Raw genomic sequence first — 56,754 nt, 5'->3', positions numbered from 1 at the left:
GAAGTAGGTCACCGCCAGCAGGGCCAGGCCCGCGACCAGGAACAGGGCGCCGTAGAAGAGGGTGAGCCGGGCCCGGATGGTCAGGCGGCCCGGCGACAGCATCCTGATCATGGAATCTGGTACCCCACTCCGGCGACGGTGTGCACGACCGCGGGCTCGCCGAGCTTACGGCGCAGTTTGAGGATGGTCAGCCGGACCGCCGAGGTGAACGGGTCGGCGTGCTCGTCCCACACCTTCTCCAGCAGCACCTCGGCCGAGACCACGGCCCCGTCGGCGCGCAGCAGCTCGGCCAGCACGCCGAACTCCTTGCGCGACAGCGGCACATACCGGCCGTCGCGGAAGACCTCGTGCCGGGCCGGGTCCAGCCGGATGCCCGCTCTGGCCAGCGTCGGCGCGGCGGCGGCCCGGCTGCGCCGGCCCAGCGCGTGCACCCGCGCGGCCAGCTCGGGGAAGGCGAACGGCTTGGACAGGTAGTCGTCGGCGCCCAGCGACAGCCCCGCCACCCGGTCGCCGATCTCGGCGGCGGCCGTCAGCATCAGCACCCGCGCGGTCGACCGGGAGCCGACCAGCACCCGGCACACGTCGTCGCCGTGCACCCGGGGCAGGTCCCGGTCCAGCAGCACCACGTCGTAGTCGTTGACCGCGATCCGTTCCAGCGCCGCGTCCCCGTCGTACGCCACGTCGACGGCGTGCGCGTCGTCGCGCAGCCACTCGGCGATGGCGTCGGCGAGCAGCGCCTCGTCCTCGACCACGAGCACCCGCATCTGCTGTGTCCCTCCCTCGGCTTCGCCGACCCATAGTCACCCGACGTGCTGTTTCTTCGCTGTTAGCCCTGGCGGAAACGGTCGGGAAACGGCCGGACGCGAAGAGTCCGGGCCGGACCGCGGGACTGTGCCCGTGGCGTGGATCACGCGAGGGAGACACCTGATGACCACGAGACGGCGGTGGGGCGCGCTGTTCGCCCTGCCACTGGCGGGCGCGCTGGCCCTGGCCGGATGCGGGCAGGCGCCCGAGGACGACGGCATCGCCTCGGCGGGCGGCGGCAGGGCCACCGCGACGCCCAGCGCCGGGCCGAGCCTGAGCCGCCAGGAGAAGGGGCTCAAATTCGCCCAGTGCATGCGCGAGCACGGCATCGACATGCCCGACCCCGACCCCGACGGCCGGATCACCATCCAGGGCGGTCCGGGGGACAAGGACAAGATGGACGCGGCGAGCAAGGCGTGCGAGCAGTACGCCCCGTTCGGCGACCGCGGCGGCGTCGGCCCGGATCCGCAGATGGCCGAGAACATGCGCAAGTTCGCCCAGTGCATGCGCGACAACGGGGTGCCGGACTTCCCGGACCCCGACGGCGGCCGCATGATGATCGACCAGTCGGTCGGCGAGGACCCCGACTTCCCGGCCGCGCAGAAGAAGTGCGAGGCGGAGTTCCTGCCCGGCATCAGCAAGGGCGGCCCGGACGGTCCCGGGGGCAAGCCGTGACCGACGAGATCCAGCCCGGCCGCCGTCGCCGGTCGGGCCGCACGGTGCTGCTGGCAGCGGGCGCGGTGGTCGCGGCGGGTGCCGCGGTCGCGGCCGCGACCGGATTCGGGGGTACGGCGCAGAGCCCGGCCGGCACCGCCGCGCTGCCCCCGGCCACCGCGGCGGTGACCCGGCAGACCCTGCTGGACACCCAGACCGCCGACGGGGAACTGGGCTATGGCACCACCAGCACGCTGGCCGCCCGCCTCCAGGGCACGGTGACCCGGCTGCCCGAGGCGGGCACGGTGCTCCGGCGCGGCCAGGCCGCCTACCGCCTCGACGACACCCCGGTCGTCCTCATGTACGGCGCCGTCCCGGCGTACCGGCCGCTGCGGCCGGGGACCGAGGGCGCCGACGTGCGCCAGCTGGAGCAGAACCTCAGGGCGCTCGGGTACACCGGGTTCACGGTCGACGACGAGTACAACGCCGCGACCGCGGCGGCGGTCAGGAAGTGGCAGGACAAGCTCGGGCTGCCGGAAACCGGCGTGGTCGAGCTGGGCCGGGTCGTGTTCACGCCCGGCGAGATCCGGGTGGACAGCCTGACCGCCGAGGTCGGCGAGCCCGCCGGGCAGGGGGTGCTGACGTACACGGGCACCACCCGGGTGGTCGTGGTGCAGCTCGACGTGGCCGACGAGCGGCTGGCGAAGAAGGGCTCGGCGGTGACGGTGCAGCTGCCGGGCGGCGGCACCGTCCCGGGGCGGATCGCGAAGTCGTACACCGTGATCGAGGCGGGTGACGGCACCCCCGGCTCCTCGGCCGAAACCAAGATCGAGATGGTGGTCACCCTGGACGACCAGAAGCCGCTGGGCACCATGACCCAGGCCGCCGTCGACGTCGTCTTCACCGCCTCCCAGCGCGAGAACGTGCTCACGGTGCCCGTCGCGGCGCTGGTGGCGCTGCGCGAGGGCGGCTACGGCGTCGAGGTCGTCGAGGGCTCGGCCAGCCGGTATGTCGCCGTCGAGGCGGGCCTGTTCTCCGACGGCCGGGTCGAGGTCAGCGGCGACGGGCTCGCCGAGGGCATGACCGTGGGGATCCCCCGGTGATCGCCCTGGCGGACGTCCGCAAGACGTACCCGGGCGGGGTCACCGCGCTGGACGGGGTCAGCCTCACCGTCGCCGCCGGCGAGCTGGCCGCGATCGTCGGCCCGTCCGGCTCCGGCAAGTCCACGATGCTGCACGTCGTCGGCACCCTCGACCGCCCCAGCGCGGGCCGCGTCGCCATCGACGGGTACGACGTGGCGGACCTTTCCGACCGCAGGCTGTCGGCGCTGCGGGCCGCCCGGATCGGGTTCGTGTTCCAGCAGTTCCACCTGGCTACGGGCGTGCCGGCGCTGGACAACGTCGCCGACGGGCTGCTCTACCGCGGCGTCCGCCGCGCCGAGCGGCGCCGCCGGGCCGCGGCCGCCCTGGCCCGGGTGGGCCTGTCCCACCGGCTCGACCACGAACCGCACGAGCTGTCCGGCGGCGAGCGCCAGCGCGTCGCCATCGCCCGCGCGGTCGTCGGCGATCCGCCGCTGCTGCTCGCCGACGAGCCCACCGGCAACCTCGACTCCGCCTCCGGCGCCGGGGTGATGGAGCTGCTGCACGACCTGAACCGGGGCGGCACCACGGTCGTGATCATCACGCACGACCGCGAGATCGCGGCGGGCCTGCCCCGGCAGGTGCACATGCGCGACGGTCGGATAGTGGCCGACGAGGTGACGCCATGACGACCTGGATCAGCCTCGACCCGGCACCCGGCGCGCCCGCCCGGCCCCGGCTCGTCCCGGCCCGGCTCGGGCCCGGCGACGTGCTGCGCGTCGGCGGCGTCGGCCTGCGCACCAGGCCGGTGCGGGCGCTGCTGTCCGCACTGGGCATCGCGATCGGCATCGCCGCGATGGTCGCCGTGGTCGGCATCTCCTCCTCGTCGCGGGCCGAACTCGACCGCACCCTGGCCGCGCTCGGCACCAACCTGCTCACCGTCGCCCCCGGCCGCACCATGTTCGGCGAGGACGCCCACCTGCCCGAGGAGTCGGTGCCGATGATCGGCCGGATCGCCCCGGTCGAGCGGGTGTCGGCAGTGGGCAAGATCACTGGAGCGAAACTGTACCGGTCCGACCTGATCCCCAAGGTGCAGACCAACGGCCTGTCCGCGTACGCCGCCCGCACCGACCTGCCCGCCACCGTCGGCGCCACCCTGCGCAGCGGCACCTGGCTCAACGAGGCCACCGCCGGATATCCGGCCGCCGTCCTCGGCGCCACCGCCGCGCAGCGGCTGGGCATCGGCCGTGCCTCGCCCGACACCCGGGTCTGGCTCGGCGGGCAGTGGTTCACCGTCGTCGGCATCCTCGACCCGGTCGCGCTCGCGCCGGAACTCGACACCGCCGCGCTGGTCGGCTGGACCGCGGCCGAGCAGCGCCTCGACTTCGACCGGTATCCGACGGTGGTCTACACCCGGGTGAAGGAGAACGCCGTCGACGCGGTGCGCGCGGTGCTCGCCGCCACCGCCAACCCGCAGGCGCCCAACGAGGTGGACGTCTCCCGGCCGTCCGACGCGCTGGCCGCCAAGCAGGCCGCCAACCAGGCGTTCACCGGCCTGCTGCTGGGCCTGGGCGCGGTCGCGCTGCTGGTCGGCGGGGTAGGCGTGGCCAACACCATGGTGATCTCGGTGCTGGAGCGGCGGGCCGAGATCGGACTGCGGCGCTCGCTGGGCGCCACGCGCGGACACGTACGGCTCCAGTTCCTGTCCGAGTCGCTGCTGCTGTCGGCGCTCGGCGGCGGGGCAGGGGTGCTGCTCGGGATCGCGGTGACGGGCGGGTACGCGGCGTACCAGCGCTGGCCGACGGTGGTGCCCGCCTGGGCGATGCTCGGCGGGCTGGGGGCGACGCTGGTGATCGGGGCGGTGGCCGGCCTGTACCCGGCCGTCCGCGCCGCCCGCCTCTCCCCGACGGAAGCCCTCGCCACCCCCTGACCGCCACCCCCGACCGCCACCCCCGACCGCGAACCCCCGACCGCGACCTCCGGCACCCGCGACCACCCGTCGCACCACGGCTCGCCCGAGCCCCCACCCGGTTTTCCATAAACGCTGGCCTATCTAGAGGACAGATTTCCGCGATTGTTCCTCTAGATAGGCCAGCGTCGACTTAAAACGGGGCTTGATCACGGGTTGCGGTCAGAAGGGGTGTGTTTGGAGGCGTGTTCGGACCTGAAACGCCGATCATCGCCACCCGCCGCCGAATCGGAACCACGGCAGGGACGGGTTGCGGACAAAAAAGTGAGGGGCTCCAGTCGGAGCCCCTCACTTGCTGGTGGGGAAGGGGGGAGTTGAACCCCCACGCCCTTTCGGGCACACGGACCTGAACCGTGCGCGTCTGCCATTCCGCCACTTCCCCGGCAGACTTGCTGTTTTGCTGCGGCCTTACTATTACAGCCGGAACATTATGGCATGTCCCAGACACTCACCGGGAGTGACCTCCCGAAGCGTGCTGGCACAGCTTACGCTATGCCTGCTCCGCTTCGCCAACCGGTTACCCGGCGGGCGGCGCGGTCAGAACATTAGCACGACCACCTGGCCAAGTGTGAAATCGCAAGCGAGGATGGGTGATCGTGCGGGCGTGGCGTCGGCAACGGCGAACGTATTGGGCGAAGACGCGGGAGTGGAGGGCAGATAACATCATGTCCTCGGAACCCGAGGAGGACCGGTGAGCGTGTTGCAACGCTTCGAAAAACGGCTGGAAGGCCTGGTAGAGGGCGCCTTCGCGAAGGTGTTCAAGGGGGTCGTCCACCCTGTGGAGATCCTGAACGCCATGCAGCGGGAGGCAGAGGCCCACAAGGCGATCCTGGTCGGTGGGCGCACGCTCGTGCCGAACCGCTATGTGATCGACCTCTCGCCTTACGACCACAGCCGGCTGGCGCCGTACGCGGCGGCGCTGGCGCAGGAGCTGGCGCAGTCGCAGGCCGAGTTCATCGGTGAGCAGGCCTGGACGGTGTACGGCGACGTCATCGTCGAGATCGAGCGCGGCGACGGCCTCGACACGGGCATGTTCCGCGTCTCGGCCGAGGTCTACACGGCCGATCAGGCTCCGCAGGCGACGTACGAGGCCCCGCCGGCCTACCCGTCGTACCAGCAGCAGGGGGGCATGCCGCACGGCGGCGGTGCTCCCGGCACGCGCAACGTGCGGCTGGTGTCGGGTGACGGGCGGACGTTCCCGCTGGCGATCGGTTCGACCACGATCGGCCGCGGCGACCAGGCCAACCTGCGCCTGCCGGACGTCGGCATCTCGCGCCGGCACGCCCGCCTCGACTTCGACGGCGCCCAGGTGGTGCTGACGGACCTCGGCTCCACCAACGGCACGATGGTCAACGGTCAGCGCGTCTCGGCGGTCGCCCTCAACCCGGGCGACATGATCCAGATCGGCACCACGACCCTGACGTTCCGCGTGGACGGCTGATCGGCTTGCCCGAGATCGTTCTCACTGCCGCCAGGTTCGGATTCCTCGTCCTGCTGTGGATCTTCGTGTTCACGGTGGTCGGGGTCATCCGCCGTGACCTGTTCGCCGGCTCCCGCACGGGCCGGCTGGTCGCCGCTCCGCGCGGGGTCACCGGCGCGGCGGCGGCGGGGGGTGCGCGCCCGGCCAAGGTCAAGAAGGGCCGGGCCGCGCACACGCTCGTGGTCACCGCGGGCTCGCTGGCCGGGACCAAGATCACACTGGGCGAGGCCCCCATCACGATCGGCCGCGCCGAAGACTCCACCCTGGTCATCACCGACGACTACGCATCGGCGCGGCATGCCCGCCTGGTGCCGCGTGACGGCCAGTGGATGGTGGAGGACCTCGGCTCGACCAATGGCACGTATCTGGACCGCTCCAAGGTGAGCGGTCCTACTCCCGTACCCCTCGGCGTGCCGATCCGCATCGGCCGCACTTCCCTCGAATTACGGCCATGACAATCATCCTGCGCTACGCGGCCCGCAGCGACCGCGGTCTTATCCGGGACGGAAACCAAGACTCCGTCTACGCTGGACCGCGGCTGCTTGCCGTCGCGGACGGCATGGGAGGCATGGCGGCCGGCGACGTCGCCAGCAACATCGTCATCGGGGCCATGGCCCCGCTGGACGAGGACGTGCCCGGCGACGCGATCGTCGACTCCCTGCGCTCAGCGGTCAACCTAGCCAACCAGCAGCTCCGTGACACCGTGGACGCCAACCCGCACCTTGAGGGCATGGGCACCACGCTGACCGCGATGCTGTTCACCGGCTCCAAGCTGGGCATGGCCCACATCGGCGACTCGCGGGCATACCTGCTGCGCGACGGCGAGTTCACCCAGATCACCAAGGACGACACGTACGTCCAGATGCTGGTGGACGAGGGCCGGATCAGCGCCGAGGAGGCGAGCAGCCACCCGCAGCGGTCGCTGCTCACCCGGGCGATGGACGGCCGCGACATCGAGCCTGAGTACTCGGTGCGTCCGGTGCACGCCGGCGACCGCTACCTGATCTGCTCCGACGGCCTGTCCGGCGTGGTGAGCGCCGAGACGATCGCACAGAGCATGCGGGAGTACGTCGACCCGCAGGCCTGCGTCGAACGGCTGATCGCCCTCGCCCTGCGCGGCGGCGGCCCCGACAACATCACCGTGATCATCGCGGACGCCACCGACGAGGACATCGTCGAGCAGGCGCCGGTGGTCGGCGGTGCGGCGGCCCGCGACCGCGGCAACAGCTCCGAGGGCCAGGTCGAGTCGACCCCGGCCGCGCGCGCGTCGGCCCTGACGGCCTCGCCGCGCCCGTCGGTGCCGGAACCCCCGGCCCCGGCGGCGGAGCCGAGCGCCCGCTCCGCCCGCCACCCGGTCCGCACCACGCTGCTCGTGGTGGTGCTGCTGGGCCTGCTCGGCGGCGGTCTGTGGACGGCCTGGCAGTACACCCAGACGCGCTACTACATCGGCGCGACCGAGGAGGGCCAGGTCGCGATCTTCCGGGGTGTTCCCGGGCAGATCGCCGGCTTCGACCTGTCCGAGGTGCGGGAGGTCAGCCAGACCAAGCTCGCCGACCTGACCGCGGTGGCCCAGGAGCAGGTGCGCAAGGGCATCCAGGCCGACGACGAGGCCGACGCCCGAGCCCGCCTCGACGACCTGGTCCGCGACGACCCGTCGAACATGAACATCCTGCCGACCTGTCCGCCGTCGGCGAGTCCGTCGCCGTCGCCGTCCGCGTCGGCGTCGGTCGTCCCCAGCGCGACCGCCAGCCCGGCCACGCCCAACGAGCCCGTCGTGCCCAGCCCGGTTCCCTGCCGGTCGAATTGAGGCCGAAACCATCGTGACCACCCCTCACACCGCTCCTCCCGTGTCCATGCCCGAGACGCCGGCCGAGACCGCGCCGCGCTTCCCGCGCCTGGACGCGGCCGCGTCCCGTGCCCGCCGCACGGAGCTGTGGCTGCTCCTGCTCGGCATGGCCCTGGTCGCCGCATACCTGGCGATGGTCGAGGCGAACATGCTCGACCGCGTCACCATGGACTTCTGGTATCCGGCCGGCGTCCTGGCGGCCGTGTTCCTGGGTCTGCACCTGGTGATCCGGCTGCGCGCGCCGTACGCCGACCCGGTGCTGGTGCCCGCGGTCGCCCTGCTCAACGGCCTCGGCGTGGCCTTCCTGCGCCGGCTGGACCTGGGCCGGGCCAAGGCGGCCACCCGCGCCGACCTCGCGATCTTCGCCGGGGACGGCGGCAAGCAGCTGCTCTGGACGCTGATCGCGGTGACGGGGGCGGCGGTGCTGCTGTGGTTCGTCCGCGACCACCGCTCGATCTCGAAGTACGCGTTCACGCTCGGCCTGGGCGGCATCGTCCTGGTCATGCTGCCCGCGGTGCTGCCCGCCAGCATCTCCGAGGTCAACAACGCCAAGCTGTGGATCCGGTTCGGCGGCTTCTTCGCGATCCAGCCCGGTGAATTCGCCAAGCTGGCGCTGCTCTCCTTCTTCGCGTACTACCTGGTGCGCAAGCGGGAGGTGCTGGCCCTGGCCAGCCGGCGCATCCTCGGCATCGACTTCCCGCGCGGGCGGGACCTGGGCCCGGTCATCGTGGTCTGGGCGATGAGCCTGCTGGTCCTCGTCTTCGAGAAGGACCTCGGCACCTCGCTGCTGTACTTCGGCATGTTCGTCGTGACGCTCTACGTCGCCACCGAGCGGGTCAGCTGGCTCATCATCGGTCTGCTGCTGTTCTTCGGCGGCGCGGTGCTGGCGTACGTGCTGGCCGGGATGGTCGGCGGCCCGTTCACCAACTTCGGGCAGCGCGTCGACATCTGGCTCGACCCGTTCGGCGACCCGTACGAGCGCGGTTATCAGCTCGTGCAGTCGCTGCTGGGCCTGGGCACGGGCGGCCTGTTCGGCACCGGCCCCGGCGCGGGCAACCCGCTCCAGGTGCCCGAGGTGCGCAACGACTTCATCTTCGCGGGCATGGGCGAGGAGATCGGCCTGTTCGGGCTCACCGCCCTGCTGGTGATGTACCTGCTCGTGGTCGAGCGCGGCATCCGCGCCGGCCTGGCGGTCCGTGACTCCTTCGGCAAGTTGCTCGCCGGTGGCCTGGCGTTCACGCTCGGTCTACAGGTCTTTGTGATCATCGGAGGCATCAGCAAGCTGATCCCGCTGACGGGTCAGACCACGCCGTTCCTGTCCGCAGGCGGCTCGTCGCTGGTGGCCAACTGGTTGCTGGTGGCGCTCATCCTGCGCATCTCTGATGCGGCCCGTACCCCCGCCGTGACTGGAGGTGGCCGCCGGTGAACGCCCCTCTGCGTCGTGTCGGTGTCGTCGTGATGGTGCTGTTCGGCCTGCTCTTCGCCAACCTGAACTGGGTCCAGGCGTACAAGGGCAACGACTACCGGACCAGCCAGTACAACGGCCGCGTGCAGATCGACGAGTACGACCGCCAGCGCGGCTTCATCATGGCCGGCGGCAAGGAGATCGCGCTCAGCAAGGAGACCGAGGACAACCTCAAGTACCTGCGCGTCTACCCCACCGGGCCCGCGTACGCGCACGTGCTGGGCTACAAGCCGGTCAACGGCTCCGCCACCGGCATCGAGCAGATGGAGAACGACTTCCTCGCCGGCACCTCGGACAAGCTGTTCGCCGACCGGCTGAGCGACATGTTCACCGGTGAGCACACCGCCGGCGGCAACGTGGTGCTGACGCTGTCGCGCACCGCGCAGGAGACGGCGTACAAGGAGCTGACCAGCAACCGCAACGGGGCGAAGGTGGGCGCGGTCGTCGCGCTCGACCCGAGCACCGGCGCGATCCTGTCGATGGTCTCCATGCCGAGCTTCGACCCGAACCCGCTGGCGCAGCACAGCACCACCAAGGCGGCGGACGCGTACGCCCAGCTGAACAGCCGGGCGGACAAGCCGCTGCTCAACCGGGCCACGCAGGAGCGCTGGCCCCCGGCGTCGACGTTCAAGGTGCTGGTCTCGGCGGCGGCGCTGGGCAACGGCGCCAACCCCGAGACGCCGCTGGACGCGGGTCCGACCTACCAGGCTCCGGGCACCACCCACGTGATCAAGAATTCGTCCCCGGGCGTCTGCCCGGATGACAAGATCACGCTGAAGCAGGCGCTGACGGTCTCCTGCAACACCGCGTTCGCGCGGCTGGGCGTGGACCTGGGCGCGCAGCAGATCTCCGACACGGTGAAGGCGTTCGGCTTCTACGACGACGAGCTGCGGGTCGGCAACCTGTCGGCGCTGGACAAGGCGCCGCGGGTGGCCGAGAGCGTGACCGGCCCGCTGACCACCTCGTCGGGCGGTGACGACAAGCCGACCATCGCCATCTCGTCCATCGGCCAGGCCGAGGTCAAGATGACCCCGATGCAGGGCGCGCTGATCGCCTCGTCGATCGCCAACGACTGCTCGCAGATGCGGCCGTACCTGGTGGACCAGCTGGTGGCGCCGGACCTGACCTCGAAGCTGTACGTGGCCTCGCCCAAGGAGCTCCGGCGGACCTGCACCGCGACGGTCGCGGGCCAGCTGCGGGAGATGATGGTCAGCGTCGTCGAGAACGGCACCGGCAAGAAGGCGCAGATCGACGGGTACCAGGTCGGTGGCAAGACCGGTACGGCGGAGAACGACGAGGATGCCAAGTCGCACGGCTGGTTCATCGGTTTCGCGATGAAGGACGGTCGTCCGGTCGTGGCGGTTGCGGTGTTCCTGGAGAATGCCGGCAAGGGCGGCAGCGGCGAGGCCGCTCGTATTGCGGGACAGGTCATGCGTGGTGTGATCGCGGACAAGGGTGGCAAGTGATGGTCTCCCCGGGCACGCTCCTTAGCGGCCGTTACCGCATCGACGATCGGATTGCGTCGGGCGGCATGGGCGATGTGTGGCGCGGCACCGACACGGTGCTCGACCGCGAGGTCGCCATCAAGGTGATGCTGACGGCTCTGCTGGAGGATCCGAACTTCGTCGAGCGGTTCAAGGTCGAGGCACGCACCATGGCCACGGTCAACCACCCCGGCGTGGTGCGGGTCTACGACTTCGGCATGGACCAGGTCGCATACCTGATCATGGAGTACGTCGAGGGCGACCCGCTGGCGCGTACCCTCAACAAGTTCGGCCGCCTGACCGCGGCCCGGACCATGCTGCTGGTCGCGCAGGCCGCCGACGCGCTGCAGGCCGCGCACGAGAAGGGCATCGTGCACCGGGACGTCAAGCCGGGCAACCTGCTGGTGCGTCCCAACGGCACGCTGGTCCTCACCGACTTCGGCATCGCCCGCTCGGCCGCGGCCAGCCAGCTCACGGCCACCGGCGCGGTGATGGGCACCGCCTCCTACCTGGCGCCCGAGCAGGCGTCGGGCGCGGGCGCCTCGTCCTCGTCCGACATCTACTCCCTCGGCGTCGTGGCCTACCAGTGCCTCACCGGCAACCGGCCGTACGACGGCGACACCCCGCTCGAGATCGCGATGAAGCACGTCAACGGCACCCCGCCGCCGCTGCCGAACGAGATCCCGCCGGTGGTGCGCCAGATCGTGCAGCGGGCGATGGCCAAGGACCCGGCCAAGCGCTGGCCGTCCGCCGCCTCGTTCGCCGACGCGGCCCGCCAGGCGGGCAACGCGCTCAACCAGAGCGGGCCGACGCTGCCGATGCAGCCCGTGGCGGCGACCCCGGTCTCGGCCCGCCCGGTCAGCCCCGGCGGCCGCCCGGTCAGCCCGGCCCAGCCGTCCGCGAACGGCGGGTTCCGGCCCGGGGCGGCGCAGGTGCCGCAGGTGGCGCCGAAATCGCCGCCGCAGCGGCCGATCTCGGCGCAGCCTCCCGTCGTTGAGCGCAGTGGTGGGAAGACGGCCCTGGTCGTCGTCCTGGTGGTGCTGGGCATGCTGGGTGTGCTGGCCTGCGCCGGGTTCCTCGGGTACAAGGCGAGGAAGGCGCAGAACCAGGGCAGGGGGTCGCATGTCGGCCTCGTGTATTCGGAACAGGTCACACTTTCAGCTGAGGATTGGCTGAACGGAGCTGGCCGAGTGAGCATGGACCAGATGACCGAAGGACGACGTACGCGATGAACGCGCAGGCGCGCCTGCTTGGCGGCAGGTATCAGGTCGGTGAACTGCTCGGCTACGGCGGCATGGCGGAGGTGCACCGGGGCCGCGACCTGCGGCTCGGGCGTGACATCGCGATCAAGATGCTGCGTACCGACCTGGCGCGCGACGCGACCTTCCAGATGCGTTTCCGGCGCGAGGCGCAGAACGCCGCCGCGCTGAACCACCCGGCCATCGTGGCCGTGTACGACACCGGCGAGGAGCGCGCGCCCACCGGCGAGGTGCTGCCCTACATCGTCATGGAGTTCGTGGCGGGGCACACCCTCAAGGAGGTGCTGGCCGCCGAGGGCCGGATGATGCCGCGCCGGGCGCTGGAGATCACCGCGGACATCTGCGCCGCGCTGGAGTTCAGCCACCGCCACGGCATCATCCACCGCGACATCAAGCCCGGCAACGTCATGTTCTCGCCGAACGCCCAGGTCAAGGTCATGGACTTCGGCATCGCGCGGGCGCTGGCGTCCGGCGCGACGACCATGACGCAGACCTCGGCGGTGATCGGCACCGCGCAGTACCTCTCCCCGGAGCAGGCGCGCGGCGAGCAGGTCGACGCCCGCTCGGACGTGTACGCGGCCGGCTGCGTGCTGTTCGAGCTGCTCTGCGGCCATCCGCCGTTCGTGGGCGACTCGCCGGTGGCGGTGGCCTACCAGCACGTACGGGAGGAGCCGCCCGCGCCGAGCCAGAGCAACCGCGACGTCACCCCCGACATCGACGCGGTCGTGCTCAAGGCGCTGTCGAAGAACCCGGCCAACCGCTACCAGTCGGCCGGTGAGATGCGCGCCGACCTGCTGCGCGCCGCCGCGGGCCGCCCGGTGCTGGCCACGCCGGTGCTGCGCGAGGAGCAGACGGTCCCGATGACGGCACCCGCCCGGGGCGGGTCCAAGGGCGGCACCGCCCCGGCCCGGGTCGGCGACGCCCGCCGCCGCCGCGCCTCCGGCTGGGTCATCGCGACCCTGACCGCGCTGGGCGTGCTGGCCGTGGTGGCGCTGACGGCCGGGCTGATCCTGGCCAACCGGCCGAAGGACGTCACGGTGCCGAACCTGTTCGGCAAGACCGAGGAGGAGGCGAGGGCGGTGCTCACCGCGGACGGCCTCAAGGGCCATCTCGGTGACCCGGTCCGCAACTCGACCTGCACGCCCGAACGGGTCGCCGAGCAGAACCCCGAGCAGGGCCAGACGGTCAAGGAGAACGCCGAGGTCGTCTACCGGATCTGCAACGGCAAGCCGACCACCACGGTGCCGGCCCTCAAGGGCCTCACCAAGGAGGACGCGATGACCCAGTTGCAGAGCGCGAACCTGACCGGCAACTTCGTGGACGAGCCGAGCAACCTGCCCGCCAACACCGTGACCCGGTCGGACCCGAACACGGGCACGTCGCTGTCCGTCGGCTCCACCGTCACCGTGTACATCTCGAAGGGCGACCTGGTCGAGGTGCCCGGCGTGGTGGGCAAGCCGGTGGACCAGGCGCAGGCGCAGCTGGAGCTGGCCGGGTTCAAGGTGAGGATCGCGTACGCGACCACCACCGACGCGGGGCAGGCGGGCACCGTCAAGAACCAGGATCCCGGTAGCGGCACGCTGAAGCAGAAGAACTCGCAGGTCACGATCGTGGTCTGGAAGCTGGAGGAGGCGCCGCCGAGCCCGTCGGTCTCGCCGTCGCCGCCCGCCTGACGCACCGTCAGCCGTCGAACGGCGCTCTCCCGGTCGGGGAGGGCGCCGTTTCGCGTACGGGGGTTCAGCAGTCGAATGCGGCCAGCCGCCGCTGCTCCACCTCGGCGGCCAGCTCCGGTGCGCGGTCCAGCGCCTCCGGCAGCCCGCACGCCGCGAGCCAGTTGGCCAGCATCAGATGCCCGCCCTGGGTCAGCACGGCCTCGGGATGGAACTGGACGCCCTCGACCGCCAGCTCCCGGTGCCGCATCGCCATCACGACGCCGGAGTCGGTGCGCGCGGTGACCTCCAGCTCCGGCGGCAGCGTCTGCTCGGCGACGGCCAGGGAGTGGTAGCGGGTGGCGGTGAACGGGTCGGGCAGCCCGGCCAGCACCCCGGCGCCGCTGTGGTGCACCGGTGACGTCTTGCCGTGCAGCAGTTCCGGGGCGCGCACCACGGTGCCGCCGAAAGCCTGCCCGATCGCCTGGTGGCCCAGGCACACCCCGAGGATCGGCAGCGTTGCGGCGTACGCCCGGATGAGGTCCAGGCAGATCCCGGCGTTGTCGGGGGTGCCCGGCCCGGGTGACAGCAGCACCGGGGCGTCCAGCTTGCCGACCTCGTCGAGGCTGATCTCGTCGTTGCGCCGCACCTGGCAGTCGGCCCCGAGCTGCCCCAGGTACTGCACCAGGTTGTAGACGAACGAGTCGTAGTTGTCGATCACCAGGACCTGCACGGCACTCACCCCGCGGGCAGGACCGCGGTCGACGACGGGTCCGCAGTGGCGGCCGGGGTGCCGGACGGCGTGCCCGCCGACGGGCCCGGGGTCGGGTCGTCCACCTGCGAGTACCCGCTCTCGGGGTCGCCGACCTGCACGTCGTCGAAGGGCAGCAGCGGCTCGGCCCACGGGAACACGACGTACCAGAGCAGGGCGCCGACGACCCCGAGCAGCACGACCGTGCCGCCGAGCTTGCCGGGCAGCCCGAACGGGAGCTTGCGCCAGATCCAGGCGTACATCAGGCACCGCCTCCCAGCTCGGCCGGGCGGCCGTCGGCCCGCGGCTGCTCGGAGACGAGCGTGCCGTGGATGATCAGCCGCTGGTAGTTGTCGAACTTCGGGTTGCAGGTCGTCAGCGTGATCAGCTTCCCGGCGGTCAGGCCGGGCGGCGTCGGCCGCACCACCTCGACGGCCGTGGGCAGCACGATGCGCTGCTTGACCACCTCGTAGACGTACCACATGTCGGAGGTCTCCACGACGATGCGGTCACCCGTCTTGATCTGGTCCAGGTCCCAGAACGTGGCCCGGTTGCGGTGGCCCGCCACGGCGAAGTTGCCCGCCTGGCCCGGCATGGCGCTGTTCGGGTAGTGGCCGGGGGCGTACCGGATGTCCTTCTGGGTGACGCCCTGCACCACGACCCAGTGCTTGTTCAGCTTGGGCAGGTAGAGCCGGGCCACGGCCTTGCCCGCGGCGGGCGGCGCCTGCGGGGCCGGGCTCGGGCCGGCCGACGGGGCCACGGTGGGGTTGCCCCAGGCCAGGCCCTGCTCCAGCTCGCTCTGGTGGGCGTCGACGATGGCGGTCTTGCCCCAGACCTCGTACGCCGCGAAGAGCAGGACGATCAGGCCGAACGTGATCATCAGCTCGCCGGTCCCGCGCAGCGTCCCCCGGATCACCGAGCCGGCCGTGGTCCGCGTGTACTCCGCGTGGGCGCTGCGGTAGTTCTTGTCCCCGGCCCGGACCGCCTTGACCGGCGTCGGCGCCGGGTTGCCGCTCCAGCGCGGGCGCGGCGACGGCTTCGCGGCCGGTTCGTCCGGCGGGGGAGCGGGCGGCACCGCGCCGAGCAGGCCCGTCTCGTCGGTGGCGACGGCGCGGCCGGTGGCCGACACCGGCGCGGGCCGGGCGACGCCCGAGCCGCCGATCCGGGGCAGCTGGGTGGTGGCGTCGGCGTCGACCGGGCGCGGCGGCGCCGCCGCGGGCGCGGAGGACCAGGACAGAGGCGTCTGCGGGCGGATGACGGGGAGCACCGTCGTCGAGTCGGCGGGCACCACCGCCAGCACCGTGGTGGCGTCGGCGGGCACGATCGGCAGCACGCTGGTGATGCTCGCGTCGGCGGGGAACGCCTCGGTCGGGACAGGCTCGGCCACCACGGCGGGGAACGTCGTGGTCTCGTCGTCCTCGGGCTCCGGGGCGCGATGCCTGCTCATGTCTCTCCGCCTCAGCGCTGGTGCGGGACGGAGGCGTGCCGCAGCTCAACCGACCCCTGGTATGGGGGTGCGACGATGTTCGTTTCGGTGCTGACGCTATAGCCCAGACCGTAGTCCCGTACAGCGGCGCGGAACGCCTGCACGCCGGGGGCGGCGTCCAGCGCCGCGCGCAGCAGGGCCGGGTCGCCGATCGCCTTGATGACGAACTCAGGGGAGTAGCGGCGGCCGTCGAGCAGCAGGGTGTTGCCGACACACTGCACGGCGGTGGTGGTGATGACCCGCTGACCCATGATCGTCATACCCTCGGCGCCGCCCGCCCACAGGGCGTTGACCACGGCCTGCACGTCCTGCTGGTGCACCACCAGGTCGTCCTGGCTCGCCGCGTCGGGGTTCTGCGCCCGGCTGGGGGCGTCGTTGAGCCGCACGGTCAGACCGGGGCCGTGGATGGCGGTGAGCCCGGCGGCGGTCAGGTAGCCGGCCCCGCGGGCCTGCTCCTCGGTGATCGCGCCGTCGCCGCCGGCCTGCGTACGCGTGGCCGCGTCGATCTCGTTGCGCAGCTGCTCGGCCCGGGTCTTGGCCCGGTCCGCCTCGGCCTGCTTCTTGTCGATCAGCTCGGACAGCTCGACCCGCCGGTCCTCGCGCAGCGCGAAACCGTTGGAGGTCGTGGCGCTCAGGGTGAACAGCAGACCCGCGAGCATCGCGATCAGTGGCACGCCGAGGGTCCAGCCGTGGCGCCCGCTGCCGGGCCGCGGTCCGGGCCGGAACGCGCGCAGGGCCCTGAACACGGCTTTTCGCCACGACGAGGTGCCGGATGTGTATTCCACCACTCCCCCTTCGTGCCAAACTGCGATGACCTGACTACGCTATCTGTCGAACATTATTCAGGCCCATGCCCAAGGTCATCCAGACCGGTGTGGGCAGGGCCCCTCCAGGAGACCATCGTGCCGAAGTCGCAGGTCCGCAAGAAGAAGATCTACACGCCGCCGTCCGACGTGTTGCCGACCACGAGTGCCGCGGAGAAGCGCCCAAGCCCGATCTGGCTGCCGATCACAGCGGTAACTCTGATCGTCTTCGGTATCGCCTGGCTGGTCATCTACTACCTGTCCGGCACCACCTATCCGGTTGAGGGCTGGGGTTACTGGAACCTCGCCGTCGGCTTCGGTGCCATGGTGACCGCCCTCGGCCTGCTGTCCAAGTGGCGCTGAGGAACTGACGACGCTCCATCCGTACGACCCCACCCCGTTCGCCCCTAGCAGGCGAACGGGGTGGGATGCGTTGTGCCGACCCTCACATTACTGAACGGTAACTAGGGCGTAGGCTGCGTGTGGTCTAGACGTGTGCGTTAGACAGGGCTGATACCGGGGCGCAGGGAGGCGTGGGTATGGGCGTGGTGCAGATCGTCGCTACGGCATTGGCGTTCGCGGTGACCGCGGTCGCGGTCGTACTGGTCGTGCGTGCGGTGCGGCAGATCCTGGCGGTGATCCGGCTGGGCCAGCCCGACCCGACGCGGTCGAACGCCCGCGGGCAGCGGACCGTGACGATGCTGCGGGAGACCTTCGGTCACACGAAGATGCTGACCTGGTCGGTGGTCGGCGCGGCCCACTGGGTCGTGATGATCAGCTTCATCCTGCTGTCGTCGCTCGTGGCGGGCGCCTACTTCGAGGTCATCAACCCCGAGTGGGAGCTGCCGATCCTCGGCAACTGGGCGCCGTTCCTGTTCGTGACCGAGTGGCTGGGCATCATCGGCATCATCTCGATCCTGGTCCTGATCGGGATCCGCCTGCGCAACCTGCCCACCCGCAAGTCCCGCTCGCGGTTCGCCGGCTCCACGATGTGGCAGGCCTACTTCGTCGAGTACGTGATCCTCGCCGTCCTGATCCTCGGCTTCCTGATCCGCGGCTTCAAGGTCGCCAACGGCTGGTTCCACGCCCCGGTCTGGGCGACCCCGCTGTCACACGCCCTGGGCGAGCTCCTGCCCGCCTGGCCGAACGGCATCACGATCACCGCGCTGATCAAGATCGGTGTCTCGATGGCGTGGGCCATCACCATCGGCCTCAACGTCACCATGGGCGTGGCCTGGCACCGCTTCCTCGCGTTCTTCAACATCTTCTTCAAGCGCAACGCCGACGGCGCCCCCGCGCTGGGCGCGCTCAAGCCGATGACCTCGGCCGGCAAGCCGATCGACCTGGAAGAAGCCGACCCGGAGACCGACACCTTCGGCGTCTCGCAGGTCGAGCACTTCGGCTGGAAGGGCCTGCTGGACTTCTCGACCTGCACCGAGTGCGGGCGCTGCCAGTCGCAGTGCCCGGCCTGGAACACCGGCAAGCCGCTGTCGCCGAAGCTGATCGTCCTGAGCCTGCGCGACCACGCCTACGCCAAGGCGCCGTACCTGCTCGCCGGCGGCGGCAAGGACCTGTCCGGGGACGAGAAGGGCACCGCCGAGCAGCTGTCGAAGGTCAACGTCCTGGCCCTGGCCGAGGCGGAGCGGCCGCTGATCGGCGGGGCGGAGGCGCTCGGCGTCATCGACCCCGACGCGCTGTGGGCGTGCACGACCTGCGGGGCGTGCGTGGAGCAGTGCCCGGTCGACATCGAGCACGTCGACCACATCGTCGACATGCGCCGCTACCAGGTCATGATCGAGTCGTCGTTCCCGGCCGAGGCCGGGGCGATGCTGCGCAACCTGGAGAACAAGGGCAACCCGTGGGGCGCACCCCCGAACACCCGCGAGGACTGGACCAAGGGCCTGGACTTCGCCGTGCCCCGCGTCGGCGAGGCCGAGTCGTTCGAGTACCTGTTCTGGGTCGGCTGCGCCGGCGCGTTCGAGGACAAGGCCAAGAAGACCACCCGCGCCGTCGCGACGCTGCTCAACGAGGCCGGGGTGTCGTTCGCGATCCTGGGCAACAACGAGACCTGCACCGGCGACCCCGCCCGCCGTATCGGCAACGAGTTCGTCTACCAGATGCTCGCCCAGCAGAACGTCGAGACGATCAAAGAATCAGGCGCGCTGAAGATCGTCGCGACGTGCCCCCACTGCTTCAACACCATCGGCAACGAGTACTCCGAGCTGGGCCTGGACGTCGAGGTCGTACACCACACCGAGCTCCTGGCGCACCTGGTCAAGACCGGCAAGCTGACCCCGGTGACGCCGGTCGAGGGCGGCCTGACCTACCACGACCCGTGCTACCTCGGCCGCCACAACCGGGTCTTCACCCCGCCGCGCGAGGTCCTCGGCGCCGCCCTGGGCGGCTCGGCCGCCCCGGCGATCCTGGAGATGGGCCGCCGCGAGGAGCGCTCGTTCTGCTGCGGCGCCGGCGGCGCCCGCATGTGGATGGAGGAGCGCATCGGCAAGCGCATCAACGTCGAGCGCACCGAGGAGGCACTCGCCACCGGCGCCAAGACCATCGCCGTGGGCTGCCCCTTCTGCTCCACCATGATCACCGACGGCGTCCGCTCCAAGGGCGACGAGAGCGTCGAGGTCATCGACGTGGCCACCGTCCTCCTCAAATCCGTCAAGGGCTGACCCGCCCACCCCTCAAGATCGGCCAAGTTGCCGGGCAATCGTGCGTATCTTGGACCGCCAAGTGCCCGATTGCCCGGCAACTTTGCTGAGCAAGGGGTGGCCGGGCAGGGGCGGTCAGTGGCCTGGCTCGCATGGTCCGGGTTTGGGGGTGGGGCGAGGACGTCTGGCAGAATCGGCCGCGAGGTGATCTCGCCATCGACGCGCTGTTGACGATCCTGCCCCTACTGCTGTTCGTGCTGCTGACCGTCGGCAACGCGTTCTTCGTCGCTGCCGAGTTCGCGCTCGTCACCGTCGACCGCGCCGACATCGACATCCGCGCCGACCGCGGCGACCGCGCCGCCCGTACGGTCCGGCGCGCACTGCGGGAGCTGTCGTTCCAGCTGTCCGGCGCCCAGCTCGGCATCACGCTGACCGCACTGCTCACCGGTTACCTGGCCGAGCCCGCGCTGTCGAAGCTGCTGGACCCGCTGAAGCTGTCGGCGGGCTGGACCCACGCCATCGCGCTGGGCATCGCCACCCTGTTCTCGATGCTCTTCGGCGAGCTGGTGCCCAAGAACGCGGCGCTGTCGCGGCCGATGCCGCTGGCACTGCGTACGGCGGGACCGATGCGGGTCTTCTCGCGGGTCCTCAAGCCGCTGATCGTGGCGCTGAACGGCTCGGCGAACTGGCTGGTCCGGCGGATGGGCATCGAGCCGCAGGAGGAGCTGGCCAGCGCCCGGTCGCCGGAGGAGCTGGGCCTGCTCGCCGCGATCTCGGCGCAGGCGGGCGCGCTGCCGGGGGACACCGCGCTGCTGCTCCAGCGTACGGTCCGGTTCGGCGACAAGCACGCGGCCGAGGCGATGACGCCGCGCATCGACGTGGTCGGGCTGTCGGCGTCGGCCAGCGTCGCCGAGCTGTTCGACGTGGTGCGCGAGACCGGCCACAGCCGCTTCCCCGTGTACGAGCAGACCCTGGACACCCTCACCGGTGTCGTGTCCGTCAACGACGCGCTGGCGGTGCCGCTGCACCGCCGGGACGCGACCACGGTCGCCTCGGTGGCCCGCGAGCCCGTGCTGGTGCCCGGCTCGCTGGACCTGGACAAGGTGCTGGCCGCCCTGCGCGCGGGCCGGGCCGACATGGCCATCGTCGTCGACGAGTACGGCGGCACCGACGGCGTGGTCACCATCGAGGACCTGGTCGAGGAGCTGGTCGGGGAGATCGCCGACGAGCATGACACCGCCGAGGAGGAGGAGTCGGGCTCGGTGGAGGTGACCGTGCCCGGCGGCGTACGGACCTGGCTGGTGGACGGCATGCTGCGCGAGGACGAGCTCGACGAGCAGACCGGCTTCCGCCTGCCCGAGGGGCCGTACGAGACGCTCGGCGGCTTCCTGATGGCCAAGCTGGGCCGCATCCCCTCGGTCGGCGACTTCGTCGAGGCGCACGGCTGGGAGTTCACCGTGGTGGAGATGGACCGGCACCGGGTCGAGCTGGTGCGCCTGGTGCAGGTGGCGGGGGACGACGAGTGAACAACGTCCTGATCACGATCGCGCTGCTGCTGGGCAACGCGTTCTTCGTCGGCGCGGAGTTCGCGCTGATCGCCTCCCGCCGTACCGTCATCGAGCCGAAGGCGCAGACCTCGCGCCCGGCGGCGTGGGCGCTGTCGGCGATGAACCAGATCCCGCTGATGATCGCGGGCGCCCAGCTCGGCATCACCATCTGCTCGCTGGCGCTGGGCGCGATCGCCGAGCCCGCCCTGGCACATGTGCTCTCGACGCCGCTGGAAGCGCTGAACGTGCCGCCGAACCTGCTGCACCCGGTCGCGTTCGTGACCGGCCTGCTGATCGTGGTCTTCCTGCACACCGTGATCGGCGAGATGGTCCCGAAGAACATCACGCTGGCCGGGCCGGAGGCGAGCGTGCTGTGGCTCGGCCCGCCGATGCTGGTGTTCTGCCTGGCCACCAAGCCGCTGCTGCTGGCGATGAAGTGGGCGGCGCGGCAGGTGCTGCGGCTGTGGCGGATCCCGGCGGCGGACGCGGTCAAGACGGTGTTCACCGCCGAGGAACTGGCCGGGCTGGTGGCCCAGGCGCGCACCGAGGGGCTGCTCGATCCGGAGCAGCACGCGCGGATCGCGGGCGCGCTGGCGCTGCACCAGCGCACCGCCGCCGACGCGCTGCGGCCGTGGTCGTCGGTGACCATCGTGACCGACGACACGTCCCCGGCGACGCTGGAGGTGCTGGCCACCCGGACCGGGCGGTCGCGGTTCCCGGTGGTCGCCCGGGGAACCCGCCGGGTGCTGGGGTTCGTGCACGTCAAGGACATCATCGGACTGGACGGCGCGGCCCGGCGGGCCGCGATCCCGGCCGGGCTGGTGCGCCCGCTGGCAGTGGTGCCGCCGGAGCGCTCACTGGCCGAGCTGCTGCTCGCGATGCGCCGCGAGCGGCGGCACATCGTGCTGGTCAGCGACGGTCCGGTGCCGGTCGGCGTGGTGACGCTGGACGACGTCCTGACCGCGATCATGGCGCCATCGGCAGTGTGATCAGGACTGACGCTGCGTGACATCGGTGCAGCTCAGCGAAGTTGTCTCGCCAGCGGCTTGAAACCGGCTCACCTTGTTTCCTAGGGTTGGTGACCGACTGCCGCGTACGCCTGGTTGTTACCCCCTGCAACCCCGCGGCGGTCACTGCGGCCGGGTCTTCCCTAACCTCCGGCCGCGGTCGGCGGCAAAGGAGATCAGGTGTCCCCCCTCCGTACCGCGCGCAGACGTCCGCGACGGCTGCTCCTGCTCGCGACGGCGCTGGCCGCCAGCCTGCTGGCCGGACTGTTCGCGCCCGCGGCAGCGCACGCCGAGCCCTCGCTCGCCGAGATCGAGGCTGAGATCGCCAAGCAGTGGAACCAGCTCGAACCGGTCATCGAGGACTACAACAAGGCGCACGGCGACCTGCTCAAGTCCAAGAAGAAGGCCGCCGCGATCGACGCGAAGCTGCAGCCGCTGCGACTCACCGTCGAGGTGACCCGGACCCGGGTCGGCGCGATCGCCGCCGAGTACTACAAGGGCGGCCGCAACCAGGAGATCAACTCGCTGCTGTCCAGCGGTTCGCCCAAGCAGTTCGCCGAGCAGCTGGCGATCCTGGAGTACCTGGCGCACTCGAAGCAGGAGCAGATCGCCGCGACGACCGAGGCGAAGGCGCTGTACGACAAGCAGAAGTCCGAGCTTGACGCGATCATCGCGGATCAGGTGAAGAAGGACGCCGAGGTCGGGGCCAAGAAGAAGGCCATCGAGGCCGAGGTGGACCGCCTCCAGGCGCTCCGGGTCAAGGCGTACGGCAGCGGCGCCCCCGGCGGCAGCTACAAGATCGGCTCGCTCTGCCCGGCCACCGCGATCGGCGGCAACGGCCAGAAGGTGGCCGTGGCCGCCTGCAAGCAGATCAGCAAGAGCTACGTCTTCGGCTCCCCGGAGGAGCTGTCGAAGTCGCCGCAGCCGCACTACGACTGCTCCGGCCTGACCCAGTGGGCCTGGTACCAGGTGGGCATCAGGCTCAGCCACTACACCAAGGACCAGTGGACCGAGGGCAAGCGGGTCAGCACCCCGCAGACCGGCGACCTCGTCTTCTTCTTCCCGAACGACGGCCTGCACCACGTCGGGCTGTACGTCGGGAAGGTCAACGGGCGCGGAGTGATGGTGCACGCGCCGCACACCGGTGACGTGGTGCGCATGGCGTACATCGACACGATGCCCATCGCGGGCTACATCAGGCCGGGCGGCTGACCTCTATCCGACACCGCATCGCCGATCGCCGGGCCCTGAGGGCCCGGCGATCGGCGTTTTCGCCCGTGCGGACGCCCGGACACCACCGTCGGCGGGTGCCTCGGTCCGGCCGCGCTGTGGTAGACCTGTCCGAATGCGGCGGATCAAGTGGTGGCAGGTAGTACTCGTACTGGTGCTGGCCGGTGCCGGCGGTGCGCTCGCCGTGCTGGCGACCCGGTCGGCGGACGAGCCGGAGGCGACCGCCCCGACACCGTCGGCGGGCGCGCCCCGCCCGTCCGGTTCGGCCGCACCGTCGACCCCGCCGCGCACCGGCACCGGCATCCGCCTCGACTTCGACGGCGGCCTGGAGCGCGGCGGCGACGGTCTCGCGCTCACGCAGAAGGCGCAGCTCGGCGGCGAGCTGACCTTCGTCGCGCACGACAGCGGCCTCGCGGTGCGCTTCCCGGACTCGTGCCACGCCGCGTCCGAGGACACCTGCCCCCGGGCCATCCTGGAGGTGGCCGACAGCGCCGGGCTCAACCCGGGCCTGCGGCCGCTGCACTGGGGCGCGGCGGTGTTCCTGACGGCGGGGGAGACGAGCAAGGGCTCCAACGTGGTCCAGAAGGGCTACTCGATGACCGGCACCCAGTTCAAGCTCCAGGTCGACGGGTATGAGGGCAAGCCCAGCTGCGTCGTGTCCGGCCCGGTCGACGGCAAGAACCACATCTTCGTGGCGCTGGCGGACCGGGGTGTCGCCGACGGCGGCTGGCACCGCGTCGAGTGCTCCCGCAACGGCGCCAAGCTGCTCGTCCTGGTGGACGGCAAGCCCTCGGGCGAGACCGACCTCCCGGCCGACCTGGCCATCGACAACGAGGCCCCGGTGCGGATCGGCGGCAAGGGCGCCGCCACCAACAACGATCAATTCCACGGCATGATCGACGACGTCTTCGTCGACATCGAGTAGGCCGCCGCACACGCAGTGCCATTGATCAAGGCCGAAGTTGCGAAACGGTAACGGTGGTGCCTAACGTGGATCCTCGTGTGTAGCCATAACAGGCCCCAGGAGTTGGGGCTCAGCAGTGGACCACGTACCCCCCGCCTCCTCGCGGCGCTGGCCGTGGCCGCCGCCGCCCTGATGCTCAGCCCCGCCGCGGCGCACGCCGCGCCCTCGCCGGCGGAGATCGAGAAGCAGATCGACGCGCAGTGGAACAGGCTCGAACCGATAGTCGAGGAGCACAACGCCACCAAGATCAAGCTGGCCCGGCAGCAGGGCAGGGCGCGGGAACTGAGCTCGCAGCTCGCCCCGCTGGAGATGCAGGTGCAGCTGACCCGCACCCGGATCGGCACCTTCGCCGACCACCTCTACCGGGGCGGCGAGCTGGCCCAGGTGAACCTGTTCCTGTCCCGCGGCGACAGCCGGGAGACGGCCCGGCGGCTCATCATGGTCGGGCAGCTCGCGCGGGAGAAGCAGTCCCGCATCGCCGACGTGCTCGCCGCCACGGCGGAGCTGCACAAGGTGAAGGACCCGCTCGACGCGCTGGTCGCGCAACTGGGCAAGCTCGAAGCCGAGCAGGCGGCCCGCGCGAAGACCATCGAGACCGAGATCGACAAGCTGAACCGGCTGCGGTTGCAGGCGTACTCCAGCGGCAGCGGGCTGGGCGAGCTGCGGCCCGCGCCGTGCCCGGCGGCGTACCCGGGCGGCGCTGCGGCGAAGGCCGCGCAGTTCGCCTGCCGCCAGATCGGCAAGAGCTACGTCTGGGGCTCGGCCGGGCCGAACACCTTCGACTGCTCGGGTCTGACGATGGCGGCCTGGGACAGCGTCGGGGTGTCGCTGCCGCACAACGCCAAGTCGCAGCGCGCGAAGATCAAGTCAGTCAGCCGGGCGGACCTGCGCCCCGGTGACCTGGTCTTCTACTACAGCGACCTGCACCATGTCGGCATGTACGTCGGCGGCGGCTGGATCGTCCACGCCTCCCGCCCCGGCAAGCCGATCGCCATGCGCAGGATGGACGACGGCAACATCCACAGCTTCGGCCGCCCGGCCTGACCGGACCCGGAGCACCCGCAGGGTCGCCACCCTTCTCCGCACCTGCGCCGCGGGCCTCCTTCCAGGGCTCGCGGCGCCACAAGATCCGTGCACTTTCGGGGAAACTGCACGAATCTTGGCCGCGATTCCAGCAGTTTCCCCGAAACTGCACGCACCAGGGCGCGTCTCACGCGTGCGGCCCGGCCCGGCCCGGTCAGGTGGTGGGGCGGAGCATCGGCGGGTGGAGGAGTTGCGCCGCGCCGCGGCGGAAGAGCTGGGCCGGGCGGCCCCGTTCGGCGGTGACCGAGCGGCCGACGGGTTCCACGAAGCCGGGGGTGCTGGTCACCTTGCGGTGGAAGTTGCGCGGGTCGAGCCTGGCTCCCCAGACGGCTTCGTACACCTCGCGCAGGTCGGAGATGGTGAACTCGGGCGGGCAGAACGCGGCGGCCAGCGGGGTGTACTCCAGCTTCGCCCGAGCCCGCTCCACCCCGTCGGCCAGGATCCGGGCGTGGTCGAACGCCAGCTCGCCCACGGGCAGCGCGGCCCAGTCGGCGCCCGCCGCGTCGCCGCCCGCGACCGGGGCGGGCAGGTCGGGCACCAGCGCCAGGTACGCCACCGTCACCACCCGGCCGCGCGGATCGCGGCCGGGCGCGCCGTAGCTGGCCAGCTGCTCCAGGTGCCCGGTCGGCGCGGTCAGCCCGGTCTCCTCGACCAGCTCGCGCCGGGCGGCGGTGTCGAGGTCCTCGCCGTCCCGCATGAAGCCGCCGGGCAGCGCCCACGCCCCGAGGTGCGGTTCCACCCCGCGCCGGATCAGCAGCACCTTCAGCGCGTTGTCGCGCACCGTCAGCACGACCAGGTCAGCCGTGACGTAGAACACCGGATAGTCGGCCATTTGATTTATCACCACCTTGACGAGAATCTAGCACGGCGCTTATCGTCATGGTGACGAAAAAGGGACCTGGGTTCACCCGAGAGGAACTCACCATGGCCGACGTGTCGAAGCGGTTCTTCCTGCGCCACCTGCGCAGCAATCCGACCAGCTGGGTGCGGCACAGCGTGCGCGGCCGGGCCAAGCGGGAGGGCGTCGGGCTGGCATTCTGGTACCGGCCGCTCACCGCGGTGCTCAGCGAGGTGCCGGTCGACGACCGCGAGCTGCCGCTGCTGTTCCACGCCCGCACCAGCGACTTCACCGACGTCACCGTGCAGGCCACGGTGACCTACCGGGTGGCGGAGCCGGCCGTCGCCGTCGCCCGGCTCGACTTCTCGATCGACCCGCAGCAGGGCACCAGCCGCGGCCGCCCGCTGGAGCAGATCGCGACCCTGCTCGCCGAGCTGGCCCAGCAGCCCGCCCTGGACCTGCTCACCCGGCTGCCGCTGGCCGAGGCGCTGACCGAGGTCGCCTCGGTCCGCGAGGCGGTGTCGGCGGCGCTGAGCACCGAGCCGCGCCTGGCCGACCTGGGCGTCCAGGTGGTCAGCGCCCGGGTGGTCGCCATCCGCCCCGAGCCGGAGCTGGAGCGGGCCCTGCAGACGCCGACCCGGGAGGCGGTGCAGGTCGAGGCGGACCGGGCCACCTTCGCCCGCCGGGCGCAGGCCGTCGAGCAAGAGCGCGGAATCGCGGAAAACGAGCTCAAGAACAAGATCGAGCTGGCCCGGCGCGAGCAGCAGCTGGTCGAGCAGCACGGCGCCAACGCCCGCCGCCGGGCCGAACTGGACGCCGCGGCGCAGCTCGCCGACGCACAGGGCCGCGCCGAGCGCGACCGGCTGCTGAGCGCGGCCGAGGCGGAGAAGGAGCAGGCCCTCGCCGAGGCCAGGGCGGCGGGCGTACGGGCCCTCGGCATCGCCCAGGGCGAGGCGGAGGCGGCCAAGCTCGCGGCATACCGGGACCTGCCGGCCGAGGTGCTCCGGGGCCTGGCCCTGCGCGAGCTCGCCGGGCAGCTGCCGGAGATCGGGCAGCTCACCGTCACGCCCGACGTCATCACCGGCCTGCTGGCCCGCTTCGGTGCGGGCGGCGGCGACCGATGAGCGCGACGCTCGCCACCCGGGCGGTCGTGGTGTCCCGCCGCAGCGAGCTGTCCGAGCTGCTGGGACGCCACGGCACCCGGGCCGCCGCGGAGTACTTCCTCAGGCAACGGGGGAGGGAGATCTCCGAGGTGGAGGAGCGTCATACGGCGCAGCAGGCGGCGCTGGCAGTGGTCAGCGCCGCCCTGCCCGCCGACTGGCGCCGCGGCCAGGTCGACCGCGACGACCTGGCCAGGTTCCTGTTCGCGCCGGAGGACGTCGTGATCACGGTCGGCCAGGACGGGTTGGTCGCCAACGTGGCCAAGTACCTGGACGGGCAGCCGGTGGTCGGGGTCAACCCCGAACCTCGGCGCTTCCCGGGGGTGCTGGCCCGGTTCTCGGCGCAGCAGGCGGCGGTGCTGCTGCGCGACGTGCCCGCCGGGCGGTGCGAGACGCACCGGCGGGCCATGGTGGTGGCCACCCTCGACGACGGCCAGCAGCTGGCCGGGCTGAACGAGGTGTACGTCGGTCACCAGTCGCACCAGTCGTCGCGATACCTGCTGACCGCGCCGGACGGGCGGCGCGAGCGGCACTCGTCATCGGGTGTCCTGGTCGGCACGGGCACCGGGGCCACCGGGTGGTGCGCCTCGGTCGCCCTGGAACGCGGCATGAGCCAGGAACTGCCCGGACCGGACGCCCACGACCTGTGCTGGTTCGTCCGCGAGGCCTGGCCGTCCCAGGCGACCGGCGTGCAGTGCACGGCGGGCCGGATCGCCCCGGGCCAGCAGCTATCGCTGACCAGCGAGAGCGAGCGCCTGGTCGTCTTCGCCGACGGTGTCGAGCTGGACCACCTGGTGCTCGCCTGGGGGCAGCGGGTCGACATCGGGCCCTCGCCCCGCCAGCTGCACCTGGTCACCGGGCATCCCGCGATTTCCGGGAAAGCGCCGGCCGGCGGCCGCCGGAAGGCGTGAGTTCCCTCACGAGTCAACGAACGACCGATCGGTCGTTTTGTATGGTGGCCGCATGACCGAGACGGACGGGCGGCTGGCCCGCGGCGAGCGCACCCGCACCGCGGTGCTCGACGCCGCCGTGGCACTGGCCAGCGAGGCCGGGCTGAACGGGCTGTCGCTCGGCCAGCTCGCCGAGCGGCTGCACGTCAGCAAGTCCGGCCTGTTCGCGCACTGGGCCTCCAAGGAGGAGCTCCAGCTCGCCGCGATCGAGCACGCCCGGGAGCAGTGGCGCCGCCTGATCGTGCTGCCCGCCCTGGCCCAGCCCCGGGGCATCCGCCGCCTGTTCGCCCTGCACGAGGCCCGGCTCGCCTTCTACGCCGCGCGCACCCTGCCCGGCGGCTGCTTCTTCGCCAACGCCGAGTTCGAGTGCACCGGACGCACCGGCGCCGTCCCCGACCGCCTCGCCACCGTGCTCAGCGAGTGGATCGAGCTGGTGGAGCGCCTGGTCGCCGAGGCCGTCGAGCTGGGCGAACTGCCGCCGGCCGTGGACGTGCGGCGGCTGGCGTTCGAGGTCGACGCCGCCGGGGTCGCCGCCCTGCTGCACTCCCGGCTGCTCGCCCGCAGCACCGACGACGCCCGCCTGGCCGTGCTCGGCCGCCTGCGCGAACTGACCACCGACCCCGACCTGCTGCCGCCGATCTGAGAGGCCCTGAATGACCACCGCACTGCTCGACCTGTCCGCGGGCACCGTCCGTACCGCGATGATCCACATTGACGACCTGGACATCGTCGGCATCATGCACAACGCGCGGTACGCCCTGGTGCTGGAGCGGGCCATGTCGGAGTTCTGGGCCGAGCACGGCTACGGCTTCCACGACGGCCGGCCCAGCAGCCCCGACATGATCGCTGCGGTGCGCGAGTTCACCATCACGTACCACGCGCCGATCCGGGGCACCGGCCCCGTGGCGGTGCAGTTCTGGCTGGACAGCATGGGCGAGACCAGCGCCGTGTACGGCTTCCGCTTCCGGTCCGCCGACGGCGCCACCGTGTACGCCGACGGCCGCCGCGTCATGGTCAAGATGGACGCCAAGGGCCGCCCGTCGGCCTGGACCCCCGAGGCCCGCACCATCGCCGCCGCCCTCATGCGCTGATCCCTCGCGCAGCCACCTGCCGCGTCGGGTGACGGCAGTTTCGGGGAAACTGTCCCTTCGGGCGGACGGATTCCCGCACTTTCCCGGAAAGTGCAGCCTCGCCAGGCCGCGCAGGCGGCGGCGGGGCCGCGGTCCTGGGAGGATGGAGCCGTGGGCAGGCCCGTCGGAAGGCTGGTGGCGGCCGTCGCGGTGGCGGCGCTGACCGCGTGCCAGTTCGAGCCGGGCCCGCAGGCGACCGGATGGTCCGCCGCCGCCGCGGCGACCGCCACAGCCACAGCCACCGCCGCCGCGACCGCCACCGCCGCGACGGCCACCGCCGCCACCGCCGCGACGGCCACCGCCGCCGCCACCGCCGCTCCGAGCCGGGCCGCCGCCGCAGATGTGGCACCCGTCGCGATCCGCTCGTCGTCGCCGAGCCGCACCGCCACCCCCGCGCCCGCCCCGGGCTCGACGCCGAAGGCGCTGCCGGGGCAGACCCGGGCCGGGCTGGTGCCGCCGGTCGTCGACCGGGGCAGCCCCCGGCGGGCGCGGGTCGCGCTCACGTTCGACGCCGACATGTCCGACCTCATGCTGCGGCAGCTCGCCGAGGGCGAGGCGCACTCGTACGCCAATCTGAAGATCATTGAGCTGCTGGAACGCCGGCACGTGCCCGCGACCTTCTTCCTCACCGGCATGTGGGTGCAGCACTACCCCCAGGTGACGGCGCGGCTGGCCGCCAACCCGCGGTTCGAGCTGGCCAACCACACCTTCAGGCACGACGCGTTCACCGCCGACTGCTACGGCCTGCCGCGGATCGCGCCCGGCGCGATGACCGCCGACGTGGCGAAGACCTTCGAGATCATCTCCGGGTACGGCGGCCGCCAGACCCGCTACTTCCGCTTCCCGGGGCTGTGCCACGATCGGGCCGCTCTTCGCGCGATGGCGCCGCTCGGCCTGACCGTGATCGACGGCGACGTGGTCAGCGGCGACCCGTTCGCCACCGACTGGCGCCCGATCGTCGCCGCGGTGAAGAAGAAGGTCCGGCCCGGTTCGATCGTGATCATGCATGTCACCGAGGACAACGCCCGCTTCACCGATGAGGCCCTGCCGTACATCCTGGACCTGCTGCGCGAGCGCCACCTCGAACCCGTCACCCTCTCTGAGCTGCTCGGTCGCTGAATTTGCCGCCGCTCGCTAGGGTGGGCGCCACGATCAAGCAGCCGGTGGAACTGGGGAGGTCCGCGTGGCAGAGGCGACGCCGTACCCGAGGGCGTGGACGCGGCGCGCGACCGGCATCGGGCTGGCGGCGGCGCTGGTGTTCGGGCTCGCCGCGCTGGTCACGTACCTGTGCGGGCGGGCCGACGTCGAGCGCCTGGTCACCCACGGGGCCCCGGCCGACGCCGCCGTCGTCGCGGTGCGCCACCACAACCGGATCGACACCACCGTGGTCCGGTACGACTACGGCGGCCGGACCTACACGGCCGAGCTCACCGGCGCCTTCGGCACCGGGCTGGCGGTCGGCGACCACCCGACGGTCTACCTCGACCCGGCGCATCCGGGCACCGTGGCGACGGCCGACGGGCTGGCCAGCCGGGCCGGGCACTGGCTGCCGCCGGTGCTCGCGACGATCGCCGGGATCACCGCGTTCCTGGCCATCGGCGGCCGGATCGTCACGGTGCGCCGCCGCCGCTGGAACGAGGCGCGCCTGGACGACATGCCCGAGCCGGAGGTCCAGGGGCGGCGCAGCCGCGGCGTGGTGCGGCGGCGGGACGGGTTCGCCTCGGTGATGGTCGCCGTCATCGCGGTGGCGGTCCCGATCGCGGCCGTGGTCGACCCGCCGGAGACCGTCGCGGTGGTGGCGGGGCTGCTCATCCCCGTGGCCATCGCGTTCTACCTGCTCGGACTCGCTGTGAAGATCGTCATCACGCCGCGGCGGCTCAGCCTGCACACCGCGTTCCGGGTCTACCACGTGCCCCGGCACCTGATCGGCGGCGTCGACCTCGCCGACGACGACCACGTGCGGGTCCGGGTCGCCGGGTACCGGCATCTGGCCGTGCCGATGGGGGTCAGCGCCGTCTGGGACGTGCCGATCGACCGGCTCAACCGGCGCCCGGCCCAGCTGCGCGCGGCCGCGAAGATCCTCGGGCTGCTCGCCGCCGTCCCCGCCGAGCGCACCCTCGGCGACGTACGCACCCGGCCCCGGTTCTTCACCATCGTGCTCGGGCTGCTCGCGGGCGGCACCTTCGCCGTCGTGGTCGCGTCCGTCCTCGGCGCCGGCCGCGTCTGAGCTCAGCCGCCGAGGAAGTAGCCGCACAGGCCCGGCACCAGCAGCACCGTCTCGCCCGCACCGCCGAAGTCGTGCAGCGCCAGGCGGGTCCCATCCGGGGCGATCAGGTCGAACACGCGCGCATCGGTCAGGGACCGGCACGCTAGCATCCGGTACGGGTCAGCGGGGGTTGCTCTGACCTCGTACGATGCCACGCTGTGTCCCTCACCCGCCTGCGCTGGCTGTATGCGCTGCTCCTGCTCACGACGTCCGCCTTCGCGCTGCTGTCCTGGCTGACCGGCGGAGACCTGCTGGTCGAGTTCGCCACCCGCGCGCTGACGCTGGTGCTGAGCCTGGTGCTGATCGGGGCCGCACTTATCAGACCCAACGGCCGGGCCAGGCGCTTCGCCGTGACCGGCACCGCCTTCCGGACCTACGGCCGTTCGGTGTACCTCACGCTGCTCGGGGTCCTCGCGATGCAGTACAACACGGCCGTCGTTCGGGTCGGCGACACCTCGGTGTTCGCCACGACGAGCCTGGGGGTGGCCGTGCTGGTGGCGGTCGTGCTCGGCCTGGCGCTGTGGCGGCCGTACCGGCTGGATCTCGGTCCGGAAGGGATCCGCGTCGGCGGCGCCGTGGGGCACGGCAGGGTGATCCCGTGGGCGTTGCTGCAACCCGGCCTGCCGGCGCGGCCGGGGGAGCGCGGCTGGACCCTGCCGCTGGCGTACACCCACCCGGACGCGCTGCCGCCGAACCTGCGCCGCCTGCGTGCGCTGCCGCTGGGCTGGGCCGTACACCCGCACCTGCTCGCCGACGCGATCCGCTGGTACACCGAGCACCCCGAGCACCGGGCCGCCATCGGCACCCAGGCCGAACACGACCGGCTCGTCGCCGCGCTGGCCGCCAGGGCCTGAGCCGCACCGCCCGCCCCATCTGTCCCGCTGGTATATGTGCAGGTCAGTGGCGGTATCGAGGTGCCGCGGATCGCTTACACTCGGCATCCGCACCGAAAGATCTACACATTCTCAAAGGCACCTTCGTGAACCTTCCCCACCGGCGGCCGCTGGCCGCCGCCGCGATGGCGGCCGCCCTCCTCGGCACCGTCTTCGCCGCCCCCGCCGACGCGAGCCACCCGAGCGCGTCCGGCACCTCCAGCACCCTGACCGCGGTCGACGGCGGCCGCATCCTGCTGGCCGACGGCACCAGCCTCGCGGCGCCGCAGTGGTGCTTCGACGGCTACTGCTACGAGGACGAGCCGCTGACCGTCAGCGACCTCCAGTGGTCGGCCGACGGCAGCCGGGCCGCCTTCGCCGACCAGCGCGGCCGCATCGTGACCGTGCGCTACGACGACCCCCAGGGTGCGACGCCCGTGGTGGACTCGGTGAGCGGCCACTACACCGACCCGACGTTCGTCGGCGACGGCGGCACGCTCGTGTACTCGGACGGGACCGTCCTCTACCGCCGGGGATACGACGTGATCCTCGGCTCCCGGCGAGAGACGATCTCGCCGGCGGAGGACTGGCAGACCGGCGGGACCTACTTCACCGACCCCGACGGCGGCCCCGACGGGCGCGTCGCGGTGCAGCGGCAGCCGGCCAAGGGCGGCGCCGGCCCGCAGGTGTGGCTCTGGGACGGCTCAGGCAGCACCGAGGCCGACTACCGCAAGCTCGCCGACGGCGCCAACCCGGCGTTCTCACCCGACGGCACCCGGGTGGCCTACGTGTCCGGCGGCCACATCTGGACCGTCAAGACCGACGGCACCGGCGCGGTCCGGATCGACACCGACGCGACCGCCGCCTACGACGACCCGACCTGGTCCGGCGACGGCGCCACGATCGCGTTCCGGGACACCGCGAGCGGCAGGGTGCGCACGGTCGCGGCGGCCGGTGGCGCGTCCGCGCCGACCGCGCTGACCGGAATCCCGGCGTACCGGTCGCAGCAGCGGGGCACGGTCGCCCGGCTCACCGGCCGGAACCGGTTCGAGACGGCCACCGCCGTCGCCCAGTCGTACTGGGCGACCGCCGGGGCCGCCGGAGACCGCCGCCGCCCGGCCAAGGCGGTCGTGTTGGGACGCTCCGACGACTTCGCCGACTCCCTCGGCGGCTCGGCGCTCGCCGCCGCCAAGCAGGGCCCGCTGCTGCTGACCCCGCCCACCTCGCTCAACCCGGCGACCGCGACGGAGATCAAGCGGGTGCTGGGCGCGAACACCACCGCGACCGTGTACCTGCTGGGCAGCACCGGCGCCCTGTCGGCGCAGGTCGAGGCCGCGATCCGCGCGTTCGGCTACCGCATCGTCCGGCTCGCCGGCACCGACCGGTACGACACCGCCGTGAAGATCGCCGACGCGATCGACCCGACGCCGGACATCATCATGGCCGCGACCGGCCGGAACTTCCCGGACGGCCTGGCGGCCGGAGCGGCGGCCGGTTCGCTCGACGTGCCGGGCGGCACCCTGTCCGCGGTCGTCGTGCTGACCAACGACACCGCCCTGCCCGCCGCGACCAAGAAGTACCTCGACACGCACCCGGCCGAACGCCTCGGCATCGGCGTGCAGGCGGTCCGGGCGCTCAGCGCCGGGGCATACCAGCCGTGGCCGTTCCAGGGCACCGACCGGTACCACACCGCCAGCATGGTGGCCTCGGCCTTCTTCGGCCACGGCCCGCGGTACGTCGGCCTCGCGACCGGCACCAACTGGCCGGACGCGCTGGCCGGCGGAGCGCTGATGGGAGCTGTCGGCGGTCCGCTGCTGCTCACGCCGGGCACCGCGAGCGCCGTCAACCGGATGCCGGCCGCGTTCCTGTCGGGACACAGCCCGGCGATCACGACCGGGCTCGTCTTCGGCGGCGTGGTCGCCGAGGCGCAGCTGAAGCAGTTCGGCACGCTGATCAGCGGCCCGGCCGGGTCGACGGCGGTCGGCTCGATCCAGGTGACCGCCGCGCCCGCGCCGCCGGCCAACAAGCAGGAACTGCTCGCGGCGCTGTCCGCCCGCTGAGGCGTACGCACCGAACGCCGACGGGCCTGGCCGGAGCACCCGGTCGGGCCCGTCCCGGCATCCGCGCGCTGATCAGTAGCGCGCCAGCGCGCGGATGCCAGGCAACGACTCGGCTATATGCACGTCCGGTCGGCGCTGCGGGGGTCTTCGACGCGGCGGCTGCGGTAGATGTCGCCCTGGGCGGCCGCGGCGCGCCAGGGACGGGCGAGATCGAGTGCCATGTGGAACTCGGGAGCGCCTCGGTCCAGGGTCACGACCGCGAGCTCTGTCGCGGCGTCGGCGGAGGCCAGGTGGCTGCCGTCCGGGCCGATGACCGCCGAGGACATCAGGTCGGCGCTCTGCGCCGGGACTGAGAGGCTGAGCCAGTAGCTGTTGATCGCGGCGTGCGCCTGGGCCTTGAGGAAGAAGACCCTGTCGACGGGCCAGGCCGACAGCAGCAGGCAGTCCACGCCGAGGTGCTCGTACTCGGCGAACAGCTGCGGGAAGTTGACCTCGACGCAGATGGCGCAGCCGAACCGGTAGCCGTCGACGTCGAACACCACCGGTGCGAAACCGGGGCTGTAGAAGCCGGTGATCTCGGTGTTCGAGCAGAAGCGCTTGTCGTAGCGGTCGACGAGCCGGCCCTGGTCGGAGATCACATAGAGGCTGTTGTGCGGGCGGTGCGGCGGTGTCAGCGGGTGCGCCGAGCCCAGCACGACCCACATCCCGAGTTCGGCGGCCAGCTCGGCTACCCCGCGGAGTTCGTCACGGACAGCGGTCCAGTCGACGTCGCTCCAGTCGGCGATCTGCTCCTTGGCATACCCCGACAGGAATCCCTCGGGGAACTGGATGAGCCGGACGTCCGCCGCGGCGGCGTGCCGCATCAGCTCCCGGGCCTTGCGACCGTTCTCGCGTGCGTCGGCGCTCCCGGCCGGCTGGGTGGTGGCGATCCGCAGCGTCATCGCCGCATTCTTCCACCGGCTCGGTCGGCGCGGGGTCCTCCGCGTCCGCGCGATCGACCATCCCGCTCGACATAGGACCGTCTGTTAGCGTGCGCGGATGGAAGCCCTGGAAATCGCGGCCTGGCCGCCTGAGCCGATCAGGACCGAGCGGCTTGTGCTCCGTGAGTCCGAGGCGCGGGACCGTGCGGCGTTCATCGAGCTGCTCGCCTCGCCGGAGGTGAACGCCTATCTCGGCGGCCCCCGTCCGCGTGACGTGCTTGAGCGCGAGCTGCCCGAGGTGCCTGAGCGCTGGCCCGGGAGCTTCGTCGTCGACCTCGACGGGGCGATGATCGGCCAGATCCTGCTCAGGAGGGCGACGAAGCACCGCCCGGCCGCCGTGGGGAAGGCCGATCTCGGCTATCTGTTCCTGCCGCGGGCGTGGGGATCCGGGTACGCCACCGAGGCGTGCTCGGCGGCGCTGGGCTGGTTCGACGGCGTGCTTCCCGGCGAGCCGGTGGTGCTCGCCACCCAGACCGCCAACACCGGTTCGATGCGCCTCGCGGCGAAGCTGGGATTCATCGAGGTGGAACGGTTCGAGGCCTGGGGCGCCGACCAGTGGCTCGGTATGCGCCCGCCGGCACGCCGTCCCGTTGAGTCTGCGCCGCAAAACCAAAGGCCCCGGTCGGGATCAACGTCCTGACCAGGGCCTTCGTTGTGGAGCGGGTGAAGGGAATCGAACCCTCACTGTCAGCTTGGGAAGCTGATGTTCTGCCATTGAACTACACCCGCAAGCGGCCCCTACTGTACCTGACGTCACGGCCGTAACGCACGCAGGTAAGCGCCGCGGGTCGATGTCGGCGTTCAGGCCGCCAGTAATTGCAGGTAGGGCCGGTGTCCCCGGCGGTCGGCGGCGGGCACGGGCTCGGGTGGCGCCGCGCGGCGGTCGCGCCACAGCACCGGCAGGGTGTCCTCCTCGTGGCGGTGCAGCAGGGCGGTCTCGATGGCGAACTCGTACAGCCGCCAGTCGGCCAGAGGTGCGGCCCGGTGCGTGCGCGCGAGGTGGTCCACGGTGACGGGGCTCGTCACGGGGTGGGCGCGGCCGGTGAGGCAGGCCTCGACCTCGCTGTCCTCGGCCGGGAACGCGTGCAGCGCGTAGCGGCCGTCGCGGTCGAGGTCGCGGCGCTTGGGCGTGTCGAGGATGAAGCAGTAGAGCCCCTCGTCGGTGACGATCGGGGACACCGGGTGCAGGCGCGGACCGCCGTCCGCACGCACGGTCGCCAGGTAGCCCATGCCGGGCCCGTACTGGTGCAGCAGGGCGCGGATCGACTCGGCCAGCCACGGTGTGGCGGCGGCGAACTCGGACCAGGTAGCCATGTCGGGGACTTTATCGAACAAATGTTCGAGAGCGCTATCGAGACACGCCCGCCGTCCCCGATCGGGTGGTTTGCGGGGATACGGTGATCGCGACTTCGGGACGCAAGGCTCACTCCAGCATGGGGGTATGACCGAAAACGGTGATCTTGCTGCCCGCAGCGCAGGCCCCGGACCCCACGTTCGGGAGCCCGGGGCCGTGTGCCCAGGGGTTGGACAGATAGGTGATACCCAGGGCGGCGAGGTCTAAACCACCCAGATGACCTGCGGGTCGCGACAAGATGCGCTGGCACTAGGCTGGCGGTCGTGCTGCTTTCGGACCGCGACCTGGTAGCGGAGATCAAGTCGGGCCAGCTCCAGCTCGATCCGTTCGAGCCGAGCCTCGTCCAGCCGTCGAGCATCGACGTCCGGCTGGACGGACTGTTCCGGGTCTTCAACAACCACCTGTACACGCACATCGACCCGGCCGAGCGCCAGGACGACCTGACCGCCATGGTCGAGGTGCGCGACGGGGAGCCGTTCGTGCTGCACCCGGGCGAGTTCGTGCTCGCCTCGACGCTGGAGGTCGTGACCCTGGGCAACCAGCTCGCGGCCCGGCTGGAGGGCAAGTCGAGCCTGGGCCGGCTCGGCCTGCTGACGCACTCGACCGCGGGCTTCATCGACCCGGGCTTCTCCGGTCACGTGACCCTGGAGCTGTCCAACGTGGCCACGCTGCCGATCCGGCTGTGGCCGGGTATGAAGATCGGCCAGTTGTGCGTGCTGCGCCTGTCGTCGGAGGCTGAGCACCCGTACGGTTCGAGCGTCAACGGCTCGCGCTATCAGGGCCAGCGCGGCCCGACCGCGTCGCGCTCGTACCTGAACTGGCGGACCTGGCCGACCGCCGCCGAGTAGGCGTTCCGGCAAAACGTCATTAATCCGGGCGTATCTTCGCCCGCGCTGAACGCTGCGCTGCTCGTGACGCGTCGCCTTACTCGACTATGTCCCTTTGAAAAGCTGTCCGTCCGGACAGAATGTGATCCACCGAGGGGACAATCTGAGCGTTGGCGTCAAGTTGATCAGGCATGCTGGTTGCCGTACGCATACCAGTTGCCCTGTCGGGCGGACGCCCGCTCAGTCCCGGTTTCCGCGCCGGTCTCGGCGCGGCCTTCGTGCTGCTCGTGTTGATCAGCGCCGTGGAGCTCGCCGACGGCAGGCCCGCCCGGTACGTCGGCCTGATGGCGACGGTCCCCTTCCTGGCCGCGGTGTTCGCGCCCTGGCAGGCGGTGCTGTTCGCGGGCGGGGTGGCCACCGCGGCCGGCACGGTGTTCGCGTTCTTCAGCGGCCTGGGCGACGTCTCGTCGTTCATCAACGTGATCGGGGTCGGCCTGGCCAGCGGCATCGCCGCGGTGGTGGCGATGGTGCGCCAGCGGCAGGCCGAGCGCATCGCCGAGCTGGCCAAACTCGCGACCATCGCCCAGCAGGCGGTGCTGCGCACGCTCGGCCCGAAGGTCGGCACGCTGTCGGTGGCGGGCCGCTATATCTCCGCGACCGCCGCCGCCGACATCGGCGGCGACCTCTACGAAGCCCTGGACACGCCGTACGGCGTCCGCATGATCATCGGGGACGTGCGCGGGAAGGGCCTGGACGCGGTACGCACGGCGAGCATCGTGCTCGGCTCGTACCGTCATGTGGCCTATGAGCGCGCGGACCTGCGCGCGATCGTCGCGGACCTGGACCGGGCGGTCGCCCGCAGCGTCGGCGACGAGGACTTCGTGACGGCGTGCCTGGTCGAGGAGCGGGGCGGCACGCTGACCATCGTCAACTGCGGCCACCCGGCGCCGATCCTCATCCGCCGGGGCGAGGTCATCACCCTGGACCCGCCCGCACCGGCGCCGCCGCTGGGCTTCATGCCGGTGGTGCGCAGCCGGGTGGAGCGCCTGGAGCCGGGCGACCGGCTCCTGATGCTCACCGACGGGCTGGCCGAGGCGCGCCGTGACGGGGAGTTCTTCCCGATCACCGACCGCGCCTGGAAACTGCTGGGCCACGGCACCGTCTCCGACGGGCTCGCGTCGGTCGAGTCGGCGCTGATGGAGTGGGTGCAGGACCGGCTCGACGACGACATCGCCCTGATCCTGATGGAGTACACGGGGCCGATGCAGGCCCCGGCGCCCGTGCCCAGCTGGGAGCTGGGCGCCGCCAACTGAGGTCAGGCCGCGGTGGTCGAGCGCGACCGCCGGAACGAGACCGAGATCTGGGGCAGCGGGAACGGCTGTCCGACGGCGCGGTGGCGTCCGACGTAGCGAACGGGGTAACGCGGCTCGAACAGCATCTGGTGCAGCTTCTCGATCATGGTGACTCCCCTGGTCCGGCAGGCGGGGGCGCCCGCGTCACCCGGATGAACGACCCCGGAGGGGAACCGGTGACGAGCCACGGCGTGGCGGCTTGCATATGTCCGTTTTGGCACTCTATGTACATCGCTCTCCCGGGCGACCCCGCCGAGATTTCACGCAGATGTGACGTGACAAGCGCACGATTCGGCTTGCCGGTTGTTACCGACGAGTAATAGAGTCGGCTTACTGGTCGGTAACGAATGCGGTGAGGGCGGACGGATGAGCCACTACCAGAGCAACCTGCGGGATCTCGAGTTCAACCTGTTCGAGGTGTTCGCCACCCCCTTCGGTGAGGGGCCGTTCGCGGACGTGGACGCGGACACGGCCCGCAGCGTGCTGAGCGAGATCGACCGCATGGCGCGCGTCGACCTGGCCGCCAGCTACGCCGATGCCGACCGCAACCCGCCGGTGTACGACCCGGCCACGTTCACGGTCAAGATGCCCGAGAGCTTCAAGCGCTCCTTCAAGACCTGGATGGACGCGGAGTTCTGGCGCCTGGACATGCCGGGCGACCTCGGCGGCAGCAACGCCCCGCGTACGCTGACCTGGGCCTTCGCGGAGCTGGTGCTCGGCTCGAACGCGCCCGTCTGGATGTTCGGCTCCGGCCCGTCCTTCGCGCACGTGCTGTTCGTTGAGGGCACCGAGGAGCAGAAGGAGTGGGCCAAGCTCTTCGTCGACAAGAAGTGGGGCTCCACGATGGTGCTGACCGAGCCCGACGCGGGCTCGGACGTCGGCGCCGGCCGCACCAAGGCGGTCAGGCAGGAGGACGGCTCCTGGCACATCGAGGGCGTGAAGCGCTTCATCACCTCGGGCGAGCACGACATGTCCGAGAACATCATCCACTACGTGCTGGCGCGGCCCGAGGGCCACGCGCTCGGCACGAAGGGCCTCTCGCTGTTCGTGGTGCCGAAGTTCCACTTCGACGCGCAGACCGGTGAGCTGGGCGAGCGCAACGGCGTCTTCGTCACCAACGTCGAGCACAAGATGGGCATCAAGGTCTCCACCACCTGCGAGACCACCTTCGGCGGGCACGGCGTCCCGGCCAAGGGCTGGCTCGTCGGCGAGGTGCACGAGGGCATCCGGCAGATGTTCCTCATCATCGAGAACGCCCGCATGATGGTCGGCACCAAGGCGATCGCCACCCTGTCGACCGGCTACCTGAACGCGCTTTCGTACGCCAAGGAGCGGGTGCAGGGCGCCGACCTGCTGCAGATGACCGACAAGAGCGCGCCGCGGGTCACCATCTCGCACCACCCGGACGTGCGCCGCTCGCTGCTGCTGCAGAAGTCGTACGCCGAGGGCCTGCGCGCGCTGGTCGCCTACACCGCGTACTGGCAGGACCGGGTCAAGCTGGCCGAGTTCGCCGGGGACGAGAAGGCCGCCGGGCGCGCCGCGAAGATCAACGACCTGCTGCTGCCGCTGGTCAAGGGCTGCGGTTCGGAGCGGGCGTTCGAGATCCTGGGCAGCGAGGCGCTGCAGACCTTCGGCGGCTCCGGCTTCCTGCAGGACTACCCGCTGGAGCAGTACGTCCGCGACTCGAAGATCGACTCCCTGTACGAGGGCACCACCGCGATCCAGAGCCTCGACCTGGTCTTCCGTAAGATCGTGCGGGACAACGGCCGCTCGCTGATGGCCGTCGCCGGGGAGATCCAGGAGTTCCTCACCAACGAGGCCGGCAACGGCCAGCTCAAGGAGGAGCGCGCCGCCCTGGCCGCCGCCCTCGGCGACGTGCAGGCCATGCTCGGCACCTTCACCGGCTGGCTGGCCGAGTCGCAGACCGAGGACCCCCGCTCGCTGTACAAGGTCGGCCTGCACTCCCGCCGCCTGCTGCTGGCCCTGGGCGACCTGGTCGTCGGCTGGCTGCTGCTGCGCCGCGCCGACGTGGCGCTGGCGGCCCTGTCCGCCGAGCCGAACGCCGCCGACACCGCGTTCTACAGCGGCGTCGTGGCCACCGCGCGGTTCTTCTCCCGCGAGGTGCTGCCGCGGCTGGGCTCCGACCGTCGCATCGTCGAGCTGGCCACGCTCGACGCGATGGACCTGGACGAGGCCGCTTTCTGACCTGCGACCCATCCCGCAAAGCGCGGGCGGTGCCCTGAGCGCCGCCCGCGCTTCCCCCGTTCAGAGGGTGGTCGCCGGTGCGCCGACCTGGGATCGCCCGGGTTGGGATGCGCGACGGCGCCGTGTACGGCAAGCTGGGCACATGGCTCCGCTGTCCGGCGCCGATGAGCGCCCGCGCACCCTGCTGCTGCTGCGCCATGCCAAGGCCGACCGGCCGGTCGGGTTGCCCGACCCGGACCGGCCGCTGACCGACCGGGGGCACGCCGACGCGGCCGCCGCAGGCGCCTGGCTGGTGCACCAGGGCTACGTGCCCGATCTGGTCGTCTGCTCCCCGGCCCGCCGCACCCGCCAGACCTGGCACGGCGTCGCCGTCGCCCTGTCCGGGGCGGGCTCGCCGACGGTCCACTACGAGCGGCCGATCTACGAGGGCTCGGCCGACGACCTGCTCGACGTCCTGCGGGCGGTGCCGCCCGAGCACCGGACCGTCCTGCTGATCGGCCACAATCCGTCGATCTCGCAGCTGTCGGCCCTGCTCGACGCGGGCGGGGGCGAGGTCGATTCCGACGGCCTGCGCACCTGCGGCATCGCCGTACACGCCGTCGAGAACGACTGGGCCGCCCTCGACACGGCCAAGCTCACCGCCGCCCACACTCCCCGCGCCGACGCCTCCTGACCCCGCGCCGCGCGGGGCGGGTGGTCAGGCGAAGAGGGCGAAGTAGATGGCGATGTGGTGGCAGATGGCGGCCACCAGCGTGCAGGCGTGGAAGAACTCGTGGTGGCCGAAGACCTCGGGCCACGGGTTCGGCCGCCGCAGCGCGTAGAAGACCGCGCCGACGCTGTACGCCGCCCCGCCGACCAGCAGCAGCACCAGGGCCGTGACGCCGCCCCGGTGCAGGATGTCGGGCAGGACCGCGACCGCCACCCAGCCCAGCGCCAGGTAGAGCGGTGCGGAGACCCAGCGCGGGGCGTGCGGCCAGATCAGCGACACCACCGCGCCGCCGATCGCGCCGCCCCAGACCAGCGCGAGCAGCAGCAGGGCCTTGCCGTGGTCGAGCAGCAGCACGCAGAACGGCGTGTACGTGCCGGCGATGAATATGAAGATCATCGCGTGGTCGAGGCGGCGCATGGTCTGGTAGCCGCGCTCGCTCCAGACCCGGCGGTGGTAGAGGCCGCTGATCCCGAACAGCCCGCACACGGTCAGGCTGTAGACCGCGACGCTGGCGACCGGCGCGGCCCCGGGCCGGAAGGCGGCGATGCTGACGAGGACGATGCCGCAGACCAGGGCGACGAAGAAGGCGTACGCGTGCAGCCAGCCGCGCATGCGGGGCTTGCCGATGTCGACGGGGCGCAGGCGGGTGGCGCGTTCGGCGGTGCCGGTCATACCCCCCAGGCTACGACACCGTAGGTTACTTCTCAGTAGGTTAAGGCGTGAAGTCGGCTACACCTAGACTTGACGCGCTGCTGAACAGGGAGGGATCCGGATGGAGCGGACGAGGCTGCGCGCCGACTGTACGAACTGCTTCGGCCTGTGCTGCGTGGCGCTGCCGTTCACCGCCTCGTCCGACTTCGCCGTCACCAAGGACGCCGGGCAGCCCTGCACGAACCTCGGTGCCGACTTCCGCTGCGGCATCCACGCCCGCCTGCGCGACCGCGGCTACACCGGCTGCACCGTGTACGACTGCTTCGGCGCGGGGCAGCAGACCTCGCAGGTGACCTTCGGCGGCCGCAGCTGGCGCGACGACCCCGCCACCGCCGCACCCATGTACGCCGCCTTCCCGGTCCAGCGCCAGCTGCACGAGCTGCTCTGGTACCTCGCCGACGCGCAGGACCTGGCCGCCGCCGCCCCGCTGCGCGCCGAGCTCGCGCGGGCGTACGCCGAGACCGAGCAGCTGACCCTGGGCAGCCCCGGGGAACTGGCCGCGCTCGATGTCGCCGAGCACCGGGCGAGGGTCAACACGCTGCTGGTCCGGGCCGGGGAGCTGGCCCGCGCCGCCGTACGCCCGAAGCCGAAGGACCGCCGCGGCGCCGACCTGATCGGCGCCCGCCTGCGCAACGCGGACCTGCGCGGGGCCAACCTGCGCGGTGCGTACCTCATCGGCGCGGACCTGCGCGGCGCGGACCTGCGGCTGGCCGAGCTGATCGGCGCGGACCTGCGCGGGGCGGACCTGCGGGGCGCCGATCTCAGCGAGGCGATCTACCTGACCCAGTTCCAGATCAACGCCGCCCGGGGCGACCGGACCACCCGGCTGCCCGCCGTGCTCGCCCGCCCGGGGCACTGGGCGGGCTGAAACAATGGCGCGGTGCGCGTCAGACAGTACGGATGGGACGGTCTGCTGCTGGAGGTCGACGACCCGGCGGGCTGGTTCCGGCTGCTGAGCGACGCCCGCGAGCGCGGCGAGCTCGTCTGCGAGGAGCTGGTGCCCGGCGCCGCCACGGTGCTGCTGCGCGGCGTCACCCGGCGCCCGGACTGGAGCGGCTGGACGGTCCGGACCCGCGCCGCCGCCCCCGCCGGGCAGGTCGAGATCCCGGTGCACTGGGACGGCCCCGACCTCGACGACGTGGCCCGGCGCTGGGACGGCGACCCCGCGCGGGTGCTGCGCGGCGTCGAGTTCACCGTGGCGTTCTGCGGGTTCGCCCCGGGGTTCGGCTACCTCACCGGGCTGCCCGAGCCGCTGCGGCTGCCCCGGCTCGACTCGCCCCGCACCCGGGTCCCCGCCGGGTCGGTGGCGCTCGCGGGGCCGTACGCGGGGGTGTATCCGCGCAGCTCCCCGGGCGGATGGCGGCTGGTCGGGCATACCCGGCTGACCCTGTTCGACCCGGACCGGCAGCCGCCCGCGCTGCTGGCGCCCGGCATGACGGTCAGATTCGTCGATGCTTGAGGTCCTGTCGCCCGGCCCGCTGGCCACCGTCCAGGACCTGGGCCGCACCGGGTACGCCGAGCTGGGCGTGCCGCGCGCCGGAGCTCTCGACGGCGACGCGCTGCGGCTGGGCAACCGGCTCGTCGGCAACCCGGCCGGGGCGGCCGGGATCGAGTTCACCTACGGCACGGCCCGGCTGCGGGCGCGCACGACGCTGTGGTGCGCGCTCACCGGCGCGCCCGGCCCCGCCACCGCCGGCGGGCGGCCCGCGCCGTACGGGATCGGCTTCGCGCTGCCCGCCGGGGCCGAACTGGTGCTCGGCGCACCCGTCGCGGGCATCCGCGGCTACCTCGCCGTCGCCGGCGGGGTCGCGGTCACGCCGGTGCTCGGCTCGCGCAGCACCGACACCCTGGCCGGGCTCGGGCCGCCGCCGCTGCGCGCCGGAGACGTGCTGCCGGTCGGCGCCCCGGCCGGGCCGCCCGGGGCGGTCGACTTCACCCCGGTGTCGGCGCCAGGGGCGCACCTGCGGCTGCGGGTGCGGTTCGGGCCGCGCGACGACTGGTTCACCGCGCCCAGGGAACTGCTCGGGCGGGCGTACACGGTGGGGGAGGGCGACCGGATCGGCGTACGGCTGCGCGGCCCGGCCCTGGCCCGCGCCCGCACCGGCGAGCTGCCCAGCGAAGGACTGCTCGCGGGCGCGGTGCAGGTGCCCGGCGACGGGCAGCCGCTGGTCTTCCTCGCCGACCACCCCACCACCGGCGGGTACCCCGTCGTCGCGGTCGTCCACCCCGCCGACCTGGGCAGCCTCGCCCAGGCGCGTCCGGGCACTACTGTGACTTTCCATGGATCTCAACGCTGATCTCGGGGAAGGCTTCGGGCGCTGGACCCTCGGCGACGACGAAGCCCTGCTCGACGTCGTGACCAGCGCCAACGTCGCCTGCGGCTTCCACGCCGGGGACGCCGGCACGATGCGGCGCAGCTGCGCGCTCGCCGCCCGCCGCGGGGTCGCCGTCGGCGCCCAGGTCGGCTACCGCGACCTGGCCGGATTCGGTCGCCGCTTCATCGAGTACGACCTGGGCCAGCTCCGCGACGAGCTCGTCTACCAGATCGGGGCGCTGCGGGGGCTGGCCGACGCCGAGGGCGCCCAGGTCCGCTACCTCAAGCCGCACGGGGCGCTCTACCACGCGACCGCGCACGTCGACGCCATCGTCGAGGCCGCCCAGACCACCGGGCTGCCCGTGCTCTGCGCCCCCGGCTCGCCGCTGGCCACCGCCGCCGGGGACGCGCTCGTGCCCACGTACGCGGAGGGTTTCGCGGACCGGGCGTACCGGGCTGACGGGACGCTGCTGCCGCGGGACAAGCCCGGGGCGGTCATCCACGATCAGGAGGAGGTCGTGGCGCGGGCGCTGCTGATGACGGTCGACCAGCGGGTGATCGCGCTGGACGGGACGGTGCTGCCGCACGCGGTCGACTCGATCTGCCTGCACGGGGACACGCCGGGTGCGGTGGTGCTGGCGCGGGCGGTCCGGGCGGCGCTGGAGGACGCCGAGGTCCGACTGACCCCGTTCATCCGCTGACCCCGTCCCGCCCGTCCCGCCCCCGTCAGTCGGCGTCGAGGCCGCGCAGGACCAGCGGGAGCCGGTCGGCGCCCTCGGGGTCGATCACGATCGGCACCCCCCAGTCCTGCCTGGTCAGGTGGCATGCGGCGTGCTCGGCGTCGGCATCGCACGTCGCCGCCTGGGCCACCACCTGGAGCACCCCGCGCTCGACCGCCGGGTTCAGCACCAGCCGTCGGCTCAGCTGCGTGGTGACGCCGCCGCCGTCGAGCAGCAGCTCGGCCGGGGACGCCGACACCTCCAGCCGGGTCGGGTCGCCGAAGCTGTGGTCCAGCTTCTGGCCGGGCGCGGGCGTGAAGATGACGTCGAGGGTGACCTCGCCGGGGGCGAGCAGCGCCGGCGGGCGCTCGACCCGGTGCCGGCCGCCGTCGACGTACGCGGTGACGGTCGGGGCCAGGCGGACCAGCCGGTGGGCCGCGGACTCGACCACCAGCACGTCTCCGGCGGCGGTCACCACGATGTCGCTCGGCTCGGCCAGGTCCCGCTCGACGGTGGACACGGTGCCGTCGGCATACCGGCGCACGGCCCCGTTGTAGGTGTCGGCGATCAGGACCGAGCCGTCGGCCAGCGCGCACACCCCGAGCGGGTGCTGGAGCAGCGCCTCGTCGGCGGGGCCGTCCACGTGGCCGAAGTCGAACAGGCCCTGGCCGACGGCGGTGTGCAGCACGCCGTCCTCGATCCAGCGCAGCGAGCTGGTCTCCGAGTCGGCCAGCCACAGCCGGCGGCCGTCGGGCGACACGGACAGGCCCGAGGGCTGGGCCAGCCACACGTCGGGCAGCGGGCCGTCGCGCAGGGCCTCGACCGTGGTGCCCGCGTACACCCCGACGGTGCGCTTGACCGGATCGAACCACCACAGCGTATGGGTGCCCGCCATCGCGACGATCACCTTGCCGTCGTAGTACGCCACGTCCCAGGGCGAGGAGAGGTCCATCGAGCGGGCGTCGTGGGCGTGGTCGTCCACGCTGGAGCGCCACTGCCGTCCGGTGCCCGCGACGGTGGTGACGCTCCAGTCGGCGAGCTTCACCCCGCGCAGCAGGTGGTTGACGGTGTCGGCGACGACGAGGTCGTACCCGACGAGCTCGGCCACCGGGCCGGGCAGCGCGCAGACGCCCTGCGGCTCGGAGAACGCGGCCCGCTCGGCGGTGCCGTCGGCCCGGCCACGGCTGCCGGAGCCGATGTGCTGGACGACCCGGCCGAGGTCGGCGTCGAGCACGGCCAGGCGGTGCCGGGCCGAGTCGGAGACGAGCACGCGCCCGTCGGGCAGCGGCAGCGCCTTGCCGGGGAAGCGGAGCAGGGTGTCGGCCGGGGGCGGGGGCACGAACGGGCCGTCGCCGCGGTGCAGCGTGCCCTTGGCCTCGTGCTCGGCGATGAGCTGGTCGAGCAGCCGCACCAGGCCCTCGGCGTGGCCCTCGCCGGCCATCGAGGCCACGACGTATCCCTCGGGGTCGACCACGGACAGGGTCGGCCACGCCTTGGCGGCGTAGTGCTGCCAGGTGACCAGCTCGGGGTCGTCGAGCACCGGGTGGTCCACGCCGTAGCGCTCGACGGCGGCGGCCAGCGCCTGCGGGTCGCGCTCGTGCTCGAACTTGGGCGAGTGCACCCCGATGACGACGAGCACGTCGGCGTACTTCTGCTCCAGCGGGCGCAGCTCGTCGAGGACGTGCAGGCAATTTATGCAGCAGAAGGTCCAGAAATCGAGCAAAATGATCTTGCCACGCAGGTCCTTGAGCGTGAGCTCCTTGCCGCCGGTGTTCAGCCAGCCCCGTCCGCGCAGCTCAGGTGCGCGTACCCGCGAGATCGTCGCCATGACCGCAAGCCTAGCCAGCCGCCCTGCGTCGCCGATCTCCCTCCCACCATCTGCCGCAGGCTGCGCTTTCGGGGAAAGTGCTCGAATGCGCGCCCGAACAGGAGCACTTTCCCCGAAACTGCTGTGTCCGCGGTCAGGCGTGGGAGAGGACTGGGGCGGGGGCGGGCGCCGGGGCGGGCAGGCCGTCCTGCTCGGCGGTGATGAGGCCGCGCAGGGTGAACGCGACCGCCGACGCCGCCAGGCAGCCCACCGCGACCAGGACGATCCACACGCCGCCGAGCCCGGCCGCCAGCAGCGGCCCGGCGCTGACCGGCGCGATGACGGCCGAGATGCCCCAGACCATGGACGACAGTGCGTTGTACCGGCCGCGCAGCTCGTCGCTGGCCAGCTCGTTGACCAGCGCCGGGTTGATCGGTGACAGCAGTGTCTCGCCGAGCGCGAAGATGCCGCCGAAAGCGATCACGCCGACGGCGCTCACCACGCTGTCACGCCCGTCGACGTATCCGGCGACGCCGAGCACGAGCCAGGCGGCCGCGAACAGGGCGCCGACGGTCATCAGCGCGCGGGTGCGGCTGCGTCCCTGGAGCATCCGGATGACCAGCAGCTGGGCCAGCACGATCACGATGGTGTTGCAGGTGAAGGAGTATCCGACGATCCGCGTGCTCGCCCCGGCGACCTTGGTGGCGAACCCGGTGAAGCCCACCTCCAGCTGCGCGTACCCGGAGACGGTCAGCAGCACACTGAAGATCATCAGGCGGCGGAACGGGCGGTGGCGCAGCACCTGCGCGTACCCCCCGCTCGCCCTGCGGCCCGCCGCGGGCTCGTCCCTGACCAGCCGCCGCCCTACCTGGGGCATGGTCAGCAGGATCACGAACGGCCCGGCGTAGCAGAGCATGTCGGCCAGGTAGATGAACTGGAACGTGCCGGGCCGGGCGACGTCCACGACGGAGCCGGCCAGCGCCGAGCCGACGCCGATGCCGAGGTTGAGCAGCGCGAACTGGAGACCGAAGACGCGCTGGCGCTCCTGGTCGCTGGTCAGCGTCGTCATGATGGTGTTCTGCCCGGCCCAGATGGTCGCACCGCCGAGGCCGCACACCGTGAGCGCGGCGAACGCCTGCCAGACGGTGCCGACCAGGGCCAGCGAACCGGAACCGAGCGAGGAGAGCGCCAGCGCGGGCAGGACCACCCGGCGGGCGCCGTACCGGTCGATCAGGGCGCCGCCCAGCGGCGACAGCAGCAGGGTGAGCAGTCCGAACCAGCCGATGGCCAGGCCGACGCTGGACCCGGGCAGGTGCCGCACCTCGGTCAGGTAGATGAAGAGGAACGGCAGGGTGAGCCCCCGCCCGAGCGAGGAGAAGAGGGTGCCGACGAGCTGGCGCCGGGCCTCGCGGCGGGCTGGTAGGGCATCGCGCAACATGGCGCCAGTCTCGCCGCCGGGTGCGACGTGGCGCGACCGGAAATCGGGTCCGGTGGTCAGGATCACTGCCCTATTCCGCTACTTACATAAGTGGATGTCGCACCAGGGCCCCAGCAGGGAAAAGGGCCCGGTCTCCGAGAGACCGGGCCCTTTCGGGTCACTGCGCGCCGTCAGCCGTCCGGGTGGCGGACGGGCCGGTGGTCAGGGCGTGGGCTGCGCCGTCGGGCTGGCGGTCGCGTCCGCGGGGTTCGCCGCCCCGGAACCCGGCGCCAGGCACAGGAACTTGCTGCCGACGGTCACGTGCGGCTGCTGCTTGTCCGGGCACTGGTCGGCGCTGTCGGTCACCGACACCACCGTGAACGCCCCCGGGTCGCCGCAGTCGGCGGCCACCGCGGCGTTGCCGCTCTGCTTGAGGCAGTCGCCGACGCCGAACGTGCCCGGGTCGCCGTCCGACATCAGCTTCTGCACGCCGAACAGCAGGCCGAACGCGATGGTGAGCAGCAGCACGCAGCCGATGATCACGCCGGTGATCAGGCGGCCGCTGCGCACCGGCTTCGGCTCGATCGTGCCCGTGTCGTCCGTCGGCTTGAACTTGTCGAAGCGGGCCTGGTCGGTGCCGGGCGGCGGCGGCGAGTCCATCGGCGGGCGCTGCCCCGGCACCAGGCCGACCGGTGCGTGACCGGCGGGCGGACCCTGCTGGGTCCACTGCTGCGGCTTGGCCTGGGCGGGCGGTGCCGCCACCTGCGTCGGCGCCGGGCCGCGCGGGGGGAAGTCGGGGACCGGCGGCGGACCCTGCGGGGTGGGCGCCGACGGTTGCAGCAGGTCGCCGTAGGCGGGCTGGCGTCCCCCGCGGGCGGGCGCGACCGGGGCGGACGCGGCGGCCTGCGGCGGGGCGGGCGGAGCCTGGACCGGCGGCGGGGTCTGCGGCGCGGCCTGCATGGGCGGCGCCTGCTCGGCGGGCTGCGCCGGGCGGGCACCGTACACGGTGGACGAGCGCGCGATCGGCGGTGCCGCGTGCGGCTCGGCGGGCGCGGACACCGAGGCCCGGGCAGTGGCGCGGGCGCCCTGCGCGGGCACCGCAGCCTGCGGCGGGACCTGCGCCGCGGCGGTCACCGGAGGAGCCGTCGGGGCGGGCATGCCCGCGTCGGCCGGTGCGGGGGAGTCCACGGGCGGGGCCACGGAGGCCGAACCGTAGACCCGCGGCGCCGGCTTCGGCAGCGACACCGCGTCCTCGCCGGGAGCGATCCGGCTGGTGGCGGGCACCGAGGCGGTGGCCGACCCGACGCTGGCGGAACCGACGCTGGCGGAACCGACGCTGGCGGAACCGACGCTGGCCGAGCCGACGCTGGCCGAGCCGACGCTCGCGCGGGCCACCGGCGGCGGCGTGACCGGGATGGCGGGTGAGGGCGGAGTGCTGACCGGCGTTGAGTAGGCGGGCGGGGTGCTCGCGGGCCGGGCCTCGTACGCGGGCGGCGCGTCGTACGACGACGGCGCGTCGTACGCGGGCGGGGTGCTGGCCGGGCGGGCCTCGTACGCGGGCGGGGTGCTGACCGGCGTCGAGTAGGCGGGCGGGGTGCTCGCGGGCCGGGCCTCGTACCCGGACGGCGCGTCGTATGCCGACGGCGTGTCGTACGAGGACGGCGCGTCGTACGAGGACGGCGTGTCATACGCGGGCGGGGTGCTGGCGGGGCGGGCCTCGTATGCCGGCTCGGGGTCCATCAGCGCCGCGACCGCGGGCGGCGGAGTCCACGGCCCGGTCGGAGCGGACGGCTTCGGGCTGTCCCCGGCCGCGAACGCGGCCCACGAGGCGGTGCTGGTGGCCGGTTCCGGTGCGGCCTGAGCAGGCTGCGCGGGCTGCGAGAAGTCGGAGTAGTCCGGCCACTGCTGCTCGGCGCGGGCGGGCTCGGCCGGAGGCGCGCTCCACGGGCGCTCGGCGGGCGCGGCGTTCCACGCGGGCTCGGCGGGAGCCGCGGCGGCCTGCCACTGGTCGGCCGACGGCGTCTGCCACGACGGCTCGGCCGCCGCCGGGGCCTGCCACGCGGGCTCGGCCGGGGCTGCGTTCCAGGCGGGCTCGGCGGGCGCTGCGTTCCAGGCGGGCTCGGCCGCCGGGGCCTGCCACGCGGGCTCGGCCGGGGCTGCGTTCCACGAGGGCTCGGCGGGGGCGGCGTTCCAGGAGGACTCGGCCGGGGTGGCGTTCCACGCGGGCTCGGCGGGCTGCCACTGCTGGTCGGCGGCCGTGGTGTGCCACGACGGCTGCTCGGCCGGCGGGGTCTGCCACGACGAGTCGGCCGGCGCGGGCGTCCACTGCGGCTCGGCCGGGGTGGACCAGGCCGGTTCGGCGGGCTCGGCCGGGGGCGCGATGAAGGGTTCGTGCGCGGCGAAGGCGGGCGACATCTCGTGGCGCACGCCCGGGATCGGCACGACCGCGGGGGCGGGCACGTACGGCGGGGCGTCATCGACGGCGGGTGCGGGGGCGGACGAGTCGGACGGGAAGCCGCCGAACGCCGACGGGGTGCCCGAGTCCGGCGGGAAGTCCTGCTCCGCCTGGCTGCCGTACGGGGTGAAGACCGGGAACTCCTCGGGTGCCGGCGGCGCCTCGAACAGCCCGTACCCACCCTGGCGTTCGTTCGCGTCAGCCGGCGGCCAGCCGGACTGCTGCGATCCATCGGACGTCATATGCGCACGCCTCCCTCTCCGATGCCACCCCTCCGGGCGACAGCGCGGGAGTTGCGCAGCGTCACGCGGCCGAGGGGTGGCGGCCGTGCCCACCGTACCGGTACCGGCGCCCGACCGGAATACGGGTGGCCCCGCCACCGAGGTGACCGGCCCCGATGCCCGGCCGCCTCATCTGCTGGCCCGGAATACGCCGCAGCCCCGCCGCGGCTCGGGGCCGGACGGGGCTGCAACGGTTTGGAGGAGGAGAAAAGTCAGTTCACGCGCATGAAGACGGCGGCCATCGGGTCGTGCATCTCACCGGCGGCGCGGCTGCGCTGCGCACGCTCGCGGTGGGCGCGCTCGAGGTGGATCTGTTCGGCGCTGCGGTTCTTCCGCATCTTGTTCATGATGCTCATACCAACTATTACATCGTATGAGTCCCTGCTTCTCCACCAATTATTCGGTGTGCTCGGACACATCCCGAAGAATCTTAAGTCGGACGCCCGACAGTGTTCACCGTTTCGGGGTCACGGCGAGGAGCAGTTCCGGCTGCCGGCGGTCCAGCGCGTCACCGGCGGTGAGCGCCCCGAGCCAGGCCGCGCCGAGGCCGTACGCCAGTCCGGCGGGCAGCGCCAGCACCGAGCCGACCTGGCCGCCGAGCGCCGCCAGCAGATACACCGGTGACGCCAGCACCGGACCGCCGATCAGGGCGGCCATCGCGAGCAGGCTCTTGGCCACGCCGGTGCCGGTGTTGATGGCGAACGGGTTCTGCGTCTCCGGCAGCGAGTACGCGCCCCACACCGACAGGTGCAGGCAGCAGGCCAGGCCGGTGCCGTACGCGGCCAGCAGCACCCCGAGCACCGCGGGCAGCTCGGCCGGGTGCCCGCGCAGCACGATCGTCAGCGCGGCGACGCCGAGCAGGACCGGCATCACGAACCACGAGTACGCCACCGCCCGCGCGCGCAGCTCCAGCCGCCCCGGCACCCCCGAAACCACCTGCGCCGCGTACGCGCTGCCGTCGTAGCCGAACTGGTTGGCCAGGCCGACCGAGGCCAGCGTGCCGATGCCGACCATGGTCAGCAGCTGCATGGCCGCGGGCATCTGCCCCTGGGCGGCGGCCGGGCCGAGGTTGAACGTCACCGGCAGGAACACCCCGACCACGGCGAACGTGATCAGGCTGGCCCGGCGGCGCGCGTCGCGCAGCCAGTAGCGCATCTCCCGGACGAGCATCGCGCCGTACGCGGTGCGCGGTGCGCGGCTGCGGCGGAAGAACCGGGCCGTGGGGCTGCCTGCCCGCACCGCGGTGGCACTGCTGCCGCCCTCGCCGGCCGAACCGACCATGGCCGACTCCAGCGAGGTGCTCCACCACCACGCGAGCAGGGCGATCACGGCGACGGTCAGCGCCAGCCGGGCCGCGACCGCGCCCCAGTGGCCCGCCACCGCGTCCTGCCCGACCACGTACGGCGCCCCGAACGGCGTCCAGCCCAGCACGCGGGCGATGGATTCCAGCCGCTCCATGCCGACGGCCTGGGCGCCCGAGTTGACCGCGTACTGGATCGGGCCGACCGAGGCGGCCAGCACGGCCAGCACCACGGCGGCCAGGTCGCGGGTGCGCCGGGCGCGCAGCGCGCGGGCGAACCCGCTGGTCACCGCGCGGCTCATCAGGACGCAGAGCACGAGTCCCAGCAGCACGCCGACGCTGCCGGTCAGGCCCGCCGCGAGCCCGCCCTCGATGAACGCGCCGACCGCCAGGCCGGACGTGGCCAGCAGCGTCGCCGCGGCCGGGACGCCGATGAGCGCGCCGACGAGCAGCCCGCGCAGCAGCACCAGCTTCGGGATCGGCAGCAGTGCGAACCGGGCCGGGTCCAGCGTCTCGTCCACGCCGAACCACACCAGCGGCATCAGCAGCCAGGCCAGCGTCATCAGCGTCCCGCCGTACGCGGCGGCCAGCGCCAGGCCGTCGTGGCCCGAGATCATCGCGCCGAGGAACAGCACGAACGCCAGGCCGCCGTAGAACAGGGCGCCCAGCAGCCCGAGCGAGAACATGATGATCTTCGCGGGGCGCCCGCGGAAGCCGTTGCGCAGCGTACGCAGCTTGAGCTTGGCGAAGGTCAGAGCCACGACAGCTCCGACCCGGTCGCCGTGCGCCCGCCGACGATCTCGACGAACGCCTCCTCCAGCGTGCGCTCGCCGCGCACGTCGGCCAGCGTGCCCACGGTCCGGATCCGGCCCGCCGCCATGATCGCGACGTGGCTGCACAGCCGCTCCACCACCTCCAGCACGTGGCTGGAGAAGATGACCGTCCCGCCGCCCGCGACGTAGCGGGTCAGGATGTCGCGGATGGTGGCGCCGCTGACCGGGTCGACCGCCTCGAACGGCTCGTCGAGCACCAGCAGCCGGGGCGCGTGCAGCAGGGCGCAGGCCAGCGCGATCTTCTTCTTCATACCGGCCGAGTAGTCGATGACCAGCGTGCGGCCAGCGTCGGCCAGGGCCAGCACGTCCAGCAGCTCGGTGACGCGCTGGTCGATCACGTCCGGGGCCAGCCCGCGCAGCAGGCCGTGGTAGGTCAGCAGCTCGGTGCCGTCGAGCCGGTCGAACAGCCGCACCCCGTCGGGCATGACACCGACCAGCGCCTTGGCCCGCACCGGGTCGGCCCACACGTCGTGGCCCAGCACCAGCGCGCGCCCGGCGTCGGGGCGCAGCAGGCCCACCGCCATGGACAGGGTCGTGGTCTTGCCCGCGCCGTTCGGTCCGAGCAGGCCGAAGAAAGAGCCCGCCGGTACGGAGAGATCCACCCCGTCGACGGCGAGCTTGGTGTCGAACTTCTTCACGAGCCCCTGAAGGGCGAAGGCGGCATCGGCTGTCACGCGACCGACTGTAGACCCAGCGTCACAATGTCGGAATCGCTCGCCGATGCCGCCTCCTCCTGGCGGTCAGTCCGCTCCTGGCGGTCAGTCCCGCGAACTCCGGTACTGCTCCTCAGCGGCGGAACAGGTCTTGGTGGTCGGTCGCGGGAAGGTTCCAGCCAGCTGCTCGCGGGCCTGGGCCCGGCTGAGGTTCCACGAGTACCACTGCTCCGGGTTCTGCTTCAGCTCGCGGTCCATCCAGCTCAGCGCGCAGCTGCGCAGCGGCTCGTCCAGCTTGGCCAGGGCCGGGGCGGCGTCCGGGCCCAGCGCCCGCAGGTACCAGAAGTCGATCTTCTTGACCCGCTCGACGTTCTGCTCGGCGATGAAGTGCTCCGGGTTGGCCACGGCCAGCCCCAGCAGCAGCGCCGCGAACCCGGCCACCGCCGCGCGGGGGAACCAGGTCGCCCGCAGCTTCCAGCCCGCGAGCGCCACCAGCACGAACACCCCGCCGAGGTACAGCTCGACCGAGCCGAAGAACAGCCGCTCGCGGGTCCAGCCGTACGTGTTCTGGTACAGCCACATCCGCCACACCGCCGAGCCGACGATCACCATGCTCAGCACGACCAGCAGGCCGAGCAGCGTACGCAGCAGCGTCCGGTCCGCGCTGGTCTCCCTGGACGCCCAGCGCGACACCAGCCCGATGATGATCAGCGTCAGCAGGGTGACCACGAGCAGCTGGCCGAACCCGCGCACGGCGTACTGCGAGTAGGTCAGGCCGGTGGTCTTCTCGATGTACGCCTTGTCGCCGAAGAAGTTGCGCACCTGAAGCGCCACGAACGCGCCGAACATCAGGACCAGGCCGCCCAGCGGCAGCGCCAGCTCGATGCGGCCGATCCGGCGGGGCGACGGGCGCTCCATGCCGGACAGGTCCGGCGGCGCCAGCACGAGGAAGATCGCACCGGCCGTGAGCAGGCCGCCCACCGTGGTGTAGATCAGGCCGCGGGCGATGGTGCGCCCGTCGAGCTTGGGCAGGATGTCGCCGAGCAGCTTCGCGAACGCGGCGTCCGCCGAGGCGAACAGCGCGCCGAAGACCACCAGCAGGATCACGGTCACCAGCAGCGACAGCAGCACCCGGCCGAACGTGCCGCTCTTCTCCCGGCTCCGGTGCCAGCTGGCCAGCCCGCGGGCCAGCCACGGGATCGCCCGCAGCGCCGCGATCGGGGCGGCGATCGACGCGAACAGCACCGCGCGCACCGACCGGCCGCCCGCCACCGCGAGCGAGGCGCAGGCCAGCGCACCCAGGGTGCAGAACACGACCAGCCAGCCTGCGGCCCGGAACGTGCCGACCGACAGCAGCGCGAGCGCGACCACGCCCCAGCCGATCCGGACCAGGCGCTCGCCGCGGCTGTCCGGCTTCGGGCCGAACCGGGCCGCGTGCACGACCGCCCCGGCCATCACCAGGCCGACCAGCAGCCAGCCCAGGCCGGGCCGGCTCAGCGGCAGCATGATCGCGGTGGCCAGGCCGCCGATCAGCGCGGCGATCCAGGCTGCCGGGCCGCCCGCGTAGTCGGGCCCCTTCCAGCGGGCCTCCATGAAGCCGGGCGGGGGCGGCGGCAGCGGCCGGAACCGGGCCATGTCCGCGGGGTACTGCTGCGGCGGCACCGTCGCGGCGGCGGGTTCGGCCGCGGCAGCCTCAGGCGCGACGGCCTCAGCCTGGGCGGCTTCGGGCGCGGCGGTCTCGGCGGCCGATTCGGCCGCCTCGGCCGGCTCGGCAGCGGCCGCCGGGGTCTGCGGCGCCGTGCTGTCCGCCGCCGGGGTCTCTACCGAGGCGGGTTCTGCCGCCTCGGACGGCGGTGGTGCGCTTTCCGGGTGGGGGGTGGACATCATTGCCTCCAGGCTCGGCTGGCTTCTGCTGCGAAACGACGGTGCGGACTGCGGCTGGTTCCCGGCGGGCCGAGGCGGCTCGCCGGAGACTCACCGCGGCCCGTGGGGCAGGGTGATGCGGACGCGGCAGCCGACCCCCGCCGGGGGATCGACGATCGCGATGGTGCCGTGGTGCAGCTCGACCGCCCAGCGGGCGATGGCCAGGCCGAGGCCCGTGCCGCCGTCGCTGCGGGCGGTCTGGCCGGCGCGGGTGCCGCGCCGGTCGGCGTCCGGCGTCGAGGGCAGCGCCCCCGGCCGGGAGACCTTGGTGGTGAAACGCTCGAAGACCCGCTCCCGGTGGGCCGGGGCGATGCCGATCCCCTGATCGAGCACCTCGAACACGGTCGCGGTGCCCTCGGGCCGCGCGCTGACGGTGACCAGCCCCCAGGGCGGGCTGTGCCGGGCCGCGTTCTCCAGCAGG

54 protein-coding genes and 2 tRNA genes (2 of these 56 only partly in view) are annotated in these 56,754 nt (G+C 72.4%); 35 read left to right on the top strand and 21 right to left on the bottom strand.

Annotation, left to right across the window (positions count from 1 at the left end; translation table 11 throughout):
* Positions 1-111, bottom strand: the 5' portion of a protein-coding gene (locus tag Cs7R123_RS19605; protein WP_244871921.1) for a HAMP domain-containing sensor histidine kinase. 1,083 nt of this gene lie to the left of the window's left edge; only the first 111 of its 1,194 coding nucleotides appear in the window; it begins with the start codon at positions 109-111; its stop codon lies off the left edge, out of view.
* Positions 108-764 (bottom strand): response regulator transcription factor, encoded by a 657-nt coding sequence (locus Cs7R123_RS19600; RefSeq protein WP_212828454.1) that lies wholly within the window; start codon positions 762-764, stop codon positions 108-110. The genes Cs7R123_RS19605 and Cs7R123_RS19600 overlap by 4 nt, the downstream gene beginning before the upstream one ends.
* 163 nt (positions 765-927) lie before the next feature.
* On the opposite strand from Cs7R123_RS19600, the gene Cs7R123_RS19595 reads away from it, so the two are divergent.
* From Cs7R123_RS19595 to Cs7R123_RS19580, 4 genes are read left to right on the top strand one after another with little or no spacing between them, the layout of a single operon-like run.
* Positions 928-1,479 (top strand): hypothetical protein, encoded by a 552-nt coding sequence (locus Cs7R123_RS19595; protein ID WP_212828453.1) that lies wholly within the window; start codon positions 928-930, stop codon positions 1,477-1,479.
* Positions 1,476-2,561, top strand: coding sequence for a peptidoglycan-binding protein (locus tag Cs7R123_RS19590; protein WP_244871920.1), 1,086 nt, complete (start codon positions 1,476-1,478; stop codon positions 2,559-2,561). Before Cs7R123_RS19595 ends, Cs7R123_RS19590 begins: the two co-directional genes overlap by 4 nt.
* Positions 2,558-3,226, top strand: coding sequence for an ABC transporter ATP-binding protein (locus Cs7R123_RS19585; RefSeq protein WP_212828452.1), 669 nt, complete (start codon positions 2,558-2,560; stop codon positions 3,224-3,226). The genes Cs7R123_RS19590 and Cs7R123_RS19585 overlap by 4 nt, the downstream gene beginning before the upstream one ends.
* On the top strand, positions 3,223-4,467 hold the full coding sequence (locus Cs7R123_RS19580) for an ABC transporter permease (RefSeq protein WP_212828450.1): 1,245 nt from the start codon (positions 3,223-3,225) through the stop codon (positions 4,465-4,467). The genes Cs7R123_RS19585 and Cs7R123_RS19580 overlap by 4 nt, the downstream gene beginning before the upstream one ends.
* 335 nt (positions 4,468-4,802) lie before the next feature.
* On the opposite strand, the gene Cs7R123_RS19575 is transcribed toward Cs7R123_RS19580, so the two are convergent.
* Positions 4,803-4,888 (bottom strand) — tRNA-Leu (locus tag Cs7R123_RS19575).
* A gap of 309 nt (positions 4,889-5,197) precedes the next feature.
* On the opposite strand from Cs7R123_RS19575, the gene Cs7R123_RS19570 reads away from it, so the two are divergent.
* The 7 genes from Cs7R123_RS19570 to pknB all read left to right on the top strand — a co-directional run bounded on the left by Cs7R123_RS19570 (position 5,198) and on the right by pknB (position 13,713).
* Entirely contained in the window at positions 5,198-5,947 is a 750-nt protein-coding gene (locus Cs7R123_RS19570; protein ID WP_212828448.1) for a DUF3662 and FHA domain-containing protein, read from the top strand.
* 5 nt (positions 5,948-5,952) lie between these two features.
* Positions 5,953-6,441 carry an FHA domain-containing protein gene (locus Cs7R123_RS19565; protein WP_212828446.1) on the top strand — a complete coding sequence of 163 codons (489 nt, stop codon included), beginning with the start codon at positions 5,953-5,955 and terminating at the stop codon, positions 6,439-6,441.
* Entirely contained in the window at positions 6,438-7,793 is a 1,356-nt protein-coding gene (locus Cs7R123_RS19560) for a BofC C-terminal domain-containing protein (protein WP_212828445.1), read from the top strand. The genes Cs7R123_RS19565 and Cs7R123_RS19560 overlap by 4 nt, the downstream gene beginning before the upstream one ends.
* A 145-nt stretch (positions 7,794-7,938) precedes the next feature.
* The gene (locus Cs7R123_RS19555) at positions 7,939-9,258 is read left to right on the top strand and encodes an FtsW/RodA/SpoVE family cell cycle protein (protein WP_374707003.1); all 1,320 of its coding nucleotides are present in this window, start codon (positions 7,939-7,941) and stop codon (positions 9,256-9,258) included.
* The gene (locus Cs7R123_RS19550; RefSeq protein WP_212828443.1) at positions 9,255-10,763 is read left to right on the top strand and encodes a penicillin-binding protein 2; all 1,509 of its coding nucleotides are present in this window, start codon (positions 9,255-9,257) and stop codon (positions 10,761-10,763) included. Before Cs7R123_RS19555 ends, Cs7R123_RS19550 begins: the two co-directional genes overlap by 4 nt.
* On the top strand, positions 10,763-12,013 hold the full coding sequence (locus Cs7R123_RS19545) for a serine/threonine-protein kinase (RefSeq protein WP_212828441.1): 1,251 nt from the start codon (positions 10,763-10,765) through the stop codon (positions 12,011-12,013). Before Cs7R123_RS19550 ends, Cs7R123_RS19545 begins: the two co-directional genes overlap by 1 nt.
* A complete protein-coding gene (gene pknB / locus Cs7R123_RS19540) occupies positions 12,010-13,713 on the top strand; it encodes a Stk1 family PASTA domain-containing Ser/Thr kinase (RefSeq protein WP_212828437.1) in 1,704 nt (567 codons plus the stop codon). The genes Cs7R123_RS19545 and pknB overlap by 4 nt, the downstream gene beginning before the upstream one ends.
* 64 nt (positions 13,714-13,777) lie before the next feature.
* Here pknB and Cs7R123_RS19535 read toward each other — a convergent pair whose 3' ends face one another.
* The 4 genes from Cs7R123_RS19535 to Cs7R123_RS19520 are packed head-to-tail and all read right to left on the bottom strand — an operon-like array spanning position 13,778 to position 16,711.
* The gene (locus tag Cs7R123_RS19535; RefSeq protein WP_212828436.1) at positions 13,778-14,422 is read right to left on the bottom strand and encodes an aminodeoxychorismate/anthranilate synthase component II; all 645 of its coding nucleotides are present in this window, start codon (positions 14,420-14,422) and stop codon (positions 13,778-13,780) included.
* Positions 14,423-14,427: 5 nt separating this feature from the next.
* Positions 14,428-14,703, bottom strand: a complete 276-nt coding sequence (locus Cs7R123_RS19530; RefSeq protein WP_212828434.1) for a hypothetical protein — start codon at positions 14,701-14,703, stop codon at positions 14,428-14,430.
* Positions 14,703-15,887: a class E sortase gene (locus Cs7R123_RS19525; protein ID WP_212828432.1), complete on the bottom strand. Its 1,185-nt coding sequence runs from the start codon at positions 15,885-15,887 to the stop codon at positions 14,703-14,705. The genes Cs7R123_RS19530 and Cs7R123_RS19525 overlap by 1 nt, the downstream gene beginning before the upstream one ends.
* Before the next feature lie 11 nt (positions 15,888-15,898).
* The gene (locus Cs7R123_RS19520; RefSeq protein ID WP_212828431.1) at positions 15,899-16,711 is read right to left on the bottom strand and encodes a DUF881 domain-containing protein; all 813 of its coding nucleotides are present in this window, start codon (positions 16,709-16,711) and stop codon (positions 15,899-15,901) included.
* Positions 16,712-16,828: 117 nt separating this feature from the next.
* Between Cs7R123_RS19520 and Cs7R123_RS19515 the strand changes: the two genes are divergently transcribed.
* The 7 genes from Cs7R123_RS19515 to Cs7R123_RS19485 all read left to right on the top strand — a co-directional run bounded on the left by Cs7R123_RS19515 (position 16,829) and on the right by Cs7R123_RS19485 (position 25,178).
* A complete protein-coding gene (locus tag Cs7R123_RS19515) occupies positions 16,829-17,092 on the top strand; it encodes a cell division protein CrgA (protein WP_212828429.1) in 264 nt (87 codons plus the stop codon).
* Between the two features lie 176 nt (positions 17,093-17,268).
* Positions 17,269-19,407, top strand: a complete 2,139-nt coding sequence (locus Cs7R123_RS19510) for a (Fe-S)-binding protein (protein WP_212828428.1) — start codon at positions 17,269-17,271, stop codon at positions 19,405-19,407.
* A 215-nt stretch (positions 19,408-19,622) separates the two neighbouring features.
* On the top strand, positions 19,623-20,912 hold the full coding sequence (locus Cs7R123_RS19505; protein ID WP_244872028.1) for a hemolysin family protein: 1,290 nt from the start codon (positions 19,623-19,625) through the stop codon (positions 20,910-20,912).
* Positions 20,909-21,922: a hemolysin family protein gene (locus Cs7R123_RS19500; RefSeq protein ID WP_212828426.1), complete on the top strand. Its 1,014-nt coding sequence runs from the start codon at positions 20,909-20,911 to the stop codon at positions 21,920-21,922. The genes Cs7R123_RS19505 and Cs7R123_RS19500 overlap by 4 nt, the downstream gene beginning before the upstream one ends.
* A gap of 198 nt (positions 21,923-22,120) precedes the next feature.
* Positions 22,121-23,152, top strand: a complete 1,032-nt coding sequence (locus Cs7R123_RS19495; RefSeq protein WP_212828425.1) for an NlpC/P60 family protein — start codon at positions 22,121-22,123, stop codon at positions 23,150-23,152.
* Between the two features lie 133 nt (positions 23,153-23,285).
* A complete protein-coding gene (locus tag Cs7R123_RS19490) occupies positions 23,286-24,095 on the top strand; it encodes a laminin G domain-containing protein (protein ID WP_212828424.1) in 810 nt (269 codons plus the stop codon).
* Between the two features lie 102 nt (positions 24,096-24,197).
* The gene (locus Cs7R123_RS19485) at positions 24,198-25,178 is read left to right on the top strand and encodes a C40 family peptidase (protein ID WP_212828422.1); all 981 of its coding nucleotides are present in this window, start codon (positions 24,198-24,200) and stop codon (positions 25,176-25,178) included.
* A gap of 193 nt (positions 25,179-25,371) precedes the next feature.
* Here the strand turns inward: Cs7R123_RS19485 and Cs7R123_RS19480 are convergent, their stop codons facing one another.
* Complete coding sequence (locus Cs7R123_RS19480; protein WP_212828420.1) at positions 25,372-26,049, bottom strand: NUDIX domain-containing protein; 678 nt, start codon at positions 26,047-26,049, stop codon at positions 25,372-25,374.
* A 92-nt stretch (positions 26,050-26,141) separates the two neighbouring features.
* Here Cs7R123_RS19480 and Cs7R123_RS19475 point away from each other — a divergent pair, with 92 nt between their 5' ends.
* From Cs7R123_RS19475 to Cs7R123_RS19440, 8 genes are all read left to right on the top strand, one after another.
* Complete coding sequence (locus Cs7R123_RS19475; protein ID WP_212828418.1) at positions 26,142-27,179, top strand: SPFH domain-containing protein; 1,038 nt, start codon at positions 26,142-26,144, stop codon at positions 27,177-27,179.
* Positions 27,176-28,126, top strand: a complete 951-nt coding sequence (locus Cs7R123_RS19470) for an NAD(+)/NADH kinase (RefSeq protein WP_212828416.1) — start codon at positions 27,176-27,178, stop codon at positions 28,124-28,126. The genes Cs7R123_RS19475 and Cs7R123_RS19470 overlap by 4 nt, the downstream gene beginning before the upstream one ends.
* A 52-nt stretch (positions 28,127-28,178) precedes the next feature.
* Positions 28,179-28,808 carry a TetR/AcrR family transcriptional regulator gene (locus Cs7R123_RS19465; protein WP_212828415.1) on the top strand — a complete coding sequence of 210 codons (630 nt, stop codon included), beginning with the start codon at positions 28,179-28,181 and terminating at the stop codon, positions 28,806-28,808.
* A gap of 10 nt (positions 28,809-28,818) precedes the next feature.
* The gene (locus tag Cs7R123_RS19460; RefSeq protein ID WP_212828414.1) at positions 28,819-29,256 is read left to right on the top strand and encodes a thioesterase family protein; all 438 of its coding nucleotides are present in this window, start codon (positions 28,819-28,821) and stop codon (positions 29,254-29,256) included.
* 150 nt (positions 29,257-29,406) lie between these two features.
* A complete protein-coding gene (locus tag Cs7R123_RS19455) occupies positions 29,407-30,414 on the top strand; it encodes a polysaccharide deacetylase family protein (RefSeq protein WP_244871919.1) in 1,008 nt (335 codons plus the stop codon).
* Between the two features lie 64 nt (positions 30,415-30,478).
* Positions 30,479-31,522, top strand: a complete 1,044-nt coding sequence (locus Cs7R123_RS19450) for a DUF3592 domain-containing protein (protein WP_212828413.1) — start codon at positions 30,479-30,481, stop codon at positions 31,520-31,522.
* A gap of 197 nt (positions 31,523-31,719) precedes the next feature.
* The gene (locus tag Cs7R123_RS19445) at positions 31,720-32,415 is read left to right on the top strand and encodes a hypothetical protein (protein ID WP_212828412.1); all 696 of its coding nucleotides are present in this window, start codon (positions 31,720-31,722) and stop codon (positions 32,413-32,415) included.
* A 125-nt stretch (positions 32,416-32,540) separates the two neighbouring features.
* Positions 32,541-34,493 carry a cell wall-binding repeat-containing protein gene (locus Cs7R123_RS19440; protein WP_212828411.1) on the top strand — a complete coding sequence of 651 codons (1,953 nt, stop codon included), beginning with the start codon at positions 32,541-32,543 and terminating at the stop codon, positions 34,491-34,493.
* A 113-nt stretch (positions 34,494-34,606) separates the two neighbouring features.
* Here the strand turns inward: Cs7R123_RS19440 and Cs7R123_RS19435 are convergent, their stop codons facing one another.
* On the bottom strand, positions 34,607-35,434 hold the full coding sequence (locus tag Cs7R123_RS19435) for a carbon-nitrogen hydrolase family protein (RefSeq protein ID WP_212828410.1): 828 nt from the start codon (positions 35,432-35,434) through the stop codon (positions 34,607-34,609).
* A 97-nt stretch (positions 35,435-35,531) separates the two neighbouring features.
* On the opposite strand from Cs7R123_RS19435, the gene Cs7R123_RS19430 reads away from it, so the two are divergent.
* A complete protein-coding gene (locus Cs7R123_RS19430; RefSeq protein WP_212828408.1) occupies positions 35,532-36,113 on the top strand; it encodes a GNAT family N-acetyltransferase in 582 nt (193 codons plus the stop codon).
* A 15-nt stretch (positions 36,114-36,128) separates the two neighbouring features.
* On the opposite strand, the gene Cs7R123_RS19425 is transcribed toward Cs7R123_RS19430, so the two are convergent.
* Positions 36,129-36,202: transfer RNA gene (locus tag Cs7R123_RS19425), tRNA-Gly, on the bottom strand.
* Between the two features lie 72 nt (positions 36,203-36,274).
* The gene (locus tag Cs7R123_RS19420; RefSeq protein WP_212828406.1) at positions 36,275-36,787 is read right to left on the bottom strand and encodes a pyridoxamine 5'-phosphate oxidase; all 513 of its coding nucleotides are present in this window, start codon (positions 36,785-36,787) and stop codon (positions 36,275-36,277) included.
* 303 nt (positions 36,788-37,090) lie between these two features.
* Between Cs7R123_RS19420 and dcd the strand changes: the two genes are divergently transcribed.
* The gene (gene dcd, locus Cs7R123_RS19415; protein WP_212828405.1) at positions 37,091-37,675 is read left to right on the top strand and encodes a dCTP deaminase; all 585 of its coding nucleotides are present in this window, start codon (positions 37,091-37,093) and stop codon (positions 37,673-37,675) included.
* A gap of 170 nt (positions 37,676-37,845) precedes the next feature.
* Positions 37,846-38,967, top strand: coding sequence for a PP2C family protein-serine/threonine phosphatase (locus tag Cs7R123_RS19410; protein WP_212828403.1), 1,122 nt, complete (start codon positions 37,846-37,848; stop codon positions 38,965-38,967).
* A 2-nt stretch (positions 38,968-38,969) separates the two neighbouring features.
* On the opposite strand, the gene Cs7R123_RS19405 is transcribed toward Cs7R123_RS19410, so the two are convergent.
* Entirely contained in the window at positions 38,970-39,113 is a 144-nt protein-coding gene (locus tag Cs7R123_RS19405) for a hypothetical protein (RefSeq protein WP_212828401.1), read from the bottom strand.
* Between the two features lie 259 nt (positions 39,114-39,372).
* Between Cs7R123_RS19405 and Cs7R123_RS19400 the strand changes: the two genes are divergently transcribed.
* The gene (locus Cs7R123_RS19400) at positions 39,373-41,211 is read left to right on the top strand and encodes an acyl-CoA dehydrogenase (protein ID WP_212828399.1); all 1,839 of its coding nucleotides are present in this window, start codon (positions 39,373-39,375) and stop codon (positions 41,209-41,211) included.
* A 151-nt stretch (positions 41,212-41,362) separates the two neighbouring features.
* Positions 41,363-41,884: a histidine phosphatase family protein gene (locus Cs7R123_RS19395; RefSeq protein ID WP_212829278.1), complete on the top strand. Its 522-nt coding sequence runs from the start codon at positions 41,363-41,365 to the stop codon at positions 41,882-41,884.
* Positions 41,885-41,908: 24 nt separating this feature from the next.
* Here the strand turns inward: Cs7R123_RS19395 and Cs7R123_RS19390 are convergent, their stop codons facing one another.
* Entirely contained in the window at positions 41,909-42,592 is a 684-nt protein-coding gene (locus Cs7R123_RS19390) for a hemolysin III family protein (protein WP_212828395.1), read from the bottom strand.
* Positions 42,593-42,692: 100 nt separating this feature from the next.
* Between Cs7R123_RS19390 and Cs7R123_RS19385 the strand changes: the two genes are divergently transcribed.
* Genes Cs7R123_RS19385 through Cs7R123_RS19370 form a run of 4 tightly spaced genes read left to right on the top strand, consistent with a single transcriptional unit; the run spans position 42,693 to position 45,646 of the window.
* Positions 42,693-43,499, top strand: a complete 807-nt coding sequence (locus Cs7R123_RS19385) for a pentapeptide repeat-containing protein (protein WP_212828388.1) — start codon at positions 42,693-42,695, stop codon at positions 43,497-43,499.
* Between the two features lie 12 nt (positions 43,500-43,511).
* Positions 43,512-44,090, top strand: coding sequence for an allophanate hydrolase subunit 1 (locus Cs7R123_RS19380; protein ID WP_212828386.1), 579 nt, complete (start codon positions 43,512-43,514; stop codon positions 44,088-44,090).
* Entirely contained in the window at positions 44,083-44,928 is an 846-nt protein-coding gene (locus Cs7R123_RS19375; RefSeq protein WP_212828384.1) for a biotin-dependent carboxyltransferase family protein, read from the top strand. The genes Cs7R123_RS19380 and Cs7R123_RS19375 overlap by 8 nt, the downstream gene beginning before the upstream one ends.
* Positions 44,912-45,646 (top strand): LamB/YcsF family protein, encoded by a 735-nt coding sequence (locus Cs7R123_RS19370; RefSeq protein WP_212828382.1) that lies wholly within the window; start codon positions 44,912-44,914, stop codon positions 45,644-45,646. The genes Cs7R123_RS19375 and Cs7R123_RS19370 overlap by 17 nt, the downstream gene beginning before the upstream one ends.
* A 25-nt stretch (positions 45,647-45,671) precedes the next feature.
* On the opposite strand, the gene Cs7R123_RS19365 is transcribed toward Cs7R123_RS19370, so the two are convergent.
* The 8 genes from Cs7R123_RS19365 to Cs7R123_RS19330 all read right to left on the bottom strand — a co-directional run.
* Positions 45,672-47,492: an NHL domain-containing thioredoxin family protein gene (locus tag Cs7R123_RS19365; RefSeq protein WP_212828380.1), complete on the bottom strand. Its 1,821-nt coding sequence runs from the start codon at positions 47,490-47,492 to the stop codon at positions 45,672-45,674.
* A gap of 133 nt (positions 47,493-47,625) precedes the next feature.
* Positions 47,626-48,909, bottom strand: coding sequence for an MFS transporter (locus tag Cs7R123_RS19360; protein WP_212828378.1), 1,284 nt, complete (start codon positions 48,907-48,909; stop codon positions 47,626-47,628).
* 201 nt (positions 48,910-49,110) lie between these two features.
* Complete coding sequence (locus Cs7R123_RS19355; protein WP_212828376.1) at positions 49,111-51,585, bottom strand: hypothetical protein; 2,475 nt, start codon at positions 51,583-51,585, stop codon at positions 49,111-49,113.
* Between the two features lie 251 nt (positions 51,586-51,836).
* On the bottom strand, positions 51,837-51,980 hold the full coding sequence (locus Cs7R123_RS19350) for a hypothetical protein (protein ID WP_212828374.1): 144 nt from the start codon (positions 51,978-51,980) through the stop codon (positions 51,837-51,839).
* A 97-nt stretch (positions 51,981-52,077) separates the two neighbouring features.
* Positions 52,078-53,685 carry an ABC transporter permease gene (locus Cs7R123_RS19345; RefSeq protein WP_212828373.1) on the bottom strand — a complete coding sequence of 536 codons (1,608 nt, stop codon included), beginning with the start codon at positions 53,683-53,685 and terminating at the stop codon, positions 52,078-52,080.
* Positions 53,676-54,431: an ABC transporter ATP-binding protein gene (locus Cs7R123_RS19340; protein ID WP_212828371.1), complete on the bottom strand. Its 756-nt coding sequence runs from the start codon at positions 54,429-54,431 to the stop codon at positions 53,676-53,678. Before Cs7R123_RS19340 ends, Cs7R123_RS19345 begins: the two co-directional genes overlap by 10 nt.
* An 84-nt stretch (positions 54,432-54,515) precedes the next feature.
* A complete protein-coding gene (locus Cs7R123_RS19335) occupies positions 54,516-56,294 on the bottom strand; it encodes a DUF4153 domain-containing protein (protein WP_212828369.1) in 1,779 nt (592 codons plus the stop codon).
* A 90-nt stretch (positions 56,295-56,384) separates the two neighbouring features.
* Positions 56,385-56,754: the end of a cell wall metabolism sensor histidine kinase WalK gene (locus Cs7R123_RS19330; RefSeq protein ID WP_212828367.1), read on the bottom strand. The gene runs 776 nt beyond the window's last position; only the last 370 of its 1,146 coding nucleotides appear in the window; its start codon lies beyond the right edge, outside the window — the gene reads right to left on this strand; the stop codon is at positions 56,385-56,387.

It is taken from the genome of Catellatospora sp. TT07R-123, assembly GCF_018327705.1.
GTDB lineage: Bacteria > Actinomycetota > Actinomycetes > Mycobacteriales > Micromonosporaceae > Catellatospora.
The sequence above is the reverse complement of the archived record's forward strand: the minus strand, read 5'-3'. Positions and strand labels throughout refer to the sequence as shown.

Coding starts and splice junctions, on each gene's coding strand:
- Cs7R123_RS19490 (WP_212828424.1), top strand. CDS start 23,286: ATGCGGCGGATCAAGTGGTGGCAGGTAGTACTCGTACTGGTGCTGGCC.
- Cs7R123_RS19350 (WP_212828374.1), bottom strand. CDS start 51,980: ATGAGCATCATGAACAAGATGCGGAAGAACCGCAGCGCCGAACAGATC.
- Cs7R123_RS19420 (WP_212828406.1), bottom strand. CDS start 36,787: ATGGCTACCTGGTCCGAGTTCGCCGCCGCCACACCGTGGCTGGCCGAG.
- Cs7R123_RS19595 (WP_212828453.1), top strand. CDS start 928: ATGACCACGAGACGGCGGTGGGGCGCGCTGTTCGCCCTGCCACTGGCG.
- Cs7R123_RS19530 (WP_212828434.1), bottom strand. CDS start 14,703: ATGTACGCCTGGATCTGGCGCAAGCTCCCGTTCGGGCTGCCCGGCAAG.
- Cs7R123_RS19525 (WP_212828432.1), bottom strand. CDS start 15,887: ATGAGCAGGCATCGCGCCCCGGAGCCCGAGGACGACGAGACCACGACG.
- Cs7R123_RS19435 (WP_212828410.1), bottom strand. CDS start 35,434: ATGACGCTGCGGATCGCCACCACCCAGCCGGCCGGGAGCGCCGACGCA.
- Cs7R123_RS19365 (WP_212828380.1), bottom strand. CDS start 47,492: ATGGCGACGATCTCGCGGGTACGCGCACCTGAGCTGCGCGGACGGGGC.
- Cs7R123_RS19430 (WP_212828408.1), top strand. CDS start 35,532: ATGGAAGCCCTGGAAATCGCGGCCTGGCCGCCTGAGCCGATCAGGACC.
- Cs7R123_RS19390 (WP_212828395.1), bottom strand. CDS start 42,592: ATGACCGGCACCGCCGAACGCGCCACCCGCCTGCGCCCCGTCGACATC.
- Cs7R123_RS19335 (WP_212828369.1), bottom strand. CDS start 56,294: ATGTCCACCCCCCACCCGGAAAGCGCACCACCGCCGTCCGAGGCGGCA.
- Cs7R123_RS19470 (WP_212828416.1), top strand. CDS start 27,176: ATGAGCGCGACGCTCGCCACCCGGGCGGTCGTGGTGTCCCGCCGCAGC.
- Cs7R123_RS19405 (WP_212828401.1), bottom strand. CDS start 39,113: ATGATCGAGAAGCTGCACCAGATGCTGTTCGAGCCGCGTTACCCCGTT.
- Cs7R123_RS19460 (WP_212828414.1), top strand. CDS start 28,819: ATGACCACCGCACTGCTCGACCTGTCCGCGGGCACCGTCCGTACCGCG.
- Cs7R123_RS19465 (WP_212828415.1), top strand. CDS start 28,179: ATGACCGAGACGGACGGGCGGCTGGCCCGCGGCGAGCGCACCCGCACC.
- Cs7R123_RS19555 (WP_374707003.1), top strand. CDS start 7,939: ATGGCCCTGGTCGCCGCATACCTGGCGATGGTCGAGGCGAACATGCTC.
- Cs7R123_RS19475 (WP_212828418.1), top strand. CDS start 26,142: ATGGCCGACGTGTCGAAGCGGTTCTTCCTGCGCCACCTGCGCAGCAAT.
- Cs7R123_RS19600 (WP_212828454.1), bottom strand. CDS start 764: ATGCGGGTGCTCGTGGTCGAGGACGAGGCGCTGCTCGCCGACGCCATC.
- Cs7R123_RS19410 (WP_212828403.1), top strand. CDS start 37,846: ATGCTGGTTGCCGTACGCATACCAGTTGCCCTGTCGGGCGGACGCCCG.
- Cs7R123_RS19560 (WP_212828445.1), top strand. CDS start 6,438: ATGACAATCATCCTGCGCTACGCGGCCCGCAGCGACCGCGGTCTTATC.
- Cs7R123_RS19355 (WP_212828376.1), bottom strand. CDS start 51,585: ATGACGTCCGATGGATCGCAGCAGTCCGGCTGGCCGCCGGCTGACGCG.
- Cs7R123_RS19480 (WP_212828420.1), bottom strand. CDS start 26,049: ATGGCCGACTATCCGGTGTTCTACGTCACGGCTGACCTGGTCGTGCTG.
- Cs7R123_RS19370 (WP_212828382.1), top strand. CDS start 44,912: ATGGATCTCAACGCTGATCTCGGGGAAGGCTTCGGGCGCTGGACCCTC.
- Cs7R123_RS19385 (WP_212828388.1), top strand. CDS start 42,693: ATGGAGCGGACGAGGCTGCGCGCCGACTGTACGAACTGCTTCGGCCTG.
- Cs7R123_RS19510 (WP_212828428.1), top strand. CDS start 17,269: ATGGGCGTGGTGCAGATCGTCGCTACGGCATTGGCGTTCGCGGTGACC.
- Cs7R123_RS19580 (WP_212828450.1), top strand. CDS start 3,223: ATGACGACCTGGATCAGCCTCGACCCGGCACCCGGCGCGCCCGCCCGG.
- Cs7R123_RS19545 (WP_212828441.1), top strand. CDS start 10,763: ATGGTCTCCCCGGGCACGCTCCTTAGCGGCCGTTACCGCATCGACGAT.
- Cs7R123_RS19375 (WP_212828384.1), top strand. CDS start 44,083: ATGCTTGAGGTCCTGTCGCCCGGCCCGCTGGCCACCGTCCAGGACCTG.
- Cs7R123_RS19400 (WP_212828399.1), top strand. CDS start 39,373: ATGAGCCACTACCAGAGCAACCTGCGGGATCTCGAGTTCAACCTGTTC.
- Cs7R123_RS19360 (WP_212828378.1), bottom strand. CDS start 48,909: ATGTTGCGCGATGCCCTACCAGCCCGCCGCGAGGCCCGGCGCCAGCTC.
- pknB (WP_212828437.1), top strand. CDS start 12,010: ATGAACGCGCAGGCGCGCCTGCTTGGCGGCAGGTATCAGGTCGGTGAA.